At 70.1% G+C, this 56952-nt stretch carries 49 protein-coding genes and 2 pseudogenes (2 of these 51 cut by a window edge); 31 read left to right on the forward strand and 20 right to left on the reverse strand.

Annotated elements, in window-relative coordinates:
* Together CFK39_RS08765 and CFK39_RS08770 are read right to left on the reverse strand one after the other, a co-directional pair.
* On the reverse strand, positions 1 to 880 hold the start of the coding sequence (locus CFK39_RS08765; RefSeq protein ID WP_089066352.1) for a DEAD/DEAH box helicase. It extends 2261 nt beyond the left edge of the window; the window shows 880 of its 3141 coding nt (coding positions 1-880); its start codon is at positions 878 to 880; its stop codon lies off the left edge, out of view.
* Complete coding sequence (locus tag CFK39_RS08770; RefSeq protein ID WP_245822382.1) at positions 877 to 1311, reverse strand: (deoxy)nucleoside triphosphate pyrophosphohydrolase; 435 nt, start codon at positions 1309 to 1311, stop codon at positions 877 to 879. Before CFK39_RS08770 ends, CFK39_RS08765 begins: the two co-directional genes overlap by 4 nt.
* Positions 1312 to 1476: 165 nt before the next feature.
* Between CFK39_RS08770 and CFK39_RS08775 the strand changes: the two genes are divergently transcribed.
* From CFK39_RS08775 to CFK39_RS08840, 14 genes and pseudogenes are all read left to right on the forward strand, one after another.
* Entirely contained in the window at positions 1477 to 1866 is a 390-nt protein-coding gene (locus CFK39_RS08775) for a hypothetical protein (protein WP_089065148.1), read from the forward strand.
* A gap of 141 nt (positions 1867 to 2007) precedes the next feature.
* Positions 2008 to 3123: a hypothetical protein gene (locus tag CFK39_RS16475; protein ID WP_177348997.1), complete on the forward strand. Its 1116-nt coding sequence runs from the start codon at positions 2008 to 2010 to the stop codon at positions 3121 to 3123.
* Between the two features lie 135 nt (positions 3124 to 3258).
* Positions 3259 to 3570, forward strand: a complete 312-nt coding sequence (locus CFK39_RS08785) for an alcohol dehydrogenase catalytic domain-containing protein (RefSeq protein WP_089065149.1) — start codon at positions 3259 to 3261, stop codon at positions 3568 to 3570.
* Positions 3513 to 4175, forward strand: a complete 663-nt coding sequence (locus tag CFK39_RS08790) for an NADP-dependent oxidoreductase (protein ID WP_089065150.1) — start codon at positions 3513 to 3515, stop codon at positions 4173 to 4175. Before CFK39_RS08785 ends, CFK39_RS08790 begins: the two co-directional genes overlap by 58 nt.
* A gap of 114 nt (positions 4176 to 4289) precedes the next feature.
* Entirely contained in the window at positions 4290 to 7832 is a 3543-nt protein-coding gene (locus CFK39_RS08795; protein WP_089065151.1) for a beta-galactosidase, read from the forward strand.
* Between the two features lie 148 nt (positions 7833 to 7980).
* Positions 7981 to 8550 carry a hypothetical protein gene (locus tag CFK39_RS08800; protein WP_089065152.1) on the forward strand — a complete coding sequence of 190 codons (570 nt, stop codon included), beginning with the start codon at positions 7981 to 7983 and terminating at the stop codon, positions 8548 to 8550.
* 57 nt (positions 8551 to 8607) lie between these two features.
* Positions 8608 to 10380, forward strand: coding sequence for a glycoside hydrolase family 31 protein (locus CFK39_RS08805; protein ID WP_157697120.1), 1773 nt, complete (start codon positions 8608 to 8610; stop codon positions 10378 to 10380).
* Between the two features lie 230 nt (positions 10381 to 10610).
* Positions 10611 to 12428: a heavy metal translocating P-type ATPase gene (locus CFK39_RS08810; protein WP_420836218.1), complete on the forward strand. Its 1818-nt coding sequence runs from the start codon at positions 10611 to 10613 to the stop codon at positions 12426 to 12428.
* Positions 12429 to 12588: 160 nt separating this feature from the next.
* A pseudogene (locus CFK39_RS08815) lies at positions 12589 to 13601 on the forward strand (aldo/keto reductase).
* Positions 13602 to 13770: 169 nt separating this feature from the next.
* Positions 13771 to 15015 carry an ROK family transcriptional regulator gene (locus tag CFK39_RS08820; protein WP_089065154.1) on the forward strand — a complete coding sequence of 415 codons (1245 nt, stop codon included), beginning with the start codon at positions 13771 to 13773 and terminating at the stop codon, positions 15013 to 15015.
* The gene (locus tag CFK39_RS08825; protein WP_245822386.1) at positions 15005 to 15841 is read left to right on the forward strand and encodes an ABC transporter permease; all 837 of its coding nucleotides are present in this window, start codon (positions 15005 to 15007) and stop codon (positions 15839 to 15841) included. Before CFK39_RS08820 ends, CFK39_RS08825 begins: the two co-directional genes overlap by 11 nt.
* Complete coding sequence (locus CFK39_RS08830; RefSeq protein ID WP_245822387.1) at positions 15838 to 16626, forward strand: ABC transporter ATP-binding protein; 789 nt, start codon at positions 15838 to 15840, stop codon at positions 16624 to 16626. The genes CFK39_RS08825 and CFK39_RS08830 overlap by 4 nt, the downstream gene beginning before the upstream one ends.
* A 67-nt stretch (positions 16627 to 16693) precedes the next feature.
* Positions 16694 to 17695 carry an aliphatic sulfonate ABC transporter substrate-binding protein gene (locus CFK39_RS08835; RefSeq protein ID WP_089066355.1) on the forward strand — a complete coding sequence of 334 codons (1002 nt, stop codon included), beginning with the start codon at positions 16694 to 16696 and terminating at the stop codon, positions 17693 to 17695.
* A gap of 79 nt (positions 17696 to 17774) precedes the next feature.
* Positions 17775 to 19226, forward strand: a complete 1452-nt coding sequence (locus CFK39_RS08840) for a sulfatase family protein (protein WP_089065156.1) — start codon at positions 17775 to 17777, stop codon at positions 19224 to 19226.
* A 9-nt stretch (positions 19227 to 19235) separates the two neighbouring features.
* Here CFK39_RS08840 and CFK39_RS08845 read toward each other — a convergent pair whose 3' ends face one another.
* A complete protein-coding gene (locus tag CFK39_RS08845) occupies positions 19236 to 19910 on the reverse strand; it encodes a histidine phosphatase family protein (RefSeq protein ID WP_089065157.1) in 675 nt (224 codons plus the stop codon).
* 97 nt (positions 19911 to 20007) lie between these two features.
* Between CFK39_RS08845 and CFK39_RS08850 the strand changes: the two genes are divergently transcribed.
* Together CFK39_RS08850 and dhaL are read left to right on the forward strand one after the other, a co-directional pair.
* The gene (locus CFK39_RS08850; protein WP_089065158.1) at positions 20008 to 21006 is read left to right on the forward strand and encodes a dihydroxyacetone kinase subunit DhaK; all 999 of its coding nucleotides are present in this window, start codon (positions 20008 to 20010) and stop codon (positions 21004 to 21006) included.
* A gap of 10 nt (positions 21007 to 21016) precedes the next feature.
* The gene (dhaL, locus tag CFK39_RS08855) at positions 21017 to 21685 is read left to right on the forward strand and encodes a dihydroxyacetone kinase subunit DhaL (protein ID WP_089065159.1); all 669 of its coding nucleotides are present in this window, start codon (positions 21017 to 21019) and stop codon (positions 21683 to 21685) included.
* A gap of 42 nt (positions 21686 to 21727) precedes the next feature.
* Here the strand turns inward: dhaL and CFK39_RS08860 are convergent, their stop codons facing one another.
* Both CFK39_RS08860 and CFK39_RS08865 read right to left on the reverse strand, forming a co-directional pair.
* Positions 21728 to 21874 (reverse strand): hypothetical protein, encoded by a 147-nt coding sequence (locus CFK39_RS08860; protein WP_157697121.1) that lies wholly within the window; start codon positions 21872 to 21874, stop codon positions 21728 to 21730.
* Positions 21875 to 21927: 53 nt separating this feature from the next.
* Positions 21928 to 22356 carry a hypothetical protein gene (locus tag CFK39_RS08865; protein ID WP_157697122.1) on the reverse strand — a complete coding sequence of 143 codons (429 nt, stop codon included), beginning with the start codon at positions 22354 to 22356 and terminating at the stop codon, positions 21928 to 21930.
* Positions 22357 to 22589: 233 nt separating this feature from the next.
* Between CFK39_RS08865 and CFK39_RS08870 the strand changes: the two genes are divergently transcribed.
* Entirely contained in the window at positions 22590 to 23408 is an 819-nt protein-coding gene (locus tag CFK39_RS08870; protein WP_089065162.1) for a sulfite exporter TauE/SafE family protein, read from the forward strand.
* 87 nt (positions 23409 to 23495) lie between these two features.
* Here the strand turns inward: CFK39_RS08870 and CFK39_RS08875 are convergent, their stop codons facing one another.
* Entirely contained in the window at positions 23496 to 24455 is a 960-nt protein-coding gene (locus tag CFK39_RS08875; protein WP_089065163.1) for a helix-turn-helix transcriptional regulator, read from the reverse strand.
* 122 nt (positions 24456 to 24577) lie between these two features.
* Between CFK39_RS08875 and CFK39_RS08880 the strand changes: the two genes are divergently transcribed.
* The 3 genes from CFK39_RS08880 (at position 24578) to CFK39_RS08890 (ending at position 26945) form a co-directional block, all read left to right on the forward strand.
* Entirely contained in the window at positions 24578 to 25153 is a 576-nt protein-coding gene (locus tag CFK39_RS08880; protein ID WP_089065164.1) for a mycothiol transferase, read from the forward strand.
* A gap of 48 nt (positions 25154 to 25201) precedes the next feature.
* The gene (locus CFK39_RS08885) at positions 25202 to 25819 is read left to right on the forward strand and encodes a DinB family protein (RefSeq protein ID WP_089065165.1); all 618 of its coding nucleotides are present in this window, start codon (positions 25202 to 25204) and stop codon (positions 25817 to 25819) included.
* Positions 25820 to 26231: 412 nt separating this feature from the next.
* Positions 26232 to 26945: a hypothetical protein gene (locus tag CFK39_RS08890; protein WP_089065166.1), complete on the forward strand. Its 714-nt coding sequence runs from the start codon at positions 26232 to 26234 to the stop codon at positions 26943 to 26945.
* A 43-nt stretch (positions 26946 to 26988) separates the two neighbouring features.
* Here CFK39_RS08890 and CFK39_RS08895 read toward each other — a convergent pair whose 3' ends face one another.
* Positions 26989 to 27819, reverse strand: a complete 831-nt coding sequence (locus tag CFK39_RS08895; protein WP_089065167.1) for an IclR family transcriptional regulator — start codon at positions 27817 to 27819, stop codon at positions 26989 to 26991.
* A 142-nt stretch (positions 27820 to 27961) separates the two neighbouring features.
* Between CFK39_RS08895 and manD the strand changes: the two genes are divergently transcribed.
* On the forward strand, positions 27962 to 29209 hold the full coding sequence (gene manD / locus CFK39_RS08900) for a D-mannonate dehydratase ManD (protein WP_089065168.1): 1248 nt from the start codon (positions 27962 to 27964) through the stop codon (positions 29207 to 29209).
* Between the two features lie 24 nt (positions 29210 to 29233).
* Here manD and CFK39_RS08905 read toward each other — a convergent pair whose 3' ends face one another.
* On the reverse strand, positions 29234 to 29740 hold the full coding sequence (locus CFK39_RS08905; RefSeq protein ID WP_157697123.1) for a hypothetical protein: 507 nt from the start codon (positions 29738 to 29740) through the stop codon (positions 29234 to 29236).
* A 234-nt stretch (positions 29741 to 29974) separates the two neighbouring features.
* Here CFK39_RS08905 and CFK39_RS08910 point away from each other — a divergent pair, with 234 nt between their 5' ends.
* Positions 29975 to 31756 (forward strand): gamma-glutamyltransferase family protein, encoded by a 1782-nt coding sequence (locus CFK39_RS08910; protein ID WP_089066356.1) that lies wholly within the window; start codon positions 29975 to 29977, stop codon positions 31754 to 31756.
* A 161-nt stretch (positions 31757 to 31917) separates the two neighbouring features.
* Here CFK39_RS08910 and CFK39_RS08915 read toward each other — a convergent pair whose 3' ends face one another.
* The 4 genes from CFK39_RS08915 to CFK39_RS08930 all read right to left on the reverse strand — a co-directional run bounded on the left by CFK39_RS08915 (position 31918) and on the right by CFK39_RS08930 (position 35584).
* On the reverse strand, positions 31918 to 33249 hold the full coding sequence (locus tag CFK39_RS08915) for an MFS transporter (protein WP_089065170.1): 1332 nt from the start codon (positions 33247 to 33249) through the stop codon (positions 31918 to 31920).
* Between the two features lie 108 nt (positions 33250 to 33357).
* Positions 33358 to 33798, reverse strand: coding sequence for a MarR family winged helix-turn-helix transcriptional regulator (locus tag CFK39_RS08920; RefSeq protein WP_245822389.1), 441 nt, complete (start codon positions 33796 to 33798; stop codon positions 33358 to 33360).
* 171 nt (positions 33799 to 33969) lie between these two features.
* The gene (locus tag CFK39_RS08925) at positions 33970 to 34935 is read right to left on the reverse strand and encodes a sugar kinase (RefSeq protein ID WP_172805656.1); all 966 of its coding nucleotides are present in this window, start codon (positions 34933 to 34935) and stop codon (positions 33970 to 33972) included.
* 19 nt (positions 34936 to 34954) lie between these two features.
* Entirely contained in the window at positions 34955 to 35584 is a 630-nt protein-coding gene (locus tag CFK39_RS08930; protein WP_245822391.1) for a bifunctional 4-hydroxy-2-oxoglutarate aldolase/2-dehydro-3-deoxy-phosphogluconate aldolase, read from the reverse strand.
* A gap of 201 nt (positions 35585 to 35785) precedes the next feature.
* Here CFK39_RS08930 and mgtE point away from each other — a divergent pair, with 201 nt between their 5' ends.
* Entirely contained in the window at positions 35786 to 37144 is a 1359-nt protein-coding gene (mgtE, locus tag CFK39_RS08935; protein WP_089066358.1) for a magnesium transporter, read from the forward strand.
* Between the two features lie 22 nt (positions 37145 to 37166).
* On the opposite strand, the gene CFK39_RS08940 is transcribed toward mgtE, so the two are convergent.
* Positions 37167 to 38255 carry a Gfo/Idh/MocA family protein gene (locus tag CFK39_RS08940; RefSeq protein ID WP_089065172.1) on the reverse strand — a complete coding sequence of 363 codons (1089 nt, stop codon included), beginning with the start codon at positions 38253 to 38255 and terminating at the stop codon, positions 37167 to 37169.
* A gap of 219 nt (positions 38256 to 38474) precedes the next feature.
* Here CFK39_RS08940 and CFK39_RS08945 point away from each other — a divergent pair, with 219 nt between their 5' ends.
* Positions 38475 to 39197 (forward strand): maleylpyruvate isomerase N-terminal domain-containing protein, encoded by a 723-nt coding sequence (locus tag CFK39_RS08945; RefSeq protein WP_089065173.1) that lies wholly within the window; start codon positions 38475 to 38477, stop codon positions 39195 to 39197.
* A gap of 84 nt (positions 39198 to 39281) precedes the next feature.
* Positions 39282 to 40913, forward strand: a complete 1632-nt coding sequence (locus tag CFK39_RS08950; RefSeq protein ID WP_245822393.1) for an aspartate:alanine exchanger family transporter — start codon at positions 39282 to 39284, stop codon at positions 40911 to 40913.
* Between the two features lie 109 nt (positions 40914 to 41022).
* Here CFK39_RS08950 and CFK39_RS08955 read toward each other — a convergent pair whose 3' ends face one another.
* The 6 genes from CFK39_RS08955 to CFK39_RS08980 form a co-directional block, all read right to left on the reverse strand.
* Positions 41023 to 42102 (reverse strand): Gfo/Idh/MocA family protein, encoded by a 1080-nt coding sequence (locus CFK39_RS08955; protein WP_089065174.1) that lies wholly within the window; start codon positions 42100 to 42102, stop codon positions 41023 to 41025.
* Entirely contained in the window at positions 42099 to 42863 is a 765-nt protein-coding gene (locus CFK39_RS08960; protein WP_089065175.1) for a ThuA domain-containing protein, read from the reverse strand. Before CFK39_RS08960 ends, CFK39_RS08955 begins: the two co-directional genes overlap by 4 nt.
* The gene (locus CFK39_RS08965; RefSeq protein WP_089066360.1) at positions 42860 to 44035 is read right to left on the reverse strand and encodes a Gfo/Idh/MocA family protein; all 1176 of its coding nucleotides are present in this window, start codon (positions 44033 to 44035) and stop codon (positions 42860 to 42862) included. Before CFK39_RS08965 ends, CFK39_RS08960 begins: the two co-directional genes overlap by 4 nt.
* 118 nt (positions 44036 to 44153) lie before the next feature.
* Positions 44154 to 44966 carry a carbohydrate ABC transporter permease gene (locus CFK39_RS08970; RefSeq protein ID WP_089065176.1) on the reverse strand — a complete coding sequence of 271 codons (813 nt, stop codon included), beginning with the start codon at positions 44964 to 44966 and terminating at the stop codon, positions 44154 to 44156.
* Between the two features lies 1 nt (position 44967).
* Positions 44968 to 45834 (reverse strand): carbohydrate ABC transporter permease, encoded by an 867-nt coding sequence (locus CFK39_RS08975; RefSeq protein WP_245823011.1) that lies wholly within the window; start codon positions 45832 to 45834, stop codon positions 44968 to 44970.
* A 116-nt stretch (positions 45835 to 45950) separates the two neighbouring features.
* A complete protein-coding gene (locus CFK39_RS08980) occupies positions 45951 to 47282 on the reverse strand; it encodes an extracellular solute-binding protein (RefSeq protein WP_089065177.1) in 1332 nt (443 codons plus the stop codon).
* Positions 47283 to 47630: 348 nt separating this feature from the next.
* Between CFK39_RS08980 and CFK39_RS08985 the strand changes: the two are divergent.
* Together CFK39_RS08985 and CFK39_RS08990 are read left to right on the forward strand one after the other, a co-directional pair.
* Positions 47631 to 50011, forward strand: a pseudogene (locus CFK39_RS08985) (beta-glucosidase).
* Entirely contained in the window at positions 50008 to 51261 is a 1254-nt protein-coding gene (locus tag CFK39_RS08990) for an endo-1,4-beta-xylanase (RefSeq protein ID WP_089065178.1), read from the forward strand. The pseudogene CFK39_RS08985 and the gene CFK39_RS08990 overlap by 4 nt, the downstream one beginning before the upstream one ends.
* 94 nt (positions 51262 to 51355) lie before the next feature.
* Here the strand turns inward: CFK39_RS08990 and CFK39_RS08995 are convergent, their stop codons facing one another.
* Positions 51356 to 52048: a DUF624 domain-containing protein gene (locus CFK39_RS08995; protein WP_089065179.1), complete on the reverse strand. Its 693-nt coding sequence runs from the start codon at positions 52046 to 52048 to the stop codon at positions 51356 to 51358.
* Positions 52049 to 52503: 455 nt separating this feature from the next.
* Between CFK39_RS08995 and CFK39_RS09000 the strand changes: the two genes are divergently transcribed.
* From CFK39_RS09000 to CFK39_RS09015, 4 genes are all read left to right on the forward strand, one after another.
* Positions 52504 to 54171 (forward strand): ABC transporter substrate-binding protein, encoded by a 1668-nt coding sequence (locus CFK39_RS09000; RefSeq protein ID WP_089065180.1) that lies wholly within the window; start codon positions 52504 to 52506, stop codon positions 54169 to 54171.
* 34 nt (positions 54172 to 54205) lie between these two features.
* Complete coding sequence (locus CFK39_RS09005) at positions 54206 to 55180, forward strand: ABC transporter permease (RefSeq protein WP_089065181.1); 975 nt, start codon at positions 54206 to 54208, stop codon at positions 55178 to 55180.
* A gap of 8 nt (positions 55181 to 55188) precedes the next feature.
* Positions 55189 to 56115 carry a carbohydrate ABC transporter permease gene (locus CFK39_RS09010; protein WP_089065182.1) on the forward strand — a complete coding sequence of 309 codons (927 nt, stop codon included), beginning with the start codon at positions 55189 to 55191 and terminating at the stop codon, positions 56113 to 56115.
* A gap of 98 nt (positions 56116 to 56213) precedes the next feature.
* Positions 56214 to 56952, forward strand: the 5' portion of a protein-coding gene (locus CFK39_RS09015) for an endo-1,4-beta-xylanase (protein WP_089065183.1). It continues 443 nt past the right edge of the window; the window shows 739 of its 1182 coding nt (coding positions 1-739); it begins with the start codon at positions 56214 to 56216; its stop codon lies off the right edge, out of view.

Below are 56952 nucleotides of genomic sequence, written 5' to 3' on the forward strand. Positions count from 1 at the left end.
GGCCGCCGTTTTTGGCCAGTAGCGCGTCGAGATACTCCGCGTCCTGGTCGGGATCGTAGGGAGCAAAAGCGGCATCGTCCCAGTACGTATCGAAGGTCGACTCGAACTTATCCAGCAGGCTCGGAGTGGCGTTGCGCGACAGCCGTACGTTCCACTCCAGCCCATCGACGAGCGCGGCGCGACTCATATTGGAACTGCCGACGTAGGCGGTGGTGTAGCCGCTCTTCCGATGGAACATCCATGCCTTGGCATGGAGGTGCGTGGACTGGGAGTCGTAGTTGACCCGTACCTCGGCACCAAGCGCCTTGACGAAGTGGTCGAGCGCCTTGCGGTCGGTGGCGCCGATATACGTCGTGGTGAGCACACGGATCTTCGCACCGCGTTCCGCCGCGGCGCGAAGCGCGTCATCGAGAACACGGATGCCGCTCCACTGCACGAACGCGCACAGTAAATCGATCTGATCCGCGCTGGCCATCTCTAGCCGAAGCTCTGAGCCCAGCTGCGGATCCAACCGGGAGTTCGTGAAGAGGGCGACGCCGCTCAACGGTGTGGAGGGACGCGGGACCACGCTTCCGTGGGGTTCCGTCACGGAGGTGAGAAGGCGGGGGCCAGGAGCGACTGAGGCGTCTCGCTCGGCCGGAGGCAAACTACGCAGGATCTGATTGGCAAGATCAATCTGGCTCTCTTGCGGCGTGTCCTGCAACGCCTTGCTGACCGCACTTGAAATGTGCTGCGTCAGGACATGGGCAACATCCTCAGAGTCGACGTCAGAGGTCAGGGTAGTCAGCCCACCGGCATCAGTGTCGTCGAGAAGGCTGCTCAAACCAGCCGTGACGAGCAGTTCGTACAGCCCGGGATCAAGAGAGCGTGGTGCCGTCACCGCGTGGGCCCCGGAGCAGCCCACGTTTCGGGAAGGGTCAGGATTAAGCGCTCGATGATGGGGACGTCCCCCGGCGCCCACTCGAACTGATCCAGGTCGTTGAGATCTATCCAGGCCATGGCGTCATGATCCGTGCTCGATGTTGGCTCGGTATCAACGAGAGTTGCGGTGTAGCACGACAGCTCGATGACCACGCCGGCAACATCACTGATGCTCTTGTCGACGAACCTACCGACCGAGACATCAATGTCAAGCTCTTCGCGGAGCTCCCTCTTCAAAGCCTCTTCGGGAGTCTCTCCGGGCTCAACCTTGCCGCCAGGGAATTCCCATAAACCGCCAGCGCTACGATCGGTGTTGCGCCTCGCGGCGAAGACCGTGTTGCTCCGTCGGATGATCGCGCCGACCACACGGGTTCTCTTGCTGGTTACCACTGCCGCTCCTCTGCCACTACGGAATCTCTGATCTTACGGATCAGTGCCGACAACGTGCGATTTCCGGCTGGATTAGAGAGCCAATGGTCGCAGGGGACCGTAGTACGTCCGGCCTCCTTGACACACTTTCGCCATGGAGCCCCTCGTCTCTCTGACACCGTCTTCTTGCTCCAGATCTTCGAGGCCGTCACCGTGCTGCACCGGCGCGGCTACCACCGCATCCGCTTCGTGGCGATGTCGTCGCCGAGCGGGCTCGGCGTGCGCATGTTCGTCCGCCGCCAGAGCGAGGTGCCGGGCGGCCACCCGCGCGAGGAGTTCCTCGACCAGGTCGCCCACACCTCGCTGAACGATGCCGACGAGCCCGCCCGCGACTTCGCCGACACCTCGATCCCCGCATGGTGGAGCGCTGAGATGATCGCCGACCAGCTCCTCGCTGTGCTCCCGCCGATCTCACCGCTCGCGGATGACCCCGCCTATGCCGCTGAGCTCGAGGAGCTCTTCGAGCACCACAGAGCTGAGGGCACAGTCCCGCTCACCGAGAGGGACGCTTACTGAGGGTGCAGGGGGCGCGGCTGACTCCGTGCACCTCGGGGAACACTTCTGCCAACCGTACAATTGATGCTTCAACCTGTTTGTGTGTCGGCGTGTGCTCGGCACTCCTTGCCTGCTTGCTGGGCCCAATTCTGGGAGGAATAGATGACTGTGACCACTATGGGCGGCCGGGCCGACTCTGCGCGCCGCCGCCTCGGTCATCGTGCGGGTGGCTTCATGCTTGCCGTCGTGTTCGCGGGAACGCTCGCTGCCTGCGGCTCGACGGATGCCCCGGAGGCTTCGGCCACCTCGGCCGCTGCAGGTGTGGGCGATGCGGGCGGAGCGGCCGAGCCCGCTGAGGTCAAGGTCGAGGCGCCCGACCTCACCGGTGTCTGGCATTCCACCGAGGACAGCGTCTTCGTGCAGCGGGCGACCATCGCGGGTACCGCGATGACCATCGATTGGGTGCCGCAGGACGGGAGCCCGGATTCGAGGCTCTACTGGGTGGGGACGTACGAGGCTCCCGAGGCCGAGGGCTCGCATACATGGACCTCCACCAACGACCACAGCCGCACCGGCGCTGAGCTCCTGGCCTCCAGCGACGACACCAAGGACTTCACCTACGAGGACGGGAAGATCAGCTACGAGGTCTCGGCACTGGGGGAGTCCGGGACCGTGACCCTCGAGCAGACGTCGTCGGAGGTCCCCGCCGATGCGGCCGACTCCGTCGAGGCCCCGGGCGACATCGAGGTGCTCGAGTCCGGGATCGCTGTCGACGGTGACTACGCCTGGGCGAGCGCGGTGGTGAAGCATGAGGGCCTGACGGGCGAGTTCGCCACCGTCCTCTTCAACGTCTACGACGACGAGGACGACCTCATCGTCTCCGAGGAGCAGGTCGAGGAGCTCGGGACAGAGGGCGCCACCTTCCCGGTCGGCACGCAGCTCGAGATCCCCGCAGGCAGCTCCCCGGCACGTGTCGAGGCCACGGTGAGCGCGAGCGACTACGGAAGCAACAGCGAAGCCAGGGCGGGAATCGCCCCGATCGAAGCGTCGGCCGACGACCCGCAGTTCCTCATTCAGAACACGACCGACGAGAACTGGGAGGAGCCGCGCGTCCAGATCCTCTGTCGTGACGATGCGGGTGAGATCGCGGGTGGAGGCTCGGAGTACCCGAACATGATCCCGGCCGGCGGCGAGTTGCTGCTGTCGGACGCATACCTGATCACCAGCGACGAGGCTGCCAGCTGTGAGGCGTACGTCCTGCTTCCGCTGGAGATGTGACGGCTGGTCAGCTCCGCCGCTGAGCATTCCGCAAGGCCCTCCCTTCGGTTCTGCCTGAGGGAGGGCGTGCGTCTGCCTCGCCCGGCAGCCCTCAGCCCTGTACCTCATCGCGGCACCGTGCGTATCGTGAGTCCCATGAAGGCCTACCTCCTGACCGACGCAGATTCCGAGACCATCGCCCTCACCAACGTCCCCGTCCCCACGCCCGGCCCCGGAGAGCTGCTGGTGCGCCTCCAGGCGATCGGGGTCGGGATCCACGACTCCTACTTCCTCCCGCCGGGCGCCGCCGGCGCCCTCCCCATCGGGATCGAGGGCGCCGGAGTGGTCGAGGAGATCGGCGGCGAGGTGCCGGGATATCACCCGGGGACCGGATCGCGTTCGTCAACGTCATGCAGCCCAAGGGTGGGACCTGGGCCGAGTTCGCGGTGGTCGATGCGCACTCGCTGATCCTGCCGCTCCCCGACGGGCTCGACATGGAACAGGCGGCGGCGCTGCCGGTGGCCGGCAACACGGTGCTGCGCGCCCTCGCCCCGCTCGGCGACCTGCCCGCGGGCGCGACGCTCTTCATCGCCGGAGGCGCCGGAGCCATCGGCACGCTCGCGGTGCAGGTCGCGCGGCGCCGCGGATGGCGGGTCGCGGCCTCTGCGTCGGCCCACAACCACGAGTATCTGCGCTCGCTGGGCGCGGAGATGACAGTGGACTATCACGATGATGGGTGGATCGAGGAGATCCGTGGCTGGGCACCGCACGGCGTCGATGCGGCCCTGGCCGTGCACCCCGGCACCAGCGCAGACGCCCTGCGCGTCGTCGCCGACAACGGGAGCGTCATCACCATCTCGGGCGACTCCGAGCCCTCCGAGCGGGGCATCACGCTGTCGATGATCGACTACGCCGCCGACGTGCGCGGTGAGCTGCTGGCGATGATGGAGGGGGTGGTCTCGGGCGCGGTGCATCTGGAGATCGAGCACGTCCACCCGTTCGCGGAGGCCGCCGAGGCGCTCGACCGGGTGCGCACCCGGCACGTGCGCGGGAAGCTCGTGCTGCGCCTCTGAGGCGCAGGCGCCACGGACTGAGTGCTCTGTCGGGTCCCGCGAGACGCCGCAGGAGGCTGTAAAGCGATTTGCTACGGTCGGGGTCACGACAGCCCGCTCGATGAGGAGTCCCGAATGCCGCAGTCCCACCAGTCCGCCTCCACTCTGAGCCGTCAGAGCTTCCTGCGGTTGGGGGCCTGCACCGCCGGAGCGGCCGTCGCGGCTCCGGCCGCCCTCGCTGCGGTCCCCGGCGATGCGCTCGGGCCGACCGCTCCGCAGGGCCGGGAGGCGACGGACGGCCTGCTGCACGGCACCTCGTCCTTCCCCGGCAACGACGGCCGCGCGCACACCGTCACCTGGGACGAGCACTCCTTTGTCGTCGACGACCAGCGCCTGCTGATCTACTCCGGCGAGATCCACCCCTGGCGGGTGCCCGCACCGGCCCAGTGGCGCGACCTGCTGCAGATCGTGAAGGCCGCCGGCTTCACCGCGGTCTCCTTCTACTTCTTCTGGGGCCTGCACCAGAGCGCCCCGGGCGGCGATTTCGACTTCAGCGGGATCCGGGACCTCGACCTGCTGCTGACCATGGCGGCGGAGGAGGGGCTGTACGTCATCGCGCGGCCCGGGCCCTACGTCAACGCCGAGATCTCGATGGGCGGGCTGCCCGCGTACCTGACGAACCGGGCGGCACCGCTGCGCTCGACGGACCCGGAGAACTTCGCGGACTCCTGTGCGTGGCTGAGCGCCGTCAACGAGATCATCGCCCGCCACCAGGTGACCGACGGCGGTGGCAGCGTGCTGATGTACCAGGTCGAGAACGAGCTGTTCGCCGAGAACCCGGAGAGCTCCGCGTTCCTGCGCGGCCTGGCCGATCACGTGCGCTCCACCGGCATCACCGTGCCGATGTTCCACAACGACTACAACCTCGGCGGGCGCTTTATCGATGTCGAGAAGCACCACACCGACTTCTACGCCTACGACCACTACCCGCTGGGATTCAACGCCGGCGGTTCCCGGGCGCGGATCGGCGAGTCCGAGCAGACCTACCGCGAGATCAGCCCCGACACCCCGCAGTTCATCACCGAGTCCCAGGGCGGGGCGTTCACCCCCTGGGGCGCCTCCTTCGACTCCCACCAGGCCTATGAGTTCACCGACCCCGCCTTCACCCGCCAATGGGGGGTGCGGAACCTCGCGGGCGGCGTCACCGCCTTCAACTACTACATGGTCTTCGGCGGCACCAACTGGGGATACACCGGCTCCCCGTCCTCGGGATTCACCAGCTACGACTACGGCGCGGCGATCACGGAGGATCGCGAGCTGACCGAGAAGCTCGCCGTCCAGAAGGAGCTCGGCTACCTGCAGCAGGCCCTGCCGCAGATCGCGTCGATGGCGCCCGTCGCCCCGCAGGCCCTGCGCGAGGTCGACGGCGGCCAGATCCAGGCCTACCAGCGCGCGAGCACCGGCGACGAGGGCTCGGCGACGGACGACGGCCGGCCCCGGCTGCTCGCCTTCCGCCTGGCCGACTCCAACGACGAGACCGACACCCGCTTCGCGACCGCGCTGGTGCTCGGGGATCCCGAGGAGGCCGGTGGGCAGGCCCCGACGGCCGACGACCGCGACCCCGCGATCACGTATGCGGGGGACTGGTCACAGGTCGAGGACTCCACCGCGTCCGGGTCCACCCTGACCCGCACCGAGACGGCCGGCGCCACCGCCAGCTGGACCTTCACCGGCACCGCGGTCGACGTCATCACCGCCACCGGCACCGATCACGGCCGGGCCCGCGTCCTCGTGGACGGGCAGGAGCACGGCACCTTCACCAGCCACGTCGACACCGAGCAGAACAAGCCCTCCCAGGTCGTCAGCTACCAGGTCCAGGGCCTGAGCGCGGGGGAGCACACGATCGTCGTCGAGGCCCTCGGTGAGCCGGCCGAGGGAGCGGAGGGCACCGTCATCGCCCTCGACGGATTCGACGTCCCCACCGGCGGCGAGGACGGGAGCGTCGAGATCCCCGAGGGCGTGGTCGGCTGGGCCCGAGTGCCCCAGGACGAGTCCACCTTCCTGCAGCTGCACGGCCGGGATGCGCTGACCGTCGTCGCCGACACCGTGATCGGCGGCCATGGCCTGCTCTATTCGACCAGCGCCCTGTTCGGCCCGGCCCTGCCGCGGCGGAAGGGCCACCTGCAGTACCTGATCGGCCACGACGGGGACCCGGGCGAGATCGTGCTGCGCTACGCCGCCGAGCCCGAGGTCACCGCCCCCGAGTCCGTGAGCACCACCTGGGACGAGGGGACCGGGCAGCTGCGGATCAACCTCGTCCACAGCGACGAGCCCGTGCAGGTCGAGATCGCCGGCCGCCCCCTGACCTCGGCGGGCAACGATGGCACGAGCCGCCTGGTGCTGCGCGCGATCTCCCGCACCGCGGCCACCACCACCTGGTTCCTCGGCGGCCGCCCGGTGAACCAGAGCACCGTCACTCCCGGCGGCACCGATGCGCACGTCGTCGTCGAGGGCGCGGAGCTGGCTCGCACCGTCGCCTTCTCCCGGGCCGACGCCGAACTCGTCCTCGGCTCGACGGACCGGGCCGAGGTGCGTCTCGACGTGCCCGACGGGGTCCGTCGCGTCATCGTCAACGGGAAGAGCCGGCCGGTCTCCGACGGCATCGCCACGCACCGGCTGGCGGCGCCGGCCGAGCCGGCGGTCCCGGATCTGGCCTTCCGGGTCGCAGAGGGTGCGCCGGAGGCCGCGGCGGACTTCGACGACTCGGCGTGGACGGTCGCCGACTCCACGGAGGGGTCCAACAGCTTCCAGGGCCCCGGGCGCGGAGGCATCGTGCTCGACTCCAACCACTACGGCTTCTTCGAGGGCAGCATCTGGTACCGCGCCGTCTTCACCGCCGGGAAGAGCCGAGAGCTCGTGCTGCGCGGCAACGGGGGCACCGGCCAGCCGGCCCAGGGCCAGGAACCGGCGTTCCTGCAGGCCTGGGCCGACGGCTCCTACCTCGGCGCGGCGCCCGCCGTGGGGAAGGACCAGACCTTCACGCTGCCCGAGGCCGTCGCCGTCCCGGGCGCGGAGACGGTGCTCAGCGTGCTGGTGCACAACCTCGGCCAGAACCTCGACTGGAGCGACAACGGCCTCTCGAAGCAGAACCGCGGTCTGTTCGATGCGGTGCTGCCCGCCACCGGGGAGATCACCTGGCGGGTGCAGGGCGCCGCGGAGATCGACGCCCGGCGCACGCTCTTTAACACCGGCGGTCTGCACGGGGAGCGCCACGGCTGGCATCTGCCCGACCATGACGACTCCGCCTGGGAGGAGGCCTCGTCCCTGGTGGCGGACGCGCCCGGGGTGCGGTGGTACCGCACGAGCTTCGAGCTCTCCACGCCCGACGGCGTGGATGTCGCCTGGCGCCTCGCGCTGCGTTCTCCGCGCTTCGAGGACGGCCGCCGCGATGCCTGCCAAGCGGTGCTGTACGTCAACGGCTGGAACACCGGGATCTATATCGGGGACATCGGCCCCCAGAGCGAGTTCACGATCCCCTCCGGTTTCCTCGACCACAACGGGCCCAACACGCTCGCCGTCTGGGTCGCGGCGAAGGAGGCGGGGGCCGGGCCGGAGGGCATCGAGCTGGTCCCGGTCTTCGCCCGCACCGGATCGATCGGGGCGGCGCCGCTGGTGTGAGGTGGAGGGGGTCCGGGATGCTCGCCGGGCCCCCAGCCGATGCCGGTGGCGCCCCGGATTGAGCAATCTTTCACGTTCCGTGAGCATTCGCCCAGGTGGGTCGATGCACGGGGTGCGCATCCCGGAAGGGCCGTGATACTGATCGATCATGCTCACATCACGCACCCTCCGCACCAGCGCGGCCGCCGCCGCCCTCATCCTCTCCCTCGCCGCCTGTGGCGCCTCGCAGGATGAGAGCCCGACGGCGAGCGACGACGGCGGCGTGGAGGCCTCGGAGACCACGCAGGCTGCGCCGGAGTCGACCGAGGAGGACAGCGAGGCTGCCGAGGACGAGGACGAGTCCTCGCCCGCCGAGGAGGAGACCTCCGAGCAGGAGGACGCGACCGAGGACGCCGCCGCAGACGCGGAGGCCGGCACCCTGACCATCACGCTGGATGGTGAGGAGACCACCTTCACGCCGGACATCGTGCGCTGCAGCGGTGAGCCCGGCACGATCCGCAACGTCATCATCAAGATGGAGGAGGACGAGCTCCCGCTGGTCAAGGTGACGCCGGGCGAGTTCGCCATGGTGAAGCTCGGTAATCAGGGCGAGCCGGAGAAGAGCTCCTCGACGAAGAACATCACCGCCGAGGACGAGACGGTCAGCTTCGACGACGCGAAGATCGGTGACGCCGTGGTCGACGGCACCCTCCCGTGCCTGCAGGTCGAGGACGACTGAACGTCCACCGCGGGGACGATCGCGCCGCGCGGCGCGTGATCCTCGTAGGCTTCCGGGGTGACTTGCGACCCCACCAGTACTGACCGTTCGCCCGAGCCCGCCTCGACGCTGCTGATCCCTCTGCGGGATCAGGAGCGCTGGTGGGGCGGTCGGGTTGCCGACGCGCTCGCCATGCCTTACGGCGCCGCGGAGTTCGCTCGCGATCTCGCCGGTGCCGAGCCCGTCCCGGGCGGTGCCGCCGAGGGCAGCAACCAGGCTTCCCCGCTGCTGCTGTCCAGCAGGGGGCGCCGGGTGCAGGCCGATGGCCCCTTCCGCTTCCGGTTCAGCGAGAGTGCGCTCGAGGTCACCGGTGCGGGCGTGCGCCTGGAGACCAGCGGGGAGAGCCTGCGCTCGGCGCTGCAAGGCGCGCTGGAGGCCGTCGGCCCGCTCGACAGCGCCGCCACCTCGGCCGACGGCCCCGCCCACCCGCCCGGCGACGCCACCTCAGCCGACGGGGCTGCCCATCCGGCCGGTGGCGCTGCCCATCCGGCCGACGCCGCCCAACCGGCCGATACCGCCATGCGCCGTGGCGGCACCATCCGGATCGGCGGCCCGCTGCCGGACCGTGCGCTGTTCACCGGCCCGCAGTACAACTCGTGGATCGAGCAGCCCTTCCTGCCCACCCAGGACGGGGTGCTCGCCTATGTGCGGCGCCTGTTGGACGCCGGCATGCCGCCCGGGGTCGTGATGATCGACGACATGTGGTCGGCCGACTACGGCAACTGGACCTTCGACGCGGCCCGCTTCCCCGACCCCGCCAAGCTGGCGCGCACCCTGCACGACTGGGGATGCCGCCTGATGCTCTGGATGGTGCCCTACATCAGCCCCGATTCCCCCGCCTTCCGTCGGCTCGAGGGCGCGGGCCTGCTGCTGCGCGGGGCCGACGGCCACACTGCCCTGCGCCGCTGGTGGAACGGGGTCAGCGCCGTCCTGGACCTCTCGGAGCCGCGGGCCGTGCAGTGGTTCCACGAGCAGGCAGATGCGCTGCGGGCGCTCGGCGTGGACGGCTTCAAGTTCGACGGCGCCGACGTCGGCGACTTCCGGGACGACGACCTCACCGGCGGGCTGAGACCCGTGGACATGTGCCGCCAGTGGTCGCGCCTGGCGGCGCGCTACCCGCTCAGCGAGATGCGCGCCAGCTGGGACATGGGCGGGCAGCCGCTCGCGCAGCGGGTCCAGGACACCCCGCCCGCCTGGGGCGACGCCGGAATCGGCAGCCTGATCCCGCGGATGATCGCCCAGTCCCTGATGGGCTACCACTACTGCTGCCCGGACATGGTCGGCGGCGGCGAGATCAGCGCCATGCAGGGACAGGCCACCATCGACCAGGAGTTCTTCGTCCGCTACGCGCAGGTCGCGGCGCTGGCGCCGATGATCCAGTTCTCCGCCTCCCCGGCCCGGGTGCTGGACGCGGAGCACCTCACCGCGGTGCGGGCCGCCCTCCGGCTGCGCGAGCATCACCTGGGCCGCCTCCTGGACCTCGCCGAGCACGCCGCCCGCACCGGGGAGCCGATCCTGCGCCCCATGGCCTACCACCAGCCCGGCCTGGAGGACGTCGTCGACCAGTTCATGCTCGGCGAGGACCTCGTGGTCGCCCCGGTGCTCGAGCGGGGTGCGCGCTCGCGCCGCGTCGTCCTGCCCGCCGGCACCTGGGCCGAGGCTGATGGGCGCCGCCACCAGGGGCCGACGACGATCGAGGTCGACGCCCCGCTGACAGCGCTGCCCGTCCTCACCCGGGTCCGAGAGCGTCGGCCCGCAGCCCCGCACAAGGGCGGCGCCGGACCGCGCTGACGTCGGGAGCCCGATTGACCCCCGTCAGGTTCGAGATGATCATGGAGCCAGCCGCCACGATGGCGGCGTGACCAGCTGATCCCTGATCGCGCACCGGTCCCCGCAGCGCGCTCTCCATGCTCATGACGAAGAACGGGGGTGCCGCGGTGCCGGACCAGGCCACCACCACGCGCACCCGCACCTCGCGCTCCGCGACGTCACCGGTGGTGGAGCAGCTCCGCGACCGCGCGATGATGCTCTTCGTGATCGCCGGGCTGGCTGCCGGGGTGATCCTGTGGGCGACCGGCCTGACCACGGCCCTCGCCGTCATCGCGTACCTGGTGCTCGGCATCGTGATCGTGGTGACGGCGATCGAGATGGCGTGGGATCTGCTGCGCGGGCACTGGGGCCTCGACATCCTCGCGGTGATCGCCATGATCGCCACCCTGGCGGTGCAGGAGTACGTCGCGGGGCTGATCATCGCGCTGATGCTCACCGGCGGTGAGGCGCTCGAGGACCTCGCCGCGCGTCGGGCGAGCCGCGAGCTGGACCAGCTGATGAGCCGCGCCCCGGCATTCGCGCAGCGGATCCACCCCGGCACCGGGCAGGTCGAGAGCATCGGGGTCGACGAGGTCCAGGTCGGCGACGAGCTGCTGGTGCGCTCCTCGGAGATCCTGCCCGTGGACGGCGTGCTGCTGTCCGAGCACGCGACCATCGACGAATCCTCGGTCACCGGCGAACCGCTGCCCGCGAGCTATCACGCAGGCGACGGGCTCCTCTCGGGCACCGTGAACAGCACCGCCAGCTTCACGATCCGCGCGCAGAAGGTCGCGGCCGAATCGCACTACGCCTCGATCGTGCGACTGGTCGAGGAGGCGGTCGGCTCCCGCGCCCCGATGGTGCGACTGGCCGACCGGTACGCCGTGCCGTTCACGGTGGTGTCGCTGCTCATCGCCGGCCTCGCCTGGTTCCTCAGCGGCGACCCGGTGCGCTTCGCCGAGGTGCTCGTGGTGGCGACGCCCTGCCCGCTGCTCATCGCCGCTCCGGTCGCCTTCATGGGAGGCATGAGCTCCGCCGCCCGGCTGAACGTCATCATCAAGGACGGCAGCGTCCTGGAGACCCTCGCCCAGGTCCGCTCCGCCGCCTTCGACAAGACGGGCACCCTCACGCAGGGCCGGGCCGACGTGGTGGAGGTCCGCCCCGGAGCCCGCACCGCCGAGGAGACGCTGCGGCTCGCCGCCGCTGCGGAGCAGTACTCCGTGCACGTCTTCGCCGAGGCGGTCATCGCGGCGGCCCGAGCCCGGCAGCTCGCCCTGCCCGAGGTGACGGAGGCGGAGGAGGTCGCCACCCACGGGGTGCGCGCCTCCCTGACCGGGGGCACCGTGGTGCGGGTCGGGAAACCCGCGTTCATCGAGGAGGTGGCCGGACCGATCGACCGCCCCGCCCTCCGCGCCGGGGAGACCGCCGTGTACGTGTCGGTCGATGACGAGCTGGCCGGCCTCCTCATCGTCTCCGACCCGATCCGTCCGCACGCCGCCGAGACCATCGCCCGCCTGCGGGCCGCCGGAGTGGCGGAGATCGCGATAGTCACCGGGGACGTCGCACCGACCGCCGAGTCCGTCGCGCAGCTGGTGGGTATCGGGACGGTCCACGCCGAGACCACCCCGCAGACCAAGGTCGAGATCATCCGCGCGATCCGGCCCCGGCCCGTGCTCATGGTCGGCGACGGGATCAACGATGCCCCCGTGCTGGCCGCCGCGGACGTCGGCATCGCCATGGCGGGCAGGGGCTCGACCGTCGCGAGCGAATCGGCCGCAGCCGTCATCACCTCGAACGACATCGCACGCGTGGCCGACGTCGCCCACGTCTCGCGCCGCACCGTGCACATCGCGCTGCAGTCGATCTGGATGGGCATCATCATCTCGGTGGGCCTGATGCTCGTCGCCGCTTTCGGCTTTCTGCCCGCCGTGGTCGGCGCCCTGCTGCAGGAGGTCGTCGACGTCGTCGCCATCGTCTCGGCGCTGCGCGCGCTCCAGGCCTTCAAAGGGGCGCAGCGGGATCGTCCCTGAGGCGCAGGGACTTTCCTGAGACGCAGGGCCCCGGTGCCTCGGCGGCCGCCCGGCGGCTGCGCGCCGGGCCTCCCGGCTCACTCAGAGCGACATCTGGGAGACTGGGGAGCAGTGCCGCCCGGTCCCGGGCAGCCGGAGAGAGGCAAGGTCGATGATGTCCATGCAGTACCGCACCCCGTCCCGTCTGAGCCGCCCGCTGTCCGTGATCGGGCAGGGCTGCTGGCAGATCGGCGCGGACTGGGGCGAGGTCACGGACGCCTCCGCCCGCAACGTGCTCGATGCGGCGCTCGAGGCCGGGATCACCTTCTTCGACACGGCCGACGTCTACGGCGACGGCCGCAGCGAGCAGCTGGTCGGCGCGATGCGCACCCGGCTCGCCGCGGCCGGGGAGCGGAGGCGCCGTTCGTCGCCACCAAGGCCTCCCGCCGCGCCGACCCCTTCGCCCCGGAGACCTTCACCGAGGAGAATCTGCGTGCCTGGGTCGAGCGCTCCCGGCAGAACCTCGCCATGGACACCCTGGACCTGGTGCAGCTGCACTGCCCGCCGCCGGCGATCTACCGCGAGGACCGCGTGTTCGACGTGCTCGACGCGCTCGCCGAGGAGAAGAAGATCGCCGCCTGGGGCGTCAGCGTCGAGACCTGCGAGGAGGCGCTGATCGGCCTCGAGCGCGAGCATCTCGCCTCGATCCAGCTCATCCTGAACCCCTTCCGCCTCAAGCCCCTGGACGAGGTGCTGCCCGCGGCCGCGGAGAAGGGCGTGGCGATCATCGCCCGCGTGCCGCTGGCCTCCGGGCTGCTCACCGGCAAGTTCTCCCCCGGCAGCCGGTTCGCCGCGGACGACCACCGCAGCTTCAACCGCCACGGCGAGGCCTTCGACCAGGGCGAGACGTTCTCCGGCGTGGAGTACGAGACCGGCCTGACCGCCGTGGCCCGGCTCGAGCAGGCGCTCGACGGTGCGATGTCGCTGGCGGAGGCCAGCCTGCGCTGGATCCTCGCGCAGAAGGGCGTCACCGCCGCCATCCCCGGCGCCAGCAGCGGCGAGCAGGCCCGCCGCAACGCCGCCGCCGGCAGCATCCCCACCGCCGAGCAGGCGGCCGTGCTCGAGCGCTTCGACGCCGCCGTGCACGAGACCTACGACGAGCTGCTGCGCGAGAGCATCCACCCGCGCTGGTGAGCGGAGCGGTAATCGTGCAGGTCAGAGGGGTTCGTGAGGTGGCGCCGTGAGGGGTCCCGAGCGGGCCCCTCTCCCCGGCGCCACCGTATCGACGGCCGCCGGGCACACGATGAACTGATTTCTGTCGAACTCTGGACGGAATTAATCCGGGTGGATATCGTGCCACCTCATGGGACGGCAACGAAGCGCCAAGGACCAGCACCGCGACGCGGTGCTGGCTCTTCTGCATCGCGGCCATGAGCTCACCCGCGGAGAGATCGCCGAGCAGCTCGGCCTGACCCGCACCACCGTCTCCGACCTGCTCGTCTCGCTGCGCGGCGACGGCATCGTCACCGTCAGCCATGACCGCCCGTCGGACGGCCGCGGACGCCCCGCCGAGGTGCTGCGGATCCACCCGGGCGCAGTGCGCTACATCGGTATCGAGTTCACCCACATCGCCGTGACCGTGTGCCTCGCCAACGCCGCGGCCGAGATCGTCGCCTCCGGCACCACCCGCTACGAGCACGGGACCGGCTGGGAGTCCCGGGTGCAGGCCGGGGTCGCTCTCGTGCATGCACTGACCATCGACGACGTGCACCTGGCACAGCTGGCGGGCATCGGCATCGGCCTGCCCGGCCCCAACTCCGCCAGCTGGCAGGGCTTCCACCGCAGCGATCGGATCGCCGAGCCGTTCCATCTCGTGCGGGCCCGGATCCGTGAGGTGTTCGGCGAGGAGTTCGCCGCCCCCGTGCTCGTGGACCACCACATCCGCTTCGCCGCGCAGGAAGTGGCGGCCGCCGAGGGCCGGGTCGACTGCAGCCTCGTCTACCTGCGGCTGTCCACCGGTTCCGGAGGCGCGGTGCTGGGGGACGGCAGCGCTTGGCGCGGCAGGAATCTGCTGGCCGGCGAGATCGGGCACATGATCGTGGATCACTCCGAGAGCGCGCAGATGTGCCGCTGCGGCCGTCGCGGGTGCCTGGAGACCGTCGCCTCCCACGAGGCGGTGCTGACCCGCTGGCGCTCCCTGAACCCGGCCGCCGTGCCCGCCGCTGACGACGCCTGCTTCGAGCAGCTCCGCGCCGCCGTCGCGGCCGGCGAGGAGCCGGCGATCTCGCTGGTGGGCGAGCTCGCCGAGACCGTCGGCCGAGTCGTGGGCATCGCCTCGCTGGTCATGGATCCGGACCAGATCGTCATCGCCGGCGAAGTCGGCGCACTGCTCGCCCCCGTCCTGCCCGTCCTGCGCGAGGCCGCCTGCCGAGAGACCCTCGGCGGCGAGACGCTGCAGATCCGCATCGTCACCACCGATACCGAACAGGGGGCTCGAGGAGCGATCACCGTATTGCGCGCCCAGGACTCCCTCTTCGATCTCCGCACCCCTGACCGGCTCAGTCCCGTCAGATCCGTCGACCTCGCTGGAGGAACCCGTGTCCGCTGATCCGAACTCCACCGTGGCGGAGGCACCCGGGTCCGACCCGGCGGCCAAGACCGCCGCCGCACCGACCACTGCCAGACGTCGCCGGCCGCCCAGCATCCTCGCCCTGAACATCACCACGGTGTTCCTGGGCCTCGCGATCTGGTGGGCGATCTCCCTGACCGGGCTGCAGATCCCCAGCCCCTTCGCCGTGGTCGCCTCCGCGATCGACCTCGCCCAGCGCGGGATCCTGCTCGAGGACGTCGTCGCCTCCCTGCGCCGCGTGCTCATCGGCTTCCTGCTGGGCTCCGCCCTCGCCATCCCCGTCGGCTTCCTGATGGGCTGGTACGGCTGGGCGCGCGGACTGCTCGAGCCCTGGGTGCAGTTCTTCCGCACCATCCCGCCGCTGGCGATCATCCCGCTGGCCATCGTGCTGATGGGGATCGGCGAGCAGCCCAAGATCTTCGTGATCTTCCTGGCCGCGTTCCTCTCCTGCGTGATCTCGACCTTCCAGGGCGTGGTGCAGGTGGACCGCACCCTGATCAACGCCGCCCGCGTGCTGGGCGCCAAGGACGGCACCATCTTCGTCCGGGTGGTCATCCCCGCCTCCACCCCGTTCATCCTCGTGGGCATGCGGGTGGGGCTCGGTGCCGCCTGGGCCACCGTGGTCGCTGCCGAGCTGATCGCCGCCCAGGAGGGCCTGGGCTACCGGATGCAGCACGCGCAGATCTACTACGACCTGCCCACCATCTTCGTCGGCATCATCACGATCGGCATCTTCGGCCTGCTCATGGACCGCACCCTGCTGCTGATCGAAGCGAAGCTGACCTCCTGGCAGGAGCGCCGATGAACCAGCGACAGAGAGCAGCATCGATGACCGACCAGAAGATCCAGGTCCAGAACGTCTCCAAGACCTTCGAGGTCGGCGGGGAACGCTTCGACGCGCTGGGCGACGTCAGCCTGACGGTGCGGGAGAACGAGTTCGTCACGGTCGTGGGCCCCTCCGGCTGTGGCAAGTCCACGCTGATGAACATCCTCGCCGGCCTCGAGGAGCCCACCGGCGGCACCGCCCATGTGGACGGCATCGAGGTCGATGGGCCCAGCCCCGAGCGCGGCGTGATCTTCCAGCAGTACGCCCTGTTCCCCTGGCTCACTGTGCGGCAGAACGTCGAATTCGGGCTGAAGACCGCCAAGGTTCCCGCCGCGGAGCGTCGACAGCGCGCCCAGCACTTCATCGACATGGTCGACCTGAGCCACTTCGCCGACGCCCTGCCCAAGACCCTCTCCGGCGGCATGAAGCAGCGCTGCGCCATCGCCCGCGCTTACGCCATGAACCCCTCGATCCTGCTCATGGACGAACCCTTCGGAGCGCTCGACGCCCTCACCCGCGTGCGGATGCAGGAGCACCTGCTGCAGACCTGGGAGCAGGAGAAGCGCACGATCATGTTCATCACCCATGACGTCGACGAAGCGGCGTTCCTCGCCAACCGCGTCGTGGTGATGGCCGCCAGGCCCGGTCGCATCGACCGCATCATCGACGTGGATCTGCCCTACCCGCGCACCGAGCAGGTGCGCCTCAGCCCGGAGTTCAACACCATCCGCAACGAGATCTGGACTTCCGTCTATCACCAGTGAGGGTGCGGCACCGACGCCGCGCCCTCAGCCCCTGACCAGTACCCCAACCCCAATGGAGTGGATCATCATGAACGTTTCTCGTCGCACCCTGCTCGGCGGCCTCGCCGCCCTTCCCGCCGTCGGCGCCCTCGCCTCCTGCGGCTCCTCGGACTCCGGAGGCTCCGGGGACACCACCAAGATCACCTTCGGCTACACCCCGGACTTCAACGGGGCCAGCCTGCTCGCGGTCGCCGAGGAGAACGGCCTGTGGGAGAAGGAGGGACTCACCGCCGAACCGAAGTCGTTCACCAACGGTCCGCTGCAGGTGCAGGCACTGGGCACCGGTGACCTCGACTTCGGGTACATCGGCCCCGGCGCGATGTGGCTGCCCGCCTCGGGCAAGGCCTCCGTGCTCACCGTCAGCGGCGTCGGCCAGGCCGACCGCGTGATCGCCCAGCCCGGGATCACCTCGATCGAGGACCTCGCCGGCAAGAAGGTCGCGATCCCCGAAGGCACCTCGGGGGACATGATCGTCCAGCTCGCCCTGAAGGAGGCGGGCATGAGCATCGAGGACATCGAGAAGGTGGCGATGGACCCCGCGACGGTGGTCTCCGCCTTCGCCTCGGGCCAGGTCGAGGCCGCCGGCATCTGGTACCCCATGATCGACACGATCAAGGAGCAGGTCCCGGACCTCGTCGAGCTCGCGCAGAACTCGGACTTCTCCGATGTCATGCAGTTCCCGAACGTCATGCTCACCGGCAAGGACACCCCGTCCGAGGACGAGGAGACGACCCTGAAGGTGCTGCGCGTGCTGCGCGCCGCGATGGACTTCCGGGTCGAGAACCTCGACCAGACCATCGAGCTCACCGCGGCCATGATCGACAGCGATACGGAGGCCGTGGCCACCGATGCGAACAATGCGCAGTACTTCTCCGCCACGGAGCTCGACGACCTCATCGCCGACGGCACCGTGGAGACCTGGCTGCAGTCCATGAACGACTACTTCGAGGAGAACGGGAAGGTCGAGGGGGACCCCGTCGCCCCGGCGGACTACTACACCTTCGACCTGTTCACCAAGGCCGGCGAATGACCTGCTCCCCGAGCTCGTGCGCCATGTCGCACGATGAGGTCCGCAGCACGACACCGCACACCTGCAGGAGCATGCCCCGATGACCCGTCCCAACATCGTGTTCGTGATGAGCGACGACCACGCCGCCCACTCGATCTCCGCCTACGGCAGCCGGGTCAACACCACCCCGCACCTGGACCGGCTCGCCACCGAGGGGGCGCGGATGGACGCGGTGTACTGCACCAACGCCATCTGCACCCCCTCGCGCGCCTCGATCCTCACCGGCACCTACAGCCACATCAACCGGGCCCCGTCGATCTACTCCGAGTTCGACTACCGGGTGCGCACCTTCCCCGAGGTGCTGCAGGAGTGCGGCTACCAGACGGCGCTGTACGGCAAATGGCACCTGGGCCGCTCCGAGCGCTCCCGGCCGCGCGGCTTCGACGACTGGCGGATCTACCCCGACCAGGGCGCGTACGTGGACCCGGTGATGATCGGGCCCGACGGCGAGGAGCGGATCCCCGGCTACGCCACCGACATCGTCACCCGGCAGAGCCTGGACTTCCTGGACCAGCGCGATCCCGAGCAGCCGTTCTGCCTGCTGGTCCACCACAAGGCCCCGCACCGGCCGTGGGTCCCGCACCCCCGCTACGACGGGATGTACGAGGCGGGAACCATCCCCGAGCCGGAGACCATGTGGGATGACCACTCCTCCCGCGCCCAGGTGGTGCGCGAGGTGGCCATGCAGCTCGACGACCTGCGCGAGAGCGACTACAAGGAGACGCTGCCGCCCGAGCTCGAGGGGGACGGCGAGGCTTCATGGCGTGCCAGATCCTCGTGGAAGTACCAGCGCTACATGCGCGACTACCTGCGCTGCGTGCAGGCGGTCGACGACTCCGTGGGCGAGATCCTCGATCACCTCGAGGAGAACGGCCTGGCCGAGAACACGATCGTCATCTACACCTCCGACCAGGGCTTCTTCCTCGGCGACCACGGCTGGTTCGACAAGCGCCTGATGCTGGACGAGTCGCTGACCATGCCGATGCTGGTGCGCTGGCCCGCGCAGGTCGCCGCCGGCTCCCGCATCACCGACACCATCTCCAACGTGGACTTCGCCGCGACCCTGCTCGAGGCCGCCAGCGCGGAGACGTCGGAGCTGCCCGAGCAGCAGGGGCGCAGCTTCCTTCCCCAGCTGCGCGGCGAAGAGGTCGAGGACTGGCGCCAGGCCGTCTACTACCGTTACTGGGAGCACGACGACCCCGAGCACCACGCCCCCGCCCACTACGGCGTGCGCACCCCCACCCACAAGTACATCCGGTACTACAACGACGGCCTGGGCAGCCCCGGCTCGTCGGACCGGATCATGCCCGTCGAGGACGAGCTGTACGACCTGGTCGCGGATCCGCACGAGATGACCAATGTGGCGGGCGACCCCGCCTACGCGGAGGTGCTCGGGGCGCTGAAGTCCCTCACCGCCGAGCTGCAGGCCGAGTACGGGGACGCCCCCTACGAGGGCCCGGACACCCCGCGGCTGGAGTGGCCGACGGGCTGAGCAGGTCGCTCAGACGACGGCGTCGGCGTGCTGGTCGCCGGTGACGTCGTGCGCCATGCCGCGGAGCAGATGGTCGCCGCCGATCGGCATGCTCACCCAGTCCTCCAGCTGCCAGCCCTCCTCGGGGTGGCCGGTGAGGGTGACCATGCCGGTGTTGAACAGCGGCCGATCCTCGAGCGAGGCGGCGCCGAGCCCGGCGACCACCGCGGCGAACACCCGGATCGCGGCGCCGTGGCTGACCACCGCGACGGTCGCATCCTGCGCATGGAGCGCCGCGATGTGGCGCAGCGCCCCGGTGTACCGCGCCCAGAACTGGTCGCCGCTCTCACCGCCGGGCACCCCGTCGGTGAACTCGCCCGCGCTCCAGCGGGAATGGTTGTCCTGGTAGGCCGCGACGGCCTCCGCATCCCTGCGCTGCTCGAGCTGCCCGGCGCTGATCTCCTCGAGACCCGCGGTGAGCTGTGGGCTGATCCCGCGTGCGGCCGCCAGCGGGGCCGCGGTCTCATGGGTGCGCAGCAGGCGTGAGACGTGCACCGCGGCGATGTCCTCACGCCGCAGCGCTTCCGGAACCGCCGCGGCCTGGGCGCGGCCCAGCGCGGTGAGCCCGGGCCCGGGATAGGCGGCATCGAGGATGCCGTCCACATTGCTGGGGGTCTGGCCGTGACGGATCAGGAGCAGTCGCATGGCTCGCACCGTACGCGATCCTGCGCCGACCCTCTGCGGCGTGCCTCACAGAGGGATAGCGTGGGGGCATCGGCCCGCCCGGAAGGAGCGCACCACCATGCGTCGCAGCATCGTCAACAATCCCGAGGATCTGGTCCCCGAGGCCCTCGAGGGGCTCATGCTCAGCCATCCGCTGATGCTCGACCTCCACGAGGAGCACCGCTTCATCACCCGTCGCCGTCCCGCCACCGACAAGGTGGGCCTGGTCTCCGGCGGCGGCTCCGGCCACGAGCCGCTGCACGCCGGATTCGTGGGCACCGGCATGCTCGACGTCGCGGTCGCCGGTGCCGTCTTCGCCAGCCCCACCGCCCTGCAGGTGCTCGAGGCCACCAGAGCGGCCGACGCCGGCCGCGGCGTGGTCCAGATCGTCAAGAACTACACCGGCGACGTGCTGAACTTCCGCATCGCCGGGGAGATCAGCGGCGACGACGACGTCGAGACCGAGATGGTGCTGGTCGACGACGACCTCGCCACCGACACCGGGGGAGAGGACGGGCCGGGCCGTCGCGGCACCGCCGCCACCGTCATCGTCGAGAAGCTGTGCGGCGCCGCCGCCGAGGCCGGAGCGAGCCTGGCGGAGGTCGCCGCCATCGGCCGCCGCGCCGCCGGCCGCGCCCGCACCATGAGCCTCGCCCTCTCCGCCGGGACCCACCCCGGCGACACCGAGCCCCAGTTCACCCTCGGCGACGACGAGGTCGAGCTGGGCGTCGGCATCCACGGCGAACGCGGCCGGGACCGCGTCCCCTTCCGCGACGCCGACGGCCTCACCGAGCTGCTGCTGGAGCCGCTGCGCGCCGAGCTCGAGCTGCACCGCGGCGACGAGGTGCTCGCGATCGTCAACGGGCTCGGCGGCACCTATCCGCTCGAGCTGAACCTGGTGGCCCGCTCCCTGCACCACCACCTCGCCGATGCGGGGGTCGCGATCCAGCGCTCCCTGGTCGGCTCCTATGTGACCAGCCTCGACATGCACGGCATCTCGATCACCCTGATGCCGCTGGACGACGAGCAGGCCCGACTCTGGGACGCGCCCGTCCGCACCCCTGCCCTGACCTGGTGAGGAGACCGAGATGACCAGCAACGAGACCCTGCCCGACGACTTCGGCCGCGACTTCATCCGCGGCGTGCACGAGCACCTCGGCGGCGCCGCCGACGCGCTCGGCGACCTCGACCGCCGCTCCGGGGACGGTGACTTCGGCGCGAACATCCGCACCGCCCTGAAGCTCGCCGCCGAGAACATCGAGGCCGACGCTCCCTCCACCTACCGTCAGTGGGGCAGTGCGATGTACATGGCCTGGCTCGGGGTGGGCGGCACCAGCGGGCCCCTGTTCGGCATGTTCTTCCGCGACCTCGCCAAGGCCGCCGACGACCAGGCCGAACCAACCCTCGCCCAGTTCGCCGAGGCGCTCGCGGCCGGGCAGGCCACCATCCAGAAGTACGGCGAGGCGAAGGTGGGGGACAAGACCATGGTCGACGCCCTCGACCCGGCCGTCGCCGCGCTGCGCTCGGCCGTAGAGTCGAGCACGTCGGCGGGCGAGGCGCTCGCCGCCGCGGAGAAGGCCGCCGTCGAGGCCGCCCGGGCGACGGCGGAGACCACCGCGCGCCGCGGCCGCGCCAGCTACGTCGGCGATGCGGCCAAGGGCGTGATCGACCCCGGCGCCGCGGCGATGGCCCTGGTCATCGGTGCCGCCCGCGCCGCTGTCGACGGGGAAGAGGTGGACGCGGGCTGGATCGGGTGAGCCGAGGCCGCGCCTCCCGCGACGGATCGTGGGAGACGCGGATCAGCGGGCGGCGTTCTCGGGGCGCCGGTCCTCGGGCGCCTCTTCGATGATCGCCCGGGCCTTCATCTGAAAGGCATCTGCGAGCTCGAGGAACTGCACGTCCAAAGGATCACGTACGAGCACCCGCTGGTTGTCGCGGGACCTCATGACGACTGTGTACGGCTTTCGAGCGCGTGCGCGCCGGGGCGGATTGTCGATGCTCATTTAGACCTCCTTCGGGTGGCCTGATACCAGAGTCTACGGAACAGACCTGGTGGACCGGTAGAGGGCCTCGGCTCCGCGGCGGCGAGCGTCAGCTTGTCGACGAGCTCGCTGATCAGAATCTCGTTCGCATCCGAGAGCATCTTGACGTCGGCCTCGTCCCATCGCTCGTCGTCGAGAAGATGATTGAGGAGCTGCATTCCCGTGTTCCGCCCTACCTTGTCTTCTTCTCGAGTCAGATCCATCGCGTATTCGACACGACGCCACCACTCGGCTCGGCTGTCGGCTTGTCGCCGGTGGTGCAGGTTCAGCAAAGCGATCGCCGCAGCGACGAATGCCACGACAGCTGTCGCGTACGGGGCGAACGGCTCCAGAAGGCCCAAGAGGTGCGCGATGCCGTCAGCGGTGTCCCGCAGCCATTCTCCCACTCTCATTTCGTCTCGCCTCTGTAGTCAGAGCGGCTCCTCGCCTCCTTGGTGAGCCGTGCGCCTATCGAAGGTGTTCGGCCAGCGTAGGGGCAGAGACCGTGCGACACAGCTGCATCGCTGTGATTGTGGATGCGCCTCGGGGCGCCGCCGCCCATGTGTTCGCGATGTGATCCCGCCGCCGTCACCGCGGACACCTCCGCAGATCCGACAGGGCGCTGATAGGTTCACCCACCATGTCCGACCTCGCCGCGCTCATCCCTGCTCTGGGCGTCGGTCCCTGGATGCTGGTGGCCCTCGGCGCGCTGATCGTCGGCTTCTCCAAGACGGCGCTGCCCGGTGCCGGCACCATCGCCGTGGGTATCTTCGCCTTCGCCATGCCCGCCAAGGAGTCCACCGCCGCACTGCTGCTCCTGTTGATCGTGGGAGACATGACCGCGCTGTGGGTCTACCGGCGCGAGCCCGACGTGCGCACCCTGGTGCGCCTGCTGCCCAGCGCCATGATCGGGGTGGTGATCGGCGCGCTCTACTTCTCGCGGGTCGACGGAGACGCAGTGCGGCTGACCATCGGTGTCATCCTGCTGACCCTGGTGATCCTCACCCTGTGGCGCCGGAACCTCACCCGGCGCCGCGCCGCTGCCGCTGCCCGGGCCGGTGAAGAGCAGACGCCCGTCGCGGCAGGTTCCCAGCCCGGTTTCGCGGCGACCGCGCAGGGCATGGGATTCGGGCTGCTCGGCGGCTTCACCACCATGGTCGCCAACGCCGCCGGGCCCGTGATGTCGCTGTACTTCTACGCGATGCGGATGCCGGTGCTGACCTTCCTCGGCACCTCCGCCTGGTACTTCGCGATCGTGAACCTGTTCAAGGTGCCGTTCTCCGCAGGGCTGGGGCTGATCACCCGCGACACCCTGGTGATGGACGCGATGCTGGTGCCCGCCGTGCTGATCGGCGCGTTCGCCGGCTCGAAGGTCGCCCGGCGGATCCCGCAGAAGGTGTTCGAGAACCTGATCCTGGTGCTCACCGTCGCCGCCGCGCTGGGCCTGCTGCTGCTGTGACGCACCCTCCGCGGGCAGCCGTCCGTGGAAACCCGCTGAGCTGTCCCTCGCTCAGCTGGTGCTGCTGGGTCGCGGCTCCCGCTGCGTCTACCGGTCCGGCGCTGTCCGCACCGAGCCGGCCCACTGCCCCAGCCGCTCGATCACGCCCAGCAGCTCGGGAGGATCGATCACCTCGATCGGGGCACCGACCCAGGCCAGATGCATCACCACCCAGTGCAGCTCATCAGCACCGGCACGCAGGATGCAGGCATCCGGCCCGTCGGTCGTGACCGTGCCGGCCCGAGCCGGCACCTGCGGGGCGATCTCCGCCAGCGGGGCGAGGATCCGCACCGTGATCGCCGTGCGATACCCGCCCACCGTGATCGATTCGCGCACGGTCGCCTCGATGTCCGGGGTAGGACGCTCGGTGATGGCGAAGGTCGAGGCGTGCACCTCATGCATCCGGTCCAGTCGGAAGGTGCGCCAGTCCTCGCGCTGCAGATCCCAGGCGAACAGATACCAGCGACTCTCGACCGACAGCACCCGGTAGGGCTCCAGTCGGCGCTCGCCGCGTTCGCCGTCCGGCTTCTCGTAATCCACCCGGATCCGTCGTCGATCACGCACCGCCGTGGCCAGGGCCAGCAGCACCTCCGCCCGGGCGGAGGGCAGGGGGCGAGCGACCACCCCCAGGGCGCCCGTGACTGCGGAGACCTCCGCCCGCACCTCCGGCGGCAGGATCCGATCCAGTGCGGCCAGCGCCCGCAGGGCCTCGACGTCCAGGCCCTCGATCCCGGAGGAGGCCGTCAGCCGCAGCCCGACGGCCACGGCGACCGCCTCATGCGCGCCCAGCAGCAGCGGCGGCAGCTCCTGCCCCGCACCCAGCTGGTATCCGCCGCCGTGCCCCGCGGAGGTCAGCACCGGATAGCCCATCGCACGCAGGCGGTCCACATCCCGCCGCACCGTCCGCACGGTCACCCCGAGCTCGCCGGCCAGCTCGGGGCCGCTCCACACGGTGCGCGACTGCAGCAGCGCGAGCAGCCGCAGGGCTCTTCGGGTCACATCGCTCATGCACACACTCTGCCCGACTTCGAGGACAGGAACTGTCCGCCCAGGCGGCAACAGTGGTTCCTGCACGCACCGACCGGTCGCCGTGAACCCCGGTCGGCACTCGAGCAGAAACAGAGAACACCATGCCCTTCCTGACCGCAGAGACCACCGACGAGCGCGACAGCCTCGCCACCTTCGCCCAGCAGCAGATCGAGCAGATCGCCACCACCCTCCACGGCCTCGACCGCGAGCAGCTCGCGCAGATCCCGAGCGCCTCCGGGATGAGCCTCGGCGCGCTGGCCCGGCACGTGCTGCTGGTCGTCGAGCGCGCCTCCGGGACCATCACCGCCGCCCCCGAGGCACCCCCGGCGCCCGCCCGCGCCCCCCAGCAGCTCCAGGCCGAGGGCACCATCGCTCCCGACGCCCTGCGCGCAGAGGACACCGCCGACTCGCTGAGCACGGAGCTCCACCGCGCCGGGAAGGAGCTCGCCGCCGCGATCCACGCCGCCGCTCCGGAGACCCGCGGCCCCGTTCCCGGCCAGCCCTGGTTCGAGGGGCGCCAGACCTGGACGATGCGCTGGTACGCACTGCACCTGATCGAGGAGAACGCCCGCCACGCCGGCCACGCGGACATCCTGCGCGAGTCCCTGGACGGCAAGGGCGCCTACGAGCTCAACGCCCTCGTGGCCGGGCAGACCTGGCCACCGCCCGGATGGTGAACGCACCCCCCCCGGACCCGAACCGCACAACTCTTCCAGGAGAACCACATGACCAGTGATGAGACGACCCAGAACGAGCAGCTCCGCGGCACCGGCGGCGACCTGCCCACCGTGCTGCTCGACCAGATCGAGCTCCATGTCCGCGAGCACCTGCGCCCTCGGCTCGAGGGGCTCACCGACGAGGAGTACTTCTTCGACCCCTCCGGCTCCGGCCGTGCCTGGACGATCCATCCGCGCACCCCGGAGGGGGAGCAGCCGCCCACCCCGTTCCAGGGCGGCTCCGGGGCGATGGCGATCGACTTCGAGATCCCCGAGCCCGAACCCGCGCCGCTGACCACGATCGCCTGGCGGCTCGGCCACATCATCGTGGGCCTGCTCGCGATGCGCAGCCACGACCACCTCGGCGGCCCGCCCGCGGACTACATGAGCTGGGACTACGCCGCGACCGCGACGGAGGCGCTGGCCCAGTTCGATACGGAGTACGAGCGCTGGATCACCGGTGTGCGCAGCTGGGACGCGGAGGACCTCCAGGTCGCCGTCGGCGAGGCGGAGGGTCCGTGGGCCGAGCACTCCCGCGCCACGCTCGTCGCCCATCTGAACCGTGAGCTCATCCATCACCTCGCCGAGATCGCGCTGCTGCGCGACCTGTGGGCACACCGGGGGTGAGCCGCAGGGCCCGGCCCGGGGCTGGGCCGCACGGAGCCGGGGTGAGCCGAAGCAGATGCCCGGACCCTGATCGACCCTGCCTCAGCTGTCGCCATGGGGGTGCTGTGGCGACAGCGGGGGCCTTCTCGGCGGATGGGCGCTGGCTGAGCCTGATCGAGTCTGTGTGAGCTGTCGGCGTGCGAGCGCTGTGGCGACAGCTGGGGCGTGCTCGGCGGCGCGGAGCTGGGGCGAGCCGGAGCGGGTGCTCGGGCCCGGGTCGACCCTGCCTGAGCTGTCGCCGTGCGGGTGCTGTGGCGACAGCTGGGGCGTGCTCAGCCGCGCGGGGCAGTGAGATGGCTGCGCACGATCCCGAGTAGATCCCGATTCGGTGAACACTTGCCCGCCCCGGGCCCGCAGGGGGGACGATAAGAGCATGTCCTTCGACCTGGTCCCCGCCGAGCTCCTCGCGAGCGCGCTGACCGCCGTGCTGCTGTCCATCCCGTTCTCCTTCGTGCTCGCCGGCGCCGCCATCTCCGGCCCGCGCCGCACCTGGAACCGGGCCGGGCTGGCGATGGGCATCGGCCTGCTGATCGGCGTGCTGCTCGCCGCGGCGACACTGTTCGCCCTGCCCCTGGGGCCCACCTCGGCGCTCTTGGACATCGGCATGCTGCTGGGGCTGGCCTGCGCGATCGTCGCCGCGGTGCTGGTGATCATCCAGGATGACGGCACGACCGTCTCCACCGTCCTGGGCGTCATCGCCTGCGTGCTGATCGGCCTCGCCGTGCCGGCGGATGCGATGCGCGCGATCCTCAGCCTCAGCTCCTCCGTGCTGGTGCTGATCGCCGCCATGGTGATCGAAGCGGTCGCACTGGCGGCGATCGTCGGCTTCCTGGTCGCCGGTGCGGGCCGTGTGCGGGCGCTGCAGATCGGGGTGGCGGCCGCCGGCATCGTCTCCGCAGTGCTGATCGGGGAGGGGGTGCTGGCGATCCTGCTCCGCGACGCCGCGGGGGTCGCGCTTCCGCAGGCCTCGCTCACCGCCATGCTCATCACGGCGCTGGTCGCACTGGTGATCGGCAGTGTGGTGGGCGGCGTGCTGGACACGGTCCGCAGCCGGCGACAGGTCGAACCGATCCGCGAGCCGCGCTGAGCGGAGCGGGCTCGCGCCTCCGCGTCAGCCTCGCGCCTCTGCGTCAGCCCCGCGGGGGCAGCGCGTAGCCCTGCGGCGCGAGCCGGGTGAGCTCCTCGCGCAGCAGCTGCCCGATCGCTGCGCGACGTGCCGTGCCCATCCGCTCGATCGGACCGGTCACGCTCACCGCGATCGAGCGCCCGCTGCTGCGCGTCAGGGCGACGCCCACGCAGGCGATGCCCGCCTCGTTCTCCTCGACCTCCGCGGACCAGCCGCGACCGGCGGTCTGCTCGAGGACCTCGGCGAGATGCGCCGCAGAGATCACGGTCCCGGTCTCCTCGCCCTCGGTGGCCTGCGCGTACGCGGCCAGCGCCTCGGCACGCACGCCGTCGGCCGCGAGCATCGCGCGCCCCATCGCGGTGCGCGCCGCCGGGGCCCGACTGCCGATCCGCGACCACACCCGCACCGTGCGCTCGGGCTCGACCTTGTCCAGGTAGAGCACCCTCGTGCCGTCCATCTGCCCCAGGTGCACCAGCTCCTGGGTGCGCTGGGAGATGCTCGCCAGCACCGGGGCGAACAGGGTCTGCAGGTTCTCGCCGGCACCGAAGGCCGGGGTGAGGTCCAGCGCGGCCGAGCCCAGGTGGTACTGCTGGTCGCTCGCGGACTGGTCGGCGAAGCCGCGGTGCATGAGCGCCCGCAACAGCCGATGCACCGAGGCCTTGTTCAGCCCGCTCTCCGCAGCGATGTCGCGCAGGGACATCCCCTCGGGGCCGGCCGCGGCGAGGATCTGCAGCAGCATCAGCGCCTTGTCCACGCTGCCGACGGGGCTGGAGCCCGAGGCCGGGTCCGTCGGCCCGGTGATCGATCCGGGAGTTCTCGATTCTGCGGCGGTCATCTCGGGTGCCCCTCCTGCGGTGGAACCGTGTTGCCGGGGTGCCGGCGGATGTCTAGACTCATCACGAACCGCAGAATACGCGTTCCATCATATAAAACACCAGTGGCGTCGTGCGGTCCGTCGCCCGCACCGGAGGACCCGCATGGCCATCGAACGCCTCGACGTGAACGTCACCAGCCCCGGCCGCAACTTCGTCACCGCGAGGATCACCACCTCCGACGGTCTCACCGGCCTCGGCGACGCCACCCTGAACGGGCGTGAGCTCGCGGTCGCCTCCTATCTGCGCGACCACGTCGCCCCCACCCTGATCGGCCGTGACGAGTCGCAGATCGAATCGATCTGGCAGTACCTCTACCGCAGCCCGTACTGGCGCCGTGGCCCGGTCACCATGGCGGCCGTTGCCGCGATCGACATGGCGCTGTGGGATATCGCCGCGAAGAAGGCCGGCGAGCCGCTGTACAAGCTGCTCGGCGGCGCCTCCCGCACCGGGCTGCTCAGCTACGCCCACGCCTCCGGCACCACGATCGATACGCTCAACGATGCGATCCGCGGCTATCTGGACCAGGGCTTCCAGGCGGTGCGGATCCAGGCCGGGGTGCCCGGCCTCGGCCAGATCTACGGTGTCCACGATGCCGCCCCGGGCGGGAAGTACGAGTACGAGCCGGCGGGTCGCGCGACAGTGAGGGCCGGGGGTGCGGCGATGCGGCCGACGGAGGAGACCTGGGATACCGCCGCCTACCTCCGCCACCTGCCCACCGTCTTCGCCGGGGTGCGCGAGGAGTTCGGTCCCGAGCTGCACCTGCTGCATGACGGCCACCATCGGATGACCCCGCTCGAGGCCGCGAAGCTCGCCAAGCGGATCGAGCCCTTCGATCCGTTCTGGCTCGAGGACTGCACCCCCGGGGAGGACCAGGCGGCGCTGCGCCTGGTGCGCCACCACTCGGTGACGCCGCTCGCGATCGGCGAGGTGTTCAACTCCGTCTACGACTACCAGACGCTGATCACGGAGCGGCTGATCGACTACGTGCGCTCCTCGGCCACCCACGCCGGCGGCATCACCGGGCTGCGCCAGATCATGAGCTTCGCCGCGATCTACGGCATCCGCTCCGGCTTCCACGGCCCCACCGACGTCTCCCCGGTGGGTATGGCCGCGAACCTGCACCTGGGGCTCGCGATCCACAACTTCGGGATCCAGGAGTACATGCCGCACTCCGAGACCACACTGTCCGTGTTCCGCACCAGCTACCGCTTCGCGGACGGTCTGCTGCATCCGGGGGAGAACCCGGGCCTCGGGGTCGAGCTCGACGAGGAGGCGGCGGCCCGGCACGCGTACCAGCCCGCCTATCTGCCGGTGAACCGGCTGCGGGACGGGACCGTGCACGACTGGTGAGCGCCCTGGGGCCGGGGTGCCCGGTCAGGCCGCGGGGCCGGCCGTGGCGTGGCGCACCTCGACCAGGCGCAGCACCGCCACGGTGAGGAGCGCGGTCTCTGCGGCGGCGAGCAGCATGAGGGACGGCGTCGCGACGGGGTCGAAGGCGGCCAGCAGCGCCCAGCTGAGCAGCATCGAGAACACCGAGACCAGGCCGGTTCCCATGCCGACCACCGCCAGCACCGGTCGGTGCAGCGCGAGCACGGCGAGGATCGTCGTGGCCAGTGCGGTGAGGAATGCTTGCATCGGCAGCAGCGTGAGCAGGTTGCCGAGGTCGATCGTGGCGGGATTCGGCCAGGACTCGACCGTGATGTCGTCGGTGCGCAGCTTGCCGTCGAACCACGCCATGCGCCGGGTGGGCAACGCGAGTCCCACCGTGGCCAGCCCGCTCGTCACGATCGCGCCCCACGTCGCCAGCCTGCGCGCCCGGGCCGGCCGTCCCCCGGCTGCCCTGACGCTCGACGTCGCCGCCATCCCCTCCGTCGCTGTCATGCCCCGAGGATCGCCTCCCCTCCGCAAGATCGCAAGGCGAGCGCACCGGACCTGCGCAGAAGGCACCATGGGAGTGCCCTCCGCCGCGCACGACGAGAAGGGACCGCAGCCGCCCCCGCCACAACGCGAGGCTCCGGCACCTCGAGAGGAGCCCCGGTGAGCGCCCACCCCACCACCTCGTTCATCGTCCCGCCCGGCCCGACCACCCGGCCCACCCTCGAGGGCACCTTCGGGATGTCCGCCTCGACCCACTGGATCGCGACGGCCTGCATGCAGAGCGTGCTCGAGCGCGGCGGGAACGCCTTCGATGCCGCCACCGCGGGCGGCTTCGTGCTGCATGTGGTGGAACCGCATCTGAACGGCCCCGGCGGGGACATGACCGCGCTCCTGGCGACCGCCGAGGACCCCGCCCCCGTGGTGGTGATGGGGCAGGGCCCCGCCCCGGCCGGCGCGAGCATCGAGCACTTCCGCGCCGAGGGGCTCACCGCCGTGCCCGGCACCGGCGCCCTCGCCGCCGCCGTGCCGCAGGCGGTGGACGCCTGGCTGCTGGTGCTCGAGGAGAAGGGGACCTGGGAGCTCGCGGACGTCCTGGCCTACGCGATCGACTGCGCAGAGAACGGACACCCCGTGCTCGCCCGGGTCAGTGCCCAGATCGAGACGGTCGCACAGACCTTCACCGAGCACTGGCCGAGCTCCGCCGCGCTGTGGATGCCGGACGGCACACCACCGCAGCCCGGCCAGCTGCTGCGCAACCCCAAGTATGCGGCTGTGCTGCGGGACCTGGTCGCCGCCGGTGACGGCATCGGCGAGGACACCGCCGACGGGTCCGCCGCCCGGGACGGCCGCGGGGCACGGATCGCCGCCGCCCGGGAGCGCTGGCGCACCGGGCCCGTCGCCCGCGCCATCGCCGAGTTCGTGCGCACCCCGCACCGCCACTCCGACGGGGCCGACCACGCCGGGGTGCTGACGATGGAGGATCTGGCCGGGGCCGTGGCCCGCTTCGAGCCCGCGGCCACCACCACCTTCCGCGGCTGGACGGTCGCGAAGACCGCCGCCTGGGGGCAGGGCCCCGCCCTGCTCGAGACCCTCGGCATCCTCGACGGTCTCCCGGACGACCAGCTCGATCCCTCCACCGAGCGCGGCGCCCACACCGTCCTCGAGACCCTCAAGCTGGCGCTCGCCGACCGCGACGCCCACTTCGGGGACGCGGACGTGGACCTCGAGCAGCTGCTGTCCCCGGAGCACCTCGCCGCCCGGCGCGCCCTGCTCACCGAGGAGGCCTCCCACCAGTTCCGCCCGAGCCCGCTCGGTGGCGGCCCGTCGGCCCTGCCGCCGCTGCTGACCGCGGAGGAACACGCCCTGGCCAGCGGCGGCACCGTCGACCACGGCGGCTCCGGGGAGCCGACGGTCAGGGCGACAGGGGAGGCGCGCGGGGACACCTGCCATCTCGACGTGGTGGACCGGTGGGGCAACCTCATCAGCGCCACCCCCTCCGGCGGCTGGCTCCAGTCCTCACCCGCCATCCCCGGCCTCGGCTTCTGCCTCGGCACCCGCCTGCAGATGATGTGGCTGGACGAGCAGCTGCCGTCGGCGCTGCGTCCCGGCCGCCGACCGCGCACCACGCTCACCCCGACCCTGGTGCTCCGCGACGGCGAGCCCGTCCTCGCCTGCGGCTCGCCGGGCGGTGACCAGCAGGATCAGTGGCAGCTGCTGTTCCTGCTGCGGGTGCTGGTGGGCGGGCTCGAGCTCCAGCAGGCGATCGACGCCCCGGCCCTGCACACCCTCTCGATGCCCGGCTCCTTCTGGCCCCGCACCTGGTCCCCGGGCCGAGCGGTGGTCGAGGACCGCCTCGGCGACGAGGTCATCGCCGCACTGGAGGCACGCGGCCACGAGGTGGTCCGCGCCGGGGACTGGTCCCTGGGGCGGGTGTCGTGCGTGATGCGTGACCCCGCGACCGGGATCCTCCGCGCCGCCGCGAACTCCCGCGGAGCCCAGGGCTACGCCGCCGGGCGCTGACCTGGGATCCCGCCTTGCAGCACGCCCCTGACGTGCGCCGATTCCCCCGATCTGCCCCCTGTGCGCCATGGGGAGATCGGGGAATCAATGCTTGGACCTCGGTGCGTCTTAGCCGTCGCTGCGGTCTCAGACCTCGGCGCGACTTCGCTGACGCTGCGGCCTCAGACCTCGTCGCCAGCGGTGATCGCCTCGGCCTCCTCGACCTCGGTCAGCTCCTCGTGCGAGCCGACGGCGGCCAGGTGCTTCCGCCCCAGGATCAGCATCAGGATCGACAGCACCAGTGCTCCTGCGGCCAGCGCATACGGGGCGCCGACGGTGGTCGCCGCGGCGAGCGGACCGGCCACGGCCGGGGCGATCGCACCGCCGAGGAAGCGCACGCCCGAGTAGGCGGAGCTCGCGACGCCGCGCGGGAGGTCGGTGGCCTCCATGACCGTCTCGGTGAGGGCGGTGTTCATGATGCCCAGCAGGAGCCCGCCGATCACGATCAGCACGATCAGGCCGGTCATCGAGGAGTGGGCGAGGCTCATCACCACCATCAGCACGGTGAGCAGCCCCAGCGTGGTCACCAGTGTGCGGATCAGCCCCAGGCGGCGCGTGAGCAGCGGTGCGACGAACACCGAGGTGATCGCGAGCCCCGTGCCCCAGCCGAAGAACACGCCCCCGATGCCCAGCGCCCCGAACTCCATCCCGTGCGCAGCGGCGGCCGCCTCGAGCGGGAACGGCGAGTAGGCCAGCAGGGTGAAGAACGCGAAGTTGTAGAAGACCGCTGTCAGCGCGAGGGTGCGCAGCGCCGGGTGGCCCAGGGCGCGCAGCGCGGCGAGCGGCGAGACGTGAGCGGGCTTCGCTTCCTTCCGCAGCAGCACGACGATCGCCAGGACCCCGATGCCCATGAGCACGGCGGTGCCGGCGAAGGGGGCGCGCCAGGAGATGGCGCCGAGCAGCCCGCCCAGCAGCGGGCCGACGGCCAGGCCGATGCCGAGCGCGGTCTCGTAGAGGATGATCGCGCCCGCGCTGGGGCCGGTGGTGGCGCCGACGATCGCGGCCAGCGCGGTGGAGATGAACAGGGCATTGCCCAGACCCCAGCCGGCGCGCAGCCCGATGATCTGTTCAACGCTCCCGGCGCCGGAGGCCAGCGCCGCGAACAGCACCACCAGCAGCAGACCCACCAGCAGGGTGCGCTTGACCCCGACCTTCGAGGCGAACCAGCTGGTGAAGAACATGGCGATCGCGGTGATGAACAGGTAGCTGGTGAACAGCAGCATCGCTTGCGACGGGGTGGCGTCCAGCTGGCTGCTGATCGCGGGCAGGATCGGGTCCACCAGGCCAATGCCCATGAAGGACACGGTCGCGGCGAAGGCGATGGCCCACACGGACTTCGGCTGGTGGAACGCCTCGCGCAGGGTGGGTGCGGTGTTCTTCGCGGTGTTCTTCGTGGTGCTCGGCGCGGGGCCCGGGGTGGGCGGCGTCGAGGGTTCGGTGAGCTGTGAGGTCATGCGCGGGGTCCTTCGTTCGGAGCGAGGTGGTGGAGTGCGGGTGGGGCGGGAGGTCACGGTGCGGGGGCCGACGGCGATCGGCGGGAGCGGCGCCGGGCAGCGCCCGCCTCATCCGTCGTGGGCGTCGACGAGGCGCGAGAGGATCTCGGCGGCCCGCTCGAGGGCGGCGAAGTCCTCGGCGGGAAGCTGATCGAGCAGCCCGCCCACGCCGTGTGCCAGCTGCTGCCGCCAGGCGGCGAGCTGGGCGGAGCCCTGGGTGGTGGTGCTGATCAGCGAGGAGCGGGAGTCGGTGGGATCGGGGGTGCGCCCCACGAGCCCCTCCTCCTCGAGGCGCTTGATCACGGTGGTGGCCGTGGGGCGGGAGACCCGCTCGCGGTCCGCGATCTCGCTCAGGCGCAGCGGCCCGTGCCGCTCGATAGTGGCGACCACGCGCCAGGACACGGTCCCTACGCCCACGTCGGAGCGCCGCGCGGCCAGGCGTGAGAACTGGGAGCACACCAGCGCCAGGTGCTGGGGGAGCTCGGCGGGAGCGGCGGGAGTGGTCGTCATGCCCTCCACTATAGTGAGCATTGCTAACCATCGCAAAGTGTGTGTGACCCATGGATCGCCCCGGGGGTGCGATCGGCTCTTCGGCTCTTCGGCTCTGCGCCCCGGCTGCTCGGCGGCCGACGGGCTCGGCGGCCCGCGGGCTCAGGCCCTACGGACTGGTGGTCGACGGATTCAGCGGCTCACCGGATCCGCGCTGCCGCCGGCGAGCAGGGCCGCGAGCTCATGCGGGCGGGGCGCTCCCTCCCAATCCCCGGGAACGGTGCAGGCCAGGGCCCCGCAGGCGTTCGCCCGCTCCAGCTGCTGCGGGACCCCCAGCCCCTCGAGGTGGGCGCTGAGGTAGCCCGCGACGAAGGCGTCTCCCGCGCCGACGGTGTCCACCACGTCCACGACGTGGCCCGCCGCCTCATGGAGTCGGCCCTCGGCGAGCGCGGCGGCGCCGTCGGGCCCGAGCTTCGCCACCACCTGCCGTCCCGGCCGGGTCAGGGCCTCCAGCAGCTCGGAGGGTGCTGAGGCGTCGATCTCCGGGGCGAGCAGCGCGAGCTCCTCGGGGCCGCCGATGAGGATGTCGACATGCTCGAGGATCTCGCCCAGCAGCTCGGCGAGGTGGTCGCGGGATCCGAGTCGGGAGCGGTGGTTCACGTCCAAGCTCACCGTCGCCCCCGTCGCGACCGCGCGCCGCACGGCGGTCAGGACGGTGGCATGCGCGCTCGCCGAGAGCAGCGGGGTGATCCCGCTGATGTGCAGGAGCTCTGCCCGCTCGATGAGCTGCTCGGGGAGATCGGCTGGGGCGATGGCGGAGGCGGCAGAGCCGCTGCGGTAATAGTCCACGCGAGTGGTGGCGCCGGTGGGGCGCGACTTGATCATCAGGCCCGTCGGCCGCTGCGGATCGACTGCGCAATGGACCTCGACGCCCTCGCCGCGGATCTCCCGCACCACCCGCATCCCCAGCGGATCGTCGCCCACCCGGCCCACCCATGCCGTGGGCACCCCGAGCCGGCTCAGCCCGATCGCCAGATTCGATTCCGCACCGCCGATCGCGAGCTCCACGGACGGCAGGTGGGCGAGGGAGCCGATGGTGCCGCTGTGCATCAGCGCCATGGTCTCGCCGAGGGTGACCACGCGCGGTGCGGCGCTCATGCCTCCGCCCCGCGCGCGGTCACGTCGACGAACTGCGCGGCGCGCTCGGCGAGCGCCTGGAGGCTGCCGCCCCGCAGCGCATCGCCGACCAGGGGCCCGCCCACGGAGACGGCCTCGGCCCCGGCCCGCAGCCAGTCCCTTGCGGCTTCGAGGTCCACCCCGCCCGAGGGGACCACCCGGATGCCGGGGAAGGGCCGCGCAGATCCTTGACGTAGCCGGGGCCCACCACGGAGGCGGGGAACACCTTGACCGCCGCAGCGCCGGCGGACCAGCCCGCATGCAGCTCGCTCGGGGTCAGGCCGCCGGGCACGATCGGGATGCCGGCGGCCGCCGCCTCATCGAGCAGGTCCGCGCGGGTGATCGGGGTGACGATGAAGTCCGCGCCGTGCGCGGCGGCGGTGCGGAGATCAGCGGGATCCGTGACGGTGCCGACGCCGATGTCCATCCGGGTGCCGAACCGCTCATGCAGCCTCGCCAGCTCTGCGAGGGTGCCGGGGGTGGACAGGGTCAGCTCCACCGAACGGATGCCGGCGTCGGCGAGCGCCTCGAGGACCGGAGCGTACTGCTCGGCGCGCTCACCGCGGATCACGACGATCAGCCGGGCGGCGGCGGTGCGTTCGGGCAGGGACGGGCGGTGCGTGGCGGCCATGAGGGTCTCCTGGATGGTGGGAGCGATGGCGAGAGGGGCGGGCGCCCCCTGTCCTGATTTTGTTATACGGAACGGTAGTTCTGCTCCGCGCAACAGCGTAGCAAGTGGTGATCGCCGGCGGGGCGAGCGCGAGGGGGACTGCGGGGCGTCCGCCCGATGGGTCTGCGTGCCGGCAGCGGCCCGGTCGGTCACAATGAGACGGTGACCAGTACCCGCGTGACCACCGAGACCGTCCTCTCCCTGCTGCGCAGCGACCCTCAGAGCGAGGCGCAGCTGGAGCAGCTCGCCCGCGAGGCGCAGAAGCTGCCGGTGCCCGAGCTCGTCTATCTGGTCGAGACCCGGGCGTCCACCGAGGCCGCGATCCTGTTCCGAGTCCTGGGCAAGGTCACGGCGCTCGCCGTCTTCGAGGCGCTCCCGGCACCGCACCAGGCCGAGCTGATCTCGGCGCTGCGCACCCAGCAGGTCGCCGACATCATCGGCGATCTCGACCCCGACGACCGTGCCTCCCTGTTCGACGAGCTCCCGGCCTCGGTCGCCGAGCGGCTGATGCACGGGCTCGACGCCGAGCAGCGAGAGATGACCACGGCGGTCCTCGGCTACTCCCGGGAATCGATCGGGCGGTACATGTCGCCCGAGGTGCTCACGCTCAGCCCCGGGTGGAGCGTCCGCGAGGCCCTCGCCTACGTGCGTGCCCACGCCGTGGGGCCCGAGACGATCTATCTGCTGCCCGTCGTCGACGAGTCCCGCATCCTGCTCGGCGTGGTGGGGCTGCGACGGCTGCTGGTGGCCGAGGAGGACAGCCTCGTCGGCGAGATCGCCCACCTGGCGGTCTCCGCCACGGCCACCGATGACCGTGAGCTCGTCGCCCGGCGCTTCTCCGCCGCCAAACTCCTGGCGATGCCGATCGTGGATGGGGAGGGCCGCCTGGTCGGCATCCTGACCGTCGACGACGCCGTCGGCATCCTCGAGGAGGAGGACCACGAGGACACCGCCCGCACCGGCGGCGCGGAGCCGCTGCCCAGCTCCTACCTCTCCACCCCGGTCCTGCGTGTGGTGCGCAGCCGCATCGTCTGGCTGCTGGTGCTCGCGATCTCGGCGATCCTCACCGTGCAGGTGCTCGAGGTCTTCGAGGACAAGCTCGACGAGGTCGTGATCCTGGCCCTGTTCATCCCGCTGCTGACGGGCACCGGCGGCAACACCGGCAACCAGGCGGCCACCACCGTCACCCGCGCGCTCGCCGTGGGCGAGGTGCGAGTGCGGGACCTGCCCCGGGTGGTGTGGCAGGAGCTGCGCGTCGGGATGGTGCTCGGCGTGGTGCTGGGCTCCCTCGGCTTCATCGTCGCCGGGCTCGTCTACGGCCCGGCGATCGGCATGGTGATGGGGACGACGCTGCTGTCCATCTGCACCATGGCAGCGATCGTGGGCGGCCTGATGCCGCTGGTCGCGAAGCGGGTCGGCGCGGATCCCGCAGTGTTCTCCAACCCCTTCATCTCCACCTTCTGCGACGCCACCGGTCTGATCATCTACTTCACGATCGCGACGGCCGTGCTGGGGTTGTGAGGGGTGCTGTCGGAGGCCGCGCTCAGGCGGTGCGGCCGGTCAGCTCCCGGGCCTGCTCCTGCGCGATGAGCGCCAGCTCGACGGCCTTGAAGGCGTGCTCCTGGGTCATGGCGTCCTCGGTGCGGTGCAGCACGTCGAGGATCAGTTGGCCGAAGAACGGGTAGCCCACCTCGCCGGTCGCGTTGATGCGATGCTCGCCCTCGCCATCGACCAGGATCACCTGGCCGCCGCCGTTGTCGGTGGTGACGTCGATGTACTTGCGCAGCTCGAGGTAGCCCTCGGTGCCGAGGATGAACGTGCGGCCGTCGCCCCAGGTGCGCAGGCCGGCCGGGGTGAACCAGTCCACGCGCACGAAGCCGGTCGCCCCGGAGGACAGCGCGATGTGCGCATCGCCGTAGTCGTCGAGCTCCGGATGCTCGGGATTGCCGAAGTTGCCGATCGAGCTGGAGAGGATCTCGGCGTCCTCGGAACCGGTGAAGGCGAGCATCTGCTCGAAGTTGTGGCTGCCGATATCGGTGAGGATGCCGCCGTAGCTGGCACGCTCGAAGAACCAGTCCGGGCGGGTGGAAGGATCGCCCATGCGATGCGGGCCCATGCCCTGGACCTGCAGGACCTTCCCGATCGCACCGCGCTCGATGAGCTGACCGGCCAGCACCGCCGCCTCGACGTGGATCCGCTCGGAGTAGTAGACGGCGTACTTCCGGCCGGTGCGCTCCACCGCGGCCTTCGCCTCGGCGAGCTGCTCGCGGGAGATCAGCGGGGTCTTGTCGGTGAAGTAGTCCTTGCCGGCCTCCATCACGCGGATGCCCAGCGGCGCGCGATCCACCGGCACCGCCGCGGCGGCGACCAGGTGCACCTCGGGGTCGGCGAGCACTTCCTCCTCGCTGGAGGCGATCCTGACCTGCGGGAACTTCTCCTGGAAAGCGGCGGCACGCTCGGGCTGGGTGTCGTAGACCCACTTCAGGGTGCCGCCCGCGTCGAGCAGCCCCTGGGTCATGCCCCCGATGTGGCCGTGGTCGAGATGCATCGCGGCGAAGACGAGCTCGCCGGGTTCGACGACCGGCTTCGGCATCGAGTCCGGCGCGTAGTCGGCTCCTTCGGAGACAGCCATGGGGGTCCTCTCAACAGGTGATCGGGGGCGATCAGGGTGAACGGGAACTGCAGCGGCGTGGCGCAACGCGGGGGAGAGGCGGCGCTGCTGCCGCTGGTTACGGCCGCGCCATCGCGGGCTGGGCACCCGGGTCCCCTCGGCGCACTGCACAGCAGTCTCCTGCACCCCGCGGCCGACGGCAGGGGAGTGCCGGATGTTGCCAGTTGCTACCGTGCCTGCGTGGACCTCTTCACCCTCAGCTGGACGGCGCTGCGCACCGCGGCGGCCGGTCTCCCCGACTCGGCCCTGACCCGCCCCTCCGGCTGCCGGGGCTGGCTGGTGCGAGACCTGCTCTGCCACGTCGTCTTCGACGCGCAGGATGTGCTGATCACCCTGTCCACCCCGGCGGAGACGACCCCCTCCGCCGATGCCCTCAGCTTCTGGACCCCGCGCCCCGCCCCGCCCGAGGGGAGCGACCCGCTGGGCGGGCTCACCGTGCGCCTGGCCGCCGCCTACGAGGACCCCGCCCTGCTGCGCCAGCATCTCGAGAACGTGGGCGCCGCCGCCGGCCGCGCCGCGCTGCTCGCCCACCCCGACCTGCCCGTCTCCACCCGGGACATGACCCTCACCGTGCGGGACTACCTCAGCGCCCACGTTCTCGAGTGGACGCTGCACCACCTGGACCTCGTAGCTCACCTGGGGGATGGGGAGGAAGCGACCGTCGACCCTCCTGTGGGCGGCCCTCGCGCCGACGATCCGCCCGCAGCCGGCCCGCCCGCGGAGGGCCTGGCCGCTGCCCGGGACATGGTCGAACGACGACTGCGGCTCCGACTGCCAGTGGCCTGGACGGACGCCGACGCACTGCGGGTCGCGACCGGGCGTCGCCCGGCGACCCCGGCCGAGCGCGCCGAGCTGGATGCTCTCGGCCCGCGCGGGCAGATGCTCCCGCTCTCCTTCGGCTGAGCTCTGTCGCCGCCGTGACCTCGCACAACTCCACTTCCTGAGCACCTCGGCCCGGGGCTAGGGTGGAGCACAGTCCACACAGCGGTGCCCGCGCACACCGCCTCCGGACCCGGTGCCCTGCCGCGGGCGCAGGAAAGGTTCACCGTGATCGAGGCCCTCGAGGGGAGCCCGCTCCTCACGCTCTTCCTGGTCGTCGCCACCGGTGCCGTGCTGGGCGCGATCCCCTTCGGTCGGATCCGTCTCGGAGCCGCCGGCGCCCTGTTCACCGGCCTCGCCCTCTCCGCGATCGCCCCGCACCTCGGCACGGGTATGGAGATCGTACAGACCCTGGGGCTGGCCCTGTTCGTCTACACCGTCGGGATCTCCGCCGGCGCCGCCTTCTTCAGCTCCCTGCACCGTCAGCTGCCGCTGCTCGCCGCAGCCACTCTCAGCACCGCCCTCGCCGCCGCCCTCACCCTGGTCCTCGGAGAGGCGCTGGGCCTGGCCCGGGACCTGTCGCTGGGGCTGTTCACCGGGGCGCTCACCGCCGCCCCCGCCCTGGACGCCGCCTCCCGCCTCACCGGTACCCCGGGTCCCTCGGTGGGCTATGCCTTCGGCTATCCGATCGGCGTGATCGTCGGGATCGTGCTGGTCTCGAGCATCGTCAGCCGCACCTGGCCGGGCCGGAAGGACACCGCATCCCTGGCCGGCACCAGCTTGGCCTCGACCACCGTGCACGTGCAGCGCTCGGTGAACCTGCGCGACGTCCCGCAGTGGCACCACCAGCAGGTGCGCTTCTCCTACCTGCGCCGTGACGGCAGGGTGCGGGTGATCGTGCCGGGGGAGGACCTCCTGGCCGGGGACGAGGTGGTCGCCGTCGGCATGCCCGAGCAGGTCGCGGCGGTGACCGAAGCGTTGGGCGAGACCAGCGACCGGCATATCGCTCACGACCGCTCGCTGGTGGAGTTCACCCGCCTCACCGTCTCCAACCCCGACCTCTCCTCCCGCTCCATCGCCGAGCTGAACCTGCCGGTGCGCTTCGGCGCGGTGGTCACCCGGGTGCGGCGCGGCGACCTCGAGCTGCTGGCCCGCGACGACCTGGTCCTCGAACCCGGGGACCGCCTTGCCGTGGTGGTGGAGCGCCGCCGGCTCGACGCCGTGCACACCTTCCTCGGCGACTCGGACCGCCAGGCCGGCGAGCTCGACGTGCTCTCCCTCGGACTGGGCCTCATGCTCGGCGTCGCGCTGGGACTCGTCAGCCTCCCGATGCCCGGCGGCGGCAGCTTCTCCCTGGGACCGGCCGCCGGCCCGCTGCTGGTGGGCATGGTCCTGGGCGCCCTGCGCCGCACCGGACCGGTGGTGTGGAGCCTTCCGGGCAGCGCCAACCGCACACTGCGCCAGCTGGGGCTGCTGCTCTTCCTCGCCGGACTGGGCCTCACCGCCGGGCCGGAGGTCGCCTCCATGCTCGCCTCACCGACGGCCTGGCGTGCGGCCGTGCTCTCCGCGGCGGTCGCCGCGCTAAGCTGCCTCGCTCTGGTCGTGGCCGGACGCTGGGTGCTGGACCTCTCCGCCCCGCGGGCGGCAGGTGCGGTGGCCGGCTTCCTCGGGCAGCCGGCGGTGCTCGAGGCCGCGAACGCCCGACGGGCCGACGAGCGCATCGAGGCCGCCTACGCCACGCTCTTCGCCTTCTCCATCGTGGTGAAGATCCTTCTGGTCCCCGTCATCTGGAACCTCTGACACCGCTGTGAGCCCGGGGACCGGGCAGAGCCGGGGCCAGACCCGGCACCGCCCGCCGCCGGGGCCAGCTCCGGCCCCGGCGGCAATCGTGCGTCCCGGCCGGGTGACCTCAAGCGGTCGCGCGCACGTCCTCCAGCGCCACGGCCTCGGGCCGGGCCACGTGGCTCGCGATCTCGATCCGGGCACCGCTGTGCGCGGATTCGAGCACCGCGTTCATCACCTCGAGCGCATGCTGACCCAGCTCGCCGCTGGCCCGCAGCTCCGGGCCGCGCACCGCCATGTCGTGCAGGCCGATGCCGCGCCCGGCCTCCTCGTAGCCGCCGGCCGTCGGCACCGGCTCCCACCCCTCTCCGCCCAGCCGGTGCACCGTCACGTCGCCGGAGAAGTGGTTCGGATCGGGGACCGCGAGCGTGCCCTCGGTGCCGTGGATCTCGATCGGATGGGCCGAGGTGGCGACCGCGTCGAAGCTCATCACCAGGGTGGACAGCACTCCGCTCTCGTGCACCAGAACCCCCGAGACGTGGGTGTCGGTGCTGACCGGGATGCTCTCCCCGGCCCGGGGCCCGGAGCCGATGGTGCGCGCATCCCTTGTGCGACTGGCCGCGCCGATGACCGAGGTGATCGGGCCCAGCAGGGTGATCAGGGCATGGAGGTAGTACGGGCCCATGTCCAGCAGCGGGCCGCCGCCGGGCACGTAGTAGAAGTCCGGCTGCGGATGCCAGCGCTCGTGGCCGGGGGTGACCATGGTCGCGGTCGCCGCGATCGGGGTGCCGATCAGGCCCTCGTCGATCGCCGCGCGTGCGGTCTGGGTGCCGGTGCCGAGCACCGTGTCCGGCGCGGAGCCGACGAGCACCCCCGCCGCCAGGGCCGCGACCAGCACCTCGGCGCCCTCCTGCGTGGTGACCGCGAACGGCTTCTCCGAGTACACGTTCTTGCCCGCCGCGATCGCGCGCAGATCCACGTCGGCATGCGCCGCGGGGATGGTGAGGTTCAGGATCGTGTCCACCTCGGGGTCGGCGATGAGCTCGTCGACGCTCAGCGCACGCACCCCCTCCCGGCCCTCGGCGGCGGCCGCGGCGCGGGCGGGGTCCAGGTCCGCGACGGCCACCAGCTGCACGTCCGGCAGCTGGTCGAAGCTCGCCAGATACTGCTGGGAGATGACACCGCAGCCGATCATGCCGATCCTCATCGGGTCGCCTCCTCAGCGCTGGCGGTGGTTCTCGGACCATGATCGCCATAGGGTTGCCCGGAGCCGCGGGCGGCCCACAGCAGGCCGCGCTCGATCACCGTGCGCACAGACGGATCCTCGAGCACCTCGACCCGGTGGCCGGGGGTGGAGACGAAGATGCGCCCCTCGCCCCACTGGCGGGTCCACAGCGCCGGCGAGGTCACCTCCCGATGCCACGGATCCCAGTCCCGCACCTTCTGGGTGGTGGTGGCGAGCACGTCGATGTAGTCGTCCGACAGCACCCAGTACTGCTCGGTGACCAGGTCGAAGTCGCCGATCCCCGCAGTGATGGGGTGCTCGGCGGCGGCGGGCAGCATGTTCACCGTGTAGGGGACGTAGTTGTCCGCCTGCTCGCCCTTGCGCTCATCGGGGTGCTTGCCCGGATGGCAGCCGAACTGGCCGCCGATGAGGGTGAGGTAGTCGGATTCGTTCCGGTAGGAGTCGGCGATGCCGCCGTGCCAGCCGGCCATGCCCGTGCCCGCCTCGATCGCGGCGCGGAGGCCCTCGAACTGGGGCCGCTCGATCGTGTTCATGGTGTTGCACTGGAGGATCAGATCGACCGTGGCCATGTACTCGGCGTCGGCGTAGATCGCGGGGGAGTCCTCGATCCGCACTGCGAAGCCGTTCTCCTCGAGGAACGGGATGAACAGGTCGGTGGCTTCGATGGGCTGGTGCCCGTCCCAGCCGCCGCGGACGACGAGGCAGGTGCGAGGGGTGGTCATCGGGTGCTCTCCTGGGTGGTATCGGGATCGGTGCTTCTCCAGCTGCTGCCCTCGCCCGCGCTGGTCTCGACGGCGGCGAGGACGCGCTGGACCTGCAGCGCCTCCTCGAAGGAGGGCGAGGGGTCGGTGCCCTCGCCGATCGCCGTGACGAGGTCGGCGATCTGGTGGGTGAAGGTGTGCTCGTAGCCCAGCCCGTGGCCGGTGGGCCACCAGTGCGCCGCGTAGGGGTGCTCGGGCTCGGTGGTGAGGATGCGGGTGAAGCCCTGGCGGCCCGCCGGGGCGGTGGCGTCGTAGACCTCCAGCTCGTTCATCCGCTCGAAGTCGAAGGCGATCGAGCCGGCCGAGCCGTTGATCTCCACGCGCATCGCGTTCTTGCGTCCCTGCGCCATGCGGGTGGCCTCGAAGGAGCCGAGCACCCCGGAGTCGAAGCGGGCGGTGAACAGGGCGAGATCGTCCACCGTCACGTCACGGCGCTCGCCGGAGGCATCGCCCGTGCCGCCGAGGCCCTGCGCCGTGCCGGCCGCCGGACGGGTGGGGACCACGGTCTGCAGGGTGCCGGAGACCGAGTCGATCCGCTGGCCGGTGATCCACTGGGTGAGGTCGACGATGTGGGCGCCGATGTCGCCGAGCGCTCCGGAGCCGGCCTTGTCCCGGTCCAGGCGCCAGGTCATCGGGGCGTCGGCGTCGGAGAGCCAGTCCTGCAGGTACTGGGCGCGGACCTGCCGGATCTCGCCCACGGCGCCCTCGGCGACGAGCTGACGCGCATACGCCAGCGCCGGGGTGCGGCGGTAGGAGAAGCCGCAGATGCTGCGCGTGCCCTGGGCGCGGGCCTCGATCGCTGCGGCGGTCATCTGCTCGGACTCCTCCACAGAGTTGGCCAGCGGCTTCTCGCACAGCACGTGCTTGCCGGCCGCGAGCGCTGCCATCGCGATCTCGAAGTGCGAGTCACCGGGGGTGCAGATGTCGATGACATCGATCTCGGGATCCTCGACGAGGTCCTGCCAGCGGGTGGTGGTCTGCGCGAATCCGTAGCGCTCGGCGGCCGCGACCAGGGTGGCCTCGGTGCGCCCGGCGAGGGTCGCCAGCACCGGTGTCAGCGGCAGCTCGAAGAAGCGGTGGGCGGTGCGCCAGGCATGGGAGTGGGCGGCGCCCATGAAGCCATAGCCGACCATGCCGATGCGCAGCGGTCGGGGGGACGTGGAGGGGGTGGTCACGGTGGGTCTCACGACTCCTCGGAGAGTGGATGGGGTGCGGGTCTGGGTCGGGCGCTGGCAGGGGTTCCTGGCGGTGTCACTTGCCGGAGCCTGCGGTCATGCCGCTGACCAGGTAGCGGCGGCCGAAGGCGTACAGGACGATGATCGGGATCGAGGACAGGATGACGGCGGCCATGACCACCGGCACGTTGGTGGCGTACTCGCCCTGGAAGTTCCACAGTGCCAGGGGCAGGGTGCGCTTGTCAGGGCTCTGGGTCAGGATCAGCGGGAACAGGAAGCCGTTCCAGGACATCAGCGCCTGGTAGACGGCCACCGTGACGATCGCGGGCTGGCAGATGGGGAACGCGAGGCGCCACATCTTCTGCCATTCGGTGCAGCCGTCGATGTCCATCGCCTCGAAGAGCTCCTTGGGCACATCGCGCATGGCGTTGGAGATGATCAGGACGCTCAGCGGCAGGCCGAAGGCGATGCCGGGGAGCATCAGCGCGACCAGCGAGTCGTACATGTGCATCTGGATGATGATCAGGTAGATCGGCACGATCGTGGCCTGCACCGGGATCGCCAGGCCCAGCAGGAACAGGCTGCGCACCGGGCTGAAGAACCGGTGCCCGCTGCGCACCACCGCGAACGAGGCCATGAAGGCCATGATCACCAATGGGACCACGGTGCCCAGCGCCACCAGCACGCTGTTGAGCAGGTACATCGTGAAGTCCGCCTCGAGCACGGCGGTGAAGTTCTCGAAGGCGAGCTGCGGGGAGGGCAGCACGGGGTTCGAGCCGAAGTAGGTGCTGATCGACTTCAGGCTGGTGACCGCGACGAAGTAGAGGGGGAGGAGGACGAGCAGCAGCCACAGCCAGCCGAAGGCGCCTCCGAGCCAGTTCCGCCTCATGTCAGGCTCCTTCCATCTGGCTGGCCGTGGCGTCCTTGCCGGCGAAGGACTGCACGCCCAGGGCGAGGCCCAGGCCGATCACCACGAGGATGACGGCGAGAGCGCTGGAGATGCCCATTTCGTTGCCGCGGAATCCGGTGAGGTACATGTCCAGCGGCAGGATCCGGGTGGAGACCCCGGGCCCACCCCCGGTGAGCACGAAGATGATGTCGAAGTAGGTGAGGGCACCGACGACCATCAGCGTCGAGCTGGTGATCATCGTGTATTTCAGCTGCGGCAGGGTGATCGAGAAGAACTGCCGCACCCGGCCCGCCCCGTCGATCTGCGCGGCCTCGTACATGGTCTGCGGGATCTGCCGCACCGCCCCCTGGTAGATGAGGGTGTGGAAGGGGATGAACTGCCAGGCGATGATCGACAGCAGCACGACCCACACCAGCGTCGAGTCCCCGAGCCAGTTCTGCTGGAGGATCGGCATGTTCAGGCCGTTGGCCAGGCCGAAGTTGGGGTCCAGCAGCGACTTGAAGGTGATCGCGATCGCGGCCGAGCTGAGCAGCAGCGGCAGGAAGTACAGCACGGCGAGCACGTTGCGGTACTTCTGCTGGCCGGCCAGGAACGTGCCCAGCAGGATGCTGAGCGGTGTCTGCATCAGCCAGGTCGCCGCGATCATCAGCAGGACGAGCAGGAGGCCATGCCAGGTCGAATCGCGGGAGAGCGTCTCCTTCCAGCTGAGCAGTCCCGTGAACTCGATGGAGCCGATGCCGTTCCAGGTGGTGAACGACAGGGCCACCACGGCGATCAGCGGCAGGATCGCGAAGACCAGGAAGAACGCCAGCGCCGGGAGCGCGAACAGCACGTGCGAGAGCTGCAGCGGCTCCCGACGGGCGGGCGTGGGCGGGGAGGTGCCGGCGACACCCTCGTGGCCGGCCACCAGAGGATGGCCGGGCCCGACGGGCGCCGCCGTGGGGCCGGAGACGGAGACCACGATCAGCCCTCGAGAGTGGCGTTCATGTTCTCGGCGAACTGCTCCGGGGTGACCTTCCCCAGGAACAGCTGCTCGGTGTTCACCAGCAGCTCCTCGGCGGCCGTGGGCTGCAGCGCCTGGTCCCAGGACTGGGTGAACGCGGGGGCCTCCTGGATCGCGCCGTAGACCCACTGCAGGTACTCGGCGTCATCGCTCGCGGCGAGAGAGTCATCCTGGCCCTGGATGACGGGGACGGAGCCGGAGTCCACGAAGGCGGCGGCCACGTCGTCGGTCATCATCCCGTCGAGGAAGAACGACTTGGCGACCTCCTTCTCGGAATCGGAGGCCACAGCGGACAGCGAGAGGTAGTTGCAGGGGTTGCCGACGAGGTTCTCGAGATCGCCCTTGCCGCCCTCGATGGTGGGGAACGGACCGAAGCCGAGCAGGCCGTCCTGCACGAAGCTGCCCCCTCCGGACTTCATGCTGCCGTAGGTCCAACCGCCGTGGAGCATGAGAGCGGCCTTGTTCGACCACAGCAGCGCCTGGTCGGTGTTGGAATCCGCGGCCATGGACTCGAACCCCTTCGCGAAGGCGTTCTCCGAGATCAGCTCCTCGACCTTCCGGCCCATCTCGACCACGGAGTCATCCAGCCATGCGTCCTTTTCGCCGGCGGCGATCCGATCGAACACCTCGGCGCCGCCGATGCGGTCCAGCAGGTACTCCAGCCACATCATCGACGTCCACCGGGACTGCCCGGCGAGGGAGATCGGGGCGACGCCGGCCGAGTTCGCCTTCTCGACCACGGCCATCAGGTCTTCCCAGGTCTCGGGTGCCTCGGCGCCGAGATCCTCGAGCACCTTCTTGTTGTTGAACATGATGATCGGCTGGGTCGCGCCGATGGGGAGGGCGTAGATCTTCTCGTCGACCGTCGCTGCGTTCCACACGGAGTCGACGAAACGGTCCTTGAAGTCGGAGTTCTCCTCCAGCCAGTCGGTGAGGTCCTCGACCTGTGACTCCTGGGCGTAGGTGCGCAGGCCGCCACCGCCCCAGCCGTAGATGATCGTGGGCGCCTCACCGGCACCGATCGCGGTGCGGATCTTCTGCTTGTACGCATCGTTCTGGAAGAAGGTGACGTCCAGGGTGCCCTCGTCGAGCTCGTTGAACGCGTCGATCGAGTTCTGGTAGATGTCCTCATTGGGCTGGCCGCTGAGCTGCCAGATGCTGGCCGAGTCGCCGCCGCCCCCGCCACCGCTGCCGCCGCCGGGACCGGAGGTGCCGCAGGCGGCGAGGGTGAGCGCGGAGAGGCCGGCTGTGGCCCCCAGCATGGAACGGCGGGAAAGTGTGTGAGTGTTCATGACCTACTCCTGATGTCGACGGTGACGGGGTGCAGCGGCTAGGTGGGGTCCACGAGGCTCACCTTGGTAAGTGCTATTAACTTACAAACTGAAAGTGTTGCGGTCAAGCCGTGTGGAGTTTCGGAATGGCAACGATCTGTCGACCACTCCAGTTGGGTGCGCCGATTCGCTCGGCGCGACGGCGGTCGCACCGCCGAGAGCTCGCTCCCTACGGGGTGTTGACCAGTGGTCATCGCCTGGCCTAGCCTGTCACCCATCGAAAGTATGCAGAAAGCTTTCTAAAACTGCCTGAAACGATTGGGCGGGACGGGTGCCTGCACCCTCGAGCGACGTGCGAAGGAGCACCTCATGACCGTTGCCCCGTGGAGAGACCCCTCGTTGAGCGTCGACGAGCGCGTCGACACGCTGCTCGCCGACCTCGAGCCGAAGGAGAAGATCGCCCAGCTCGGGAGCTATTGGAAGCGTCCTGAGATCGGTGACGCCGAGGGCTTCGCGCCCATGCAGTCCACTTTCGACGAAGGGCGTGATCCCTTCGAGGAGGCGGTCCGGAACGGGCTCGGGCACATCACCCGCGCCTACGGGAGTGCCCCGCTCAGCTCCCAGGAAGGCGTGGAGAACCTGCGTCGGATGCAGGTCGCCGTCACGGCGGGCTCCCCGCACGGCATTCCGGCAATAGCGCATGAGGAATGCCTGACCGGGATCATGGCCCATGAAGCCACCACCTACCCGGCGGCGATCGCCTGGGGCGCCTCCTTCGCGCCGGAGCTGATCCACGAGATGGCCGCTCGCATCGGCGCGGACATGCAAGCGATCGGCACCCACCACGGACTGTCGCCGGTCCTCGACGTCGTGCGCGACTACCGCTGGGGCCGCATCGAAGAGACCATGGGCGAGGATCCATACCTCACAGGCATCCTCGCCACCGAGTACGTCAAGGGACTGCAGAGCAGCGGGGTCATCGCGACTCTCAAGCACTTCGCCGGCCACGCCGCCTCCCGCGCAGGCCGCAACCACGCGCCAGTCTCCATCGGCATGCGGGAGCTGCAGGAGATCGATCTGGTGCCCTTCGAGATGGCCGTGCGCCTGGGCGGGGCCCGCTCCGTGATGAACTCCTATGCCGATATCGACGGCATCGCTCCCGCCGCCAGCCGCTGGCTGATGACGGAGCTGCTGCGCGACACCTGGGGCTTCGAGGGGACCGTGGTCTCCGACTACTGGGCCGTGAACTTCCTGCAATCCATGCACCGCGTCGTGGAGACCACCCGGGACGCTGCGGTGACCACCCTGCGCGCCGGCATGGACGTCGAGCTCCCCGAGACCAACACCTTCCCCGAGCTGCTCGATGCCATCGAGGCCGGCGAGCTCGAGGTGGAGGTGCTCGACACTGCGGTGCGCCGCGTGCTGCGCCAGAAGATCGAGCTCGGTCTGCTGGACCCCGACTTCGACCCTGCCACCACCGGTGAGGCGATCGACCTGGATCCGGCGGAGAACCGCGACCTCGCCCGGAGGGTCGCCGAGGAGTCGATCGTGCTGCTGCGCAACGACGCCTCGACGCTGCCGCTCGCCGAGCCCGGGCGCATCGCCCTGATCGGACCCAGCGCCGTCGAGCCGCGCGCATTCCTCGGCTGCTACAGCTTCACCAACCACGTCCTCTCCCGGCTGGAGGACAACGGCACCTCGGTGGCCGTGCCCTCGCTCGCCGAGGCGCTGGCCGACGAGTTCCCGAGCTCGACCGTCACCGCCGTCGCCGGCACCGACTTCCTCGGCGCCGACAGATCCGGCATCGCGGAGGCAGTGAGCGCCGCCGAGGCCGCAGACATCGCAGTCCTCGCCGTGGGCGACATCGCCGGCCTCTTCGGAGCCGGTACCTCCGGGGAGGGCTGCGACGTGGCGGACCTCCAACTGCCCGGCTCCCAGCATGAGCTGGTCGAGTCCGTCCTCGCCACCGGCACTCCGGTGGTCCTGGTGCTGGTCACCGGTCGCCCCTATGCACTCGGAGCCTACGTCGACCGCTGCTCCGCGATCGTGCAGGCGTTCATGCCCGGCGAGGAGGGCGGCAGCGCCCTGGCCGGTGTCCTCTCCGGCAGGGTGAACCCCTCCGGTCGCCTGCCCATCGGGATCCCCGGAGGCATGGGCGGGCAGCCCGGCACCTATCTCGCCCCGGTCCTCGCCTGGGTCAGCGACGGGATCTCGAACATCGACCCCAAGCCGCTGTTCCCCTTCGGCTTCGGGACCGGTTACACCCGCTTCGAGTACTCGGACCTGCAACTGTCCGCGCTGGAGATCGCCGCCGACGGCACCGTGGAGATCTCCGCGACCGTCACCAACGTCGGCGATCGGGATGGCAAAGAGGTCGCCCAGCTCTACCTCAGCGATCCCGTCGCCTCCGTTGTGCGTCCGCTCAAGCGACTGGTCGGCTTCGCCAAGATGGAGCTGGCGGCGGGGAGAGCGCACGCGTCGCCTTCCGCCTCCACACCGATCGCACGTCCTTCCTCGGACCTGAACACCAGCGGATCGTCGAGCCCGGAGAGTTCCGGGTCCGCGTGGGCTCCTCGAGCGAGGATGTGACTCTCGAGGGCTCATTCCGTGTGACCGGGGCGGTGCGCAGGGTCGGCGATGGCGAACGGGTGCTGGACACCCCCGTCGAGGTCATGGCGATCGACAGAGCCACCGCATCGGCCCCGCCGAAGTCGCGGGAAGAGCCGGCACCGGCCGGTGGTGTCCGATGACCGCAGCGTCGGCGCCGCCGGGACGGATCGAAACTCTCGAGCTGCAGATCATCGACACGGAGGGAGCCCCGCGAGCAGGGGCGGCAGTCTCCGTCGAGCAGACCTCGCATGCCTTCGGCTTCGGCTGCACCGCGTTCGGAATGCCGGTGACGGACTGCGACCGCGAGCAGGACCCGGCGGGCGCGGCGCTCGCCGACCAATGGATGGGCCTGTTCAACGCGGCGACCCTGCCGTTCTACTGGCGCTGGTTCGAGCCGCAGCCCGACGGGCCCACGGACGCTGCCCGGCTGCGCGTGCTGGCCGAGCACCTGAACTCCCACGGTGTGCGCCTGAAAGGGCACCCGCTGCTCTGGCACACGCTCGCCCCGACCTGGTTGATGGACCGTGACGACCAGGCCGTCGAGGAGGCCATCCGCGCTCGCGTCTCTCGCGAGGCCGGGGAGTTCGCCGGTCTTGTGGACCAATGGGATGCCATCAACGAGACGGTGATCCTGCCGGTGTTCGAGGCCGAGGAGAACGCGGTGACGCGTCTGGCCCGAGCGCGCGGCCGGATGCACGTCATCCGCCTCGCCGTCGACGCCGCACGGGCCGCGAACCCCGCGGCGCACCTGGTGCTGAACGACTTCGACCTCAGCAGCGACTACGAGGACGTCATCGAGGAGTGCCTCGAGGCCGGCGTGCAGATCGACGCCATCGGCCTGCAGACGCACATGCACCAGGGATATCGGGGCCAGGAGCAGATCGCCGAGGTGCTCGAGCGCTTCTCCCGCTTCGGCCTGCCGCTGCAGATGACGGAGACGACGCTGCTCTCCGGCGACCTGATGCCCGCGCACATCGTGGACCTCAACGACTACGCGGTCGACTCCTGGCCGTCTACGCCCGAGGGGGAGGCGCGCCAGGCCGAGGAGCTCGTGAGCCACTACCGCACCGTGCTCGACAACCCCGCGACCGAGTCTCTGACCTACTGGGGCCTCGACGACGCCACGGCATGGCTGGGCGCCCCAGCCGGCCTGATCCGGCGCGACGGCTCCCCGAAACCCGGATACGACGCGCTGAAGCAACTGATCACCGAGGACTGGTGGATCGATCGCGAGGAGCACCGCAGCGACGGGGCTGGAACCGTGCAGCTGCACGGCTTCGCCGGCGAATATCGCGTCGAGGTCGACGGGACGGTGCACGAGGTGAGCATCCCCCGGGGCGGTGGCACCGTCCGCATGAGCGGGGGAGCGGGGACCGTGCTGGTGAGCTGACGATGTCGCTCGCAGGGAGCGGCCCACCGGCTGTCCCCCGGGGTGCAGTCCGGGCCCGGGTCCGCGCGTTCCCTCTCATCCCCTGCTCGCCGGGTCAGGCCTCCACGAGGGGATCTGCAGGGGCGATGAAACTCTCCATGAGCAGCTCCGCCACCGGCCGCTCGGAGGCCCACAGGGCGAAGACCAGCAGCGACGCGGTGAACAGCAGCAGGAACTCACCGATCACCAGCACGATGCCGAGTGTCAGCACTCCCAGCGACAGCAGTGACAGCGTGGACAGCGGCTTCGTCAGCAGCGTGAACGCAGTCAGCCGGTACACGTCGCGGAGGCGGAAGCTGAACCGGGAGACGATCGAGAGTGCTCGGACCAGGACCAGCAGCGCCGCCGCCCCCACCACCAGGAAGACGATGTCGACCGTGCCGATGCCGCGGGATCCGGCCCGGGCCAGGTTGAACATCGCCAGGGCAAGCACGAGCATCACCGGGGTGCCCACCGTGAGGCTCTCCAACGCATTGAGCCGGTACCCCCGCAGGAACTGCCGGGCAGGGACCAGCTCCCGCTCCTCCCGCCAGGACCGGCACGCATACAGCGCCGCCGAGAGGGCCGGCAGCAGCGGCAGTGCCGCGACCACGAACAGCAGTGAGCTCAGCGCCGACGGGGACATCACCGTCCATAGCAGGACCGTCGGCGCGGCGGCCAGCACGAGCAGCACGTCGATCACCAGGAACCAGTAGACGCCCTCGGTGAGGTCCGTGAACAGGCTGCGGGGGCGACGAGGTGGCGTCATGGCTCCTCCTGGAGGCGGCAGAGTGCCGCCGACGACGGCATCAACCCATCATGCCCGAAAGTTTCGTTCTTTGTCGAGGCGTAGTTATAGAAATGTTACCTTCTGGCCTCGTGATATTGGGTACGAAATCAGGCAGGGTCGAGGTTGTTCAACCAGCCCATGGCTGCTTTCGCGGATGCCCGCATGCGATCGGGAAGTTTTCGGGAACTTCTTGACCAATGTCACATCCGCGGCTACGTTGAGTTCACACCGAAAGCTTGACGAAAATCTCGGCAACTCCCGCGGCATGGTCGCCGGCAGGGGTGGCGCACGAGAGGCCCGTCCGGCCGGTTCGGTCGGGACGTGATCACGGGGTCGTGAGCGCACCCGAGTCCGCGAGGTATCCGCAGCACCGCGTTCGATTCGCCCTTCGCCGCACCATTCGGTCCGGCTCTGACATTGATGAGGAGACGGCCATGACCACGCCCCGCCCCTTCCCCTTCGCTCCTACCCGACGCAGCTTCGTCGGCCTCTCCGCCGCGGCCTTCGCCACCGTGGCCCTGTCCTCCTGCGGCTCCGGCGCCGAAGAGGAGGTCGACCTCGGTTCGCAGAACGTCGGCGCGATGGAGGGCTACGCGGCGGACACCCAGTTCACGGCGAGCGAGCCCTTCACGGTCAGCATGCTGTGGACCGACTGGCCCGAGGTGCCTGTCGAGGACTCCTGGCGGATCTTCGAGCACATCAAGGAGCTCACCAACGTCGAGATCACGCTGACCCACATCCCCTTCTCCGACGCCACCGAGAAGAGGAGCCTCCTCATCAGCGCCGGAGACGCCCCGACGCTGGTGCCGCTGGTCTACACCGGCGAAGACTCCCCCTTCGTCTCCTCCGGTGCTGTGGTCCCGCTGAGCGACTATGCGGATCAGATGCCGAACTTCCAGAAGTACGTCGAGGAGTGGGACCTCGGCGAGATGATCAACAACCTCAAGCAGGCTGACGGCAAGTACTACATGATGCCGGGCCTGCAGGAGGTCTCCGTGCCCGTGTTCAGCCTCGTCGTCCGCAAGGACGTCTTCGAGGAGCTCACCGGAGCGGTCCCGAACACCTGGGAGGAACTCCATGAAGGGCTCAAGCTCATCAAGGAGAAGTACCCCGACGCAGTGCCGCTGGCGGATGGCTTCGAGGCCCAGTCCATGCTCAACTATGCAGCCCACGCTTTCGGGACGAAGGCCGGCTGGGGCTTCGGCGACGGCGCCATCGACGACGGCGGCGAGCTCGTCTATGCCCCGAGCATGGAGGGGTACAAGCAGATGGTCGAACTCTTCCGCGACCTGGTGGCGGATGGTCTGCTCGATCAGGAATCCCTCACCGCATCGAACGACGGCAGCGGTGCGGCATCGGTCGGTGAGAAGTTCGCCGCTGAGACCTGCTTCGCCGCGTCCGGCTCCTCCGGCACCGCGATCGAATTCGCCCAGGCCCTCGATGAGACCGTGGGGGAGGGAAACTACGCGGTCACGCTCATTCCACCGCCCGCCGGACCGGCCGGCGACAAGGTCGAGCCACGCAATTTCTGGCACGGATTCATGCTCAACTCGCAGGTCACCCAGTCCGAGAATTTCCTGGCCACGCTGCAGTTCGTGGATTGGCTCTACTTCAACCCGGAGGCGCGCGAGATGCTGCGCTGGGGTGAGAAGGACGTGAACTACACCAAGTCCGGGGACACCATCGAGTTGAAGGACGACTTCTCGCTGGACGACTACGCGATCAACCCCGACGGCGAGACCGATATCAAGGTCGACCTGGGCTACTCCACCTTCCCGGCCGAGTCCACTGAGTCGCGGGCCCTCAAGGAGTCCTACAGCACTCCGGAGTTCGTCGAGTACATCGACGACGTGCTGTCCACACGCACCCCTCGCGACCCGTTCCCGCCCACTCCGATGGATGAGACCGAGCTGGAGCAGGCCTCGCTGCTGGCGACCCCGATCAAGGACTCGGTGGACACCGCCACGCTGCAATTCATCATGGGCGAGCGTGACATGAGCGAGTGGGACACGTTCCTGGGAGAACTGGAGGCCGCGGGCCTGCCGCGCTATCTCGAGCTGCTGAACACCGCTCGCCAGCGCTTCGACGAGGCGAACGGCTGAGCTCGGCGGAGCGGCTGACGGAACCGGTGATCCCATGACCCTTGCACAGACCCGGGAGGCTGCGGCGCAGCGCTCAGCGCCATCGCACCCGCCACCGAAGCCCCGACGGGGTAGCTGGAGACGAGCGCTGCGACGCGACTGGCCGCTGTACACCTTCGCGATCGCTCCGCTGGTCTTCCTCGCGATCTTCCGGTACCTGCCGATGCTCGGCAACGTGATCGCGTTCCGTCGGTTCCGGCCGGGCGGGAGCATCTTCGGCGACGAGTGGGTAGGAACCCTCTACGTCGACATGTTCATCAACGACCCCGCGTTCTGGAACGTCTTCATGAACACGGCGATCATCGGCGGCATGACCCTCGTGGTCTGCTTCCCGCTGCCGATCGTCCTGGCTCTGATGCTCAACGAGGTCCGGAGGACGCACTTCAAGAAGATCGTCCAGTCGATCAGCTACCTGCCGCACTTCCTCTCGGTCGTGATCGTGGTGGGCATGGTCTACCAGCTGCTCTCGCTGCAGGGGACGGTCAATCAGATCACCGAGGCCTTCGGCGGGGACGCCGTGTCATTCCTGCAGAAGCCTGAATGGTTCCGCTTCATCTATGTGGCCTCCGAAGCCTGGCAGACCGTCGGGTGGGGCACCATCCTGTACCTCGCCGCGCTGACCGCAGTGGACGACTCCCTCTACGAGGCGGCCCGCATCGATGGGGCCAACCGCTGGAAGCAGACCTGGCACGTGACGATCCCGGGGATCCGGCCGACGATGGTCACGCTGCTGATCCTCAACATCGGCAACTTCCTCAACGTCGGGTTCGAGAAGGTGCTCCTGCTGTACAACCCCATGACCTATTCGACCGGTGACGTGATCTCGACGTATCTCTACCGGGTGGGCCTGGTGTCCAACAACCTCAGCTATGCGGCAGCCATCGGCCTCTTCCAGGCGATCATCGGATTCGCGATGGTGATGACGGCCAATTACATCTCGAAGCGATTGGTGGGGACCAGCCTGTGGTGATCGAAGCAATGGCCCCGGACGCGCCGCGCGCAGCGCCCGTCAAGGCCCGGACGTCCCGCATCAAGGACTCCACCTCGTACAAGGTCTTCACCGTCGTCAACATGGTGCTGCTGGTGCTCATGTGCGCGGTGATGCTCTACCCGTTCATCATGCTGCTCGCCCAATCGTTCAGCTCTGCGGGAGCGATCAACGCGGGGAAGGTCAGCCTCTTCCCGGTCGGCTTCAACCTCGACACATATCGAGCGGTCGCCAACAACAACAGCTTCTGGCGCAGCTATGGCAACACCGTGGTCTACACGGTGATCGGCACGACGATCGCGATGGTGCTGACCACGACCTATGCCTTCGTGCTGTCCAAGAAGCACCTGAAGGGGCGCGGCCTGCTCGTCGGCATCGCCGTGTTCACGATGTTCTTCAACGGCGGCATCGTCCCCAACTACGTCCTGATCTCTTCGCTGGGCATGAAGAACACCATGTGGGCGGTGATCCTCCCGCCGGCGCTGTCAGTCTTCAACCTCCTGGTGATGAAGGCGTTCTTCGAGAACCTGCCCGCCGATCTGGAGGAGGCGGCGCACATCGACGGCCTGTCCTGGTTCGGGATCTTCTTCCGCATCGTGCTGCCGCTGTCCAAGGCGGTCATCGCCACGATGGTGCTCTTCTACTCGGTGCAGTACTGGAACGACTGGTTCGCGGCGTTCCTCTACCTGGACCAGACCGACCTGTTCCCGGTGACCCTGTTCCTGAGGAACCTCATAGCCGGCGCCTCCACCGCGGCGTCGGAGGGGGCCGCGGCCTCCGGAGGCAGCGTCGACGACATCAACGCCAACATCCAGTCGGTGACGATGATCCTGATCCTGATCCCCATCCTCTGCGTGTACCCGTTCGTGCAGCGGTACTTCGTCTCGGGGATCATGCTCGGCTCCGTCAAGGGCTGAGCCCCAGCGCCCCGTCGGTCTCCATGGCCACGGGGCGCTCGCACGAGCAGTCGCAGTCCATCCACGCAGGACCAGACGATGACGTCGAAGGAGCCACTATGAGACGCCGCGAGATCCTCACCGCCGGAGCGGTCGCCACCACGCTGGCCGCCGCCGGCCCCGCCGCCGCTGCCCCCGGCGGTTCTGGCAGGGGACCGAAGTCTCCACCGGGTAACGGGAGCACCACGCCTCCGGGCCTCGCGAAGAAGGACACCCTCGCCTTCGCGGCGGGGAGCACTCTGAAGATCGGCTGCGCCGTCGCCGGCGGCGGGCACCACCTCTCCCAGCCCTACCCGGATCCGTTCACCGGGGACGATCCCTACCGCGAGGTGCTCGCGAAGGAGTTCACCTCGCTCTCGGCCGAGAACCAGATGAAGTGGGATCATCTGCGTCCCGCACCGGACACCTACGACTTCAGCGACGCCGACGCGATCATGGACTTCGCCGAGGCCAACGGGCAGGTGATGCGCGGCCACACCCTGATGTGGCACAACCAGAACCCGGCCTGGCTGGAGGAGGGCGAGTACACGCCCGAGCAGCTGCGGGAGATCCTGAAGGAGCACATCGCCACGGTGGTCGGTCGCTACGCGGGCCACATGCAGCAGTGGGACGTGGTCAACGAGATCTTCGACGACGACGCCGCGCTGCGAACCTCCGGGAACATCTGGCTGCGCGAGTTGGGGACGGGGATCATCGCGGACTGCTTCCGCTGGGCGCATGAGGCCGATCCGGAGGCGCTGCTGTTCTTCAACGACTACAACGTCGACGGCATCAACCCCAAGTCCGACGCCTACCACG

The organism is Brachybacterium avium (assembly GCF_002216795.1).
In the GTDB taxonomy this organism is placed as follows: Bacteria; Actinomycetota; Actinomycetes; order Actinomycetales; family Dermabacteraceae; genus Brachybacterium; species Brachybacterium avium.

What these genes read in the sequence shown, in the direction of transcription:
- CFK39_RS16475 (WP_177348997.1), top strand. Translation starts at nt 2,008, where the DNA reads ATGACTGTGACCACTATGGGCGGCCGGGCCGACTCTGCGCGCCGCCGC.
- CFK39_RS08785 (WP_089065149.1), top strand. Translation starts at nt 3,259, where the DNA reads ATGAAGGCCTACCTCCTGACCGACGCAGATTCCGAGACCATCGCCCTC.
- CFK39_RS08790 (WP_089065150.1), top strand. Translation starts at nt 3,513, where the DNA reads ATGCAGCCCAAGGGTGGGACCTGGGCCGAGTTCGCGGTGGTCGATGCG.
- CFK39_RS08795 (WP_089065151.1), top strand. Translation starts at nt 4,290, where the DNA reads ATGCCGCAGTCCCACCAGTCCGCCTCCACTCTGAGCCGTCAGAGCTTC.
- CFK39_RS08800 (WP_089065152.1), top strand. Translation starts at nt 7,981, where the DNA reads ATGCTCACATCACGCACCCTCCGCACCAGCGCGGCCGCCGCCGCCCTC.
- CFK39_RS08810 (WP_420836218.1), top strand. Translation starts at nt 10,611, where the DNA reads ATGATGCTCTTCGTGATCGCCGGGCTGGCTGCCGGGGTGATCCTGTGG.
- CFK39_RS08820 (WP_089065154.1), top strand. Translation starts at nt 13,771, where the DNA reads ATGGGACGGCAACGAAGCGCCAAGGACCAGCACCGCGACGCGGTGCTG.
- CFK39_RS08830 (WP_245822387.1), top strand. Translation starts at nt 15,838, where the DNA reads ATGAACCAGCGACAGAGAGCAGCATCGATGACCGACCAGAAGATCCAG.
- CFK39_RS08835 (WP_089066355.1), top strand. Translation starts at nt 16,694, where the DNA reads ATGAACGTTTCTCGTCGCACCCTGCTCGGCGGCCTCGCCGCCCTTCCC.
- CFK39_RS08840 (WP_089065156.1), top strand. Translation starts at nt 17,775, where the DNA reads ATGACCCGTCCCAACATCGTGTTCGTGATGAGCGACGACCACGCCGCC.
- CFK39_RS08845 (WP_089065157.1), bottom strand. Translation starts at nt 19,910, where the DNA reads ATGCGACTGCTCCTGATCCGTCACGGCCAGACCCCCAGCAATGTGGAC.
- CFK39_RS08850 (WP_089065158.1), top strand. Translation starts at nt 20,008, where the DNA reads ATGCGTCGCAGCATCGTCAACAATCCCGAGGATCTGGTCCCCGAGGCC.
- dhaL (WP_089065159.1), top strand. Translation starts at nt 21,017, where the DNA reads ATGACCAGCAACGAGACCCTGCCCGACGACTTCGGCCGCGACTTCATC.
- CFK39_RS08860 (WP_157697121.1), bottom strand. Translation starts at nt 21,874, where the DNA reads ATGAGGTCCCGCGACAACCAGCGGGTGCTCGTACGTGATCCTTTGGAC.
- CFK39_RS08870 (WP_089065162.1), top strand. Translation starts at nt 22,590, where the DNA reads ATGTCCGACCTCGCCGCGCTCATCCCTGCTCTGGGCGTCGGTCCCTGG.
- CFK39_RS08875 (WP_089065163.1), bottom strand. Translation starts at nt 24,455, where the DNA reads ATGAGCGATGTGACCCGAAGAGCCCTGCGGCTGCTCGCGCTGCTGCAG.
- CFK39_RS08880 (WP_089065164.1), top strand. Translation starts at nt 24,578, where the DNA reads ATGCCCTTCCTGACCGCAGAGACCACCGACGAGCGCGACAGCCTCGCC.
- CFK39_RS08885 (WP_089065165.1), top strand. Translation starts at nt 25,202, where the DNA reads ATGACCAGTGATGAGACGACCCAGAACGAGCAGCTCCGCGGCACCGGC.
- CFK39_RS08890 (WP_089065166.1), top strand. Translation starts at nt 26,232, where the DNA reads ATGTCCTTCGACCTGGTCCCCGCCGAGCTCCTCGCGAGCGCGCTGACC.
- CFK39_RS08895 (WP_089065167.1), bottom strand. Translation starts at nt 27,819, where the DNA reads ATGACCGCCGCAGAATCGAGAACTCCCGGATCGATCACCGGGCCGACG.
- manD (WP_089065168.1), top strand. Translation starts at nt 27,962, where the DNA reads ATGGCCATCGAACGCCTCGACGTGAACGTCACCAGCCCCGGCCGCAAC.
- CFK39_RS08905 (WP_157697123.1), bottom strand. Translation starts at nt 29,740, where the DNA reads ATGACAGCGACGGAGGGGATGGCGGCGACGTCGAGCGTCAGGGCAGCC.
- CFK39_RS08910 (WP_089066356.1), top strand. Translation starts at nt 29,975, where the DNA reads ATGTCCGCCTCGACCCACTGGATCGCGACGGCCTGCATGCAGAGCGTG.
- CFK39_RS08915 (WP_089065170.1), bottom strand. Translation starts at nt 33,249, where the DNA reads ATGACCTCACAGCTCACCGAACCCTCGACGCCGCCCACCCCGGGCCCC.
- CFK39_RS08920 (WP_245822389.1), bottom strand. Translation starts at nt 33,798, where the DNA reads ATGACGACCACTCCCGCCGCTCCCGCCGAGCTCCCCCAGCACCTGGCG.
- CFK39_RS08925 (WP_172805656.1), bottom strand. Translation starts at nt 34,935, where the DNA reads ATGAGCGCCGCACCGCGCGTGGTCACCCTCGGCGAGACCATGGCGCTG.
- CFK39_RS08930 (WP_245822391.1), bottom strand. Translation starts at nt 35,584, where the DNA reads ATGGCCGCCACGCACCGCCCGTCCCTGCCCGAACGCACCGCCGCCGCC.
- CFK39_RS08940 (WP_089065172.1), bottom strand. Translation starts at nt 38,255, where the DNA reads ATGGCTGTCTCCGAAGGAGCCGACTACGCGCCGGACTCGATGCCGAAG.
- CFK39_RS08955 (WP_089065174.1), bottom strand. Translation starts at nt 42,102, where the DNA reads ATGAGGATCGGCATGATCGGCTGCGGTGTCATCTCCCAGCAGTATCTG.
- CFK39_RS08960 (WP_089065175.1), bottom strand. Translation starts at nt 42,863, where the DNA reads ATGACCACCCCTCGCACCTGCCTCGTCGTCCGCGGCGGCTGGGACGGG.
- CFK39_RS08965 (WP_089066360.1), bottom strand. Translation starts at nt 44,035, where the DNA reads ATGGTCGGCTATGGCTTCATGGGCGCCGCCCACTCCCATGCCTGGCGC.
- CFK39_RS08970 (WP_089065176.1), bottom strand. Translation starts at nt 44,966, where the DNA reads ATGAGGCGGAACTGGCTCGGAGGCGCCTTCGGCTGGCTGTGGCTGCTG.
- CFK39_RS08980 (WP_089065177.1), bottom strand. Translation starts at nt 47,282, where the DNA reads ATGAACACTCACACACTTTCCCGCCGTTCCATGCTGGGGGCCACAGCC.
- CFK39_RS08990 (WP_089065178.1), top strand. Translation starts at nt 50,008, where the DNA reads ATGACCGCAGCGTCGGCGCCGCCGGGACGGATCGAAACTCTCGAGCTG.
- CFK39_RS08995 (WP_089065179.1), bottom strand. Translation starts at nt 52,048, where the DNA reads ATGACGCCACCTCGTCGCCCCCGCAGCCTGTTCACGGACCTCACCGAG.
- CFK39_RS09000 (WP_089065180.1), top strand. Translation starts at nt 52,504, where the DNA reads ATGACCACGCCCCGCCCCTTCCCCTTCGCTCCTACCCGACGCAGCTTC.
- CFK39_RS09005 (WP_089065181.1), top strand. Translation starts at nt 54,206, where the DNA reads ATGACCCTTGCACAGACCCGGGAGGCTGCGGCGCAGCGCTCAGCGCCA.
- CFK39_RS09010 (WP_089065182.1), top strand. Translation starts at nt 55,189, where the DNA reads ATGGCCCCGGACGCGCCGCGCGCAGCGCCCGTCAAGGCCCGGACGTCC.